40 protein-coding genes (1 of these 40 only partly in view) are annotated in these 57,671 nt (G+C 43.0%); 27 read left to right on the top strand and 13 right to left on the bottom strand.

Translation table 11 applies throughout. The features are described 5' to 3' along the window. Nucleotides 1-84: 84 nt before the first annotated feature. Entirely contained in the window at nt 85-1,236 is a 1,152-nt protein-coding gene (gene tgt, locus B4K26_RS09630) for a tRNA guanosine(34) transglycosylase Tgt (RefSeq protein ID WP_296245169.1), read from the bottom strand. A 187-nt stretch (nt 1,237-1,423) separates the two neighbouring features. Beyond that, nucleotides 1,424-2,557, bottom strand: a complete 1,134-nt coding sequence (gene asd / locus B4K26_RS09625; RefSeq protein ID WP_296245166.1) for an aspartate-semialdehyde dehydrogenase — start codon at nt 2,555-2,557, stop codon at nt 1,424-1,426. 591 nt (nt 2,558-3,148) lie between these two features. On the opposite strand from asd, the gene B4K26_RS09620 reads away from it, so the two are divergent. Then, a complete protein-coding gene (locus tag B4K26_RS09620; RefSeq protein WP_296245163.1) occupies nt 3,149-4,270 on the top strand; it encodes an endonuclease/exonuclease/phosphatase family protein in 1,122 nt (373 codons plus the stop codon). Nucleotides 4,271-4,688: 418 nt separating this feature from the next. Here B4K26_RS09620 and B4K26_RS09615 read toward each other — a convergent pair whose 3' ends face one another. Together B4K26_RS09615 and lptD are read right to left on the bottom strand one after the other, a co-directional pair. Beyond that, entirely contained in the window at nt 4,689-6,098 is a 1,410-nt protein-coding gene (locus tag B4K26_RS09615) for a peptidylprolyl isomerase (protein WP_296245160.1), read from the bottom strand. 193 nt (nt 6,099-6,291) lie between these two features. Further along, nucleotides 6,292-9,441, bottom strand: a complete 3,150-nt coding sequence (gene lptD, locus B4K26_RS09610; RefSeq protein ID WP_296245157.1) for an LPS assembly protein LptD — start codon at nt 9,439-9,441, stop codon at nt 6,292-6,294. A 365-nt stretch (nt 9,442-9,806) separates the two neighbouring features. On the opposite strand from lptD, the gene B4K26_RS09605 reads away from it, so the two are divergent. Further along, the gene (locus B4K26_RS09605) at nt 9,807-10,922 is read left to right on the top strand and encodes an aminoglycoside phosphotransferase family protein (RefSeq protein ID WP_296245152.1); all 1,116 of its coding nucleotides are present in this window, start codon (nt 9,807-9,809) and stop codon (nt 10,920-10,922) included. Between the two features lie 108 nt (nt 10,923-11,030). Continuing rightward, nucleotides 11,031-11,759, top strand: a complete 729-nt coding sequence (gene murU, locus B4K26_RS09600; RefSeq protein WP_296245150.1) for an N-acetylmuramate alpha-1-phosphate uridylyltransferase MurU — start codon at nt 11,031-11,033, stop codon at nt 11,757-11,759. Nucleotides 11,760-11,860: 101 nt separating this feature from the next. Here the strand turns inward: murU and B4K26_RS09595 are convergent, their stop codons facing one another. From B4K26_RS09595 to B4K26_RS09565, 7 genes are all read right to left on the bottom strand, one after another. Next, nucleotides 11,861-11,977 (bottom strand): DUF2474 domain-containing protein, encoded by a 117-nt coding sequence (locus B4K26_RS09595; RefSeq protein ID WP_296245147.1) that lies wholly within the window; start codon nt 11,975-11,977, stop codon nt 11,861-11,863. Between the two features lie 36 nt (nt 11,978-12,013). Then, a complete protein-coding gene (gene cydB, locus B4K26_RS09590) occupies nt 12,014-13,030 on the bottom strand; it encodes a cytochrome d ubiquinol oxidase subunit II (protein WP_296245145.1) in 1,017 nt (338 codons plus the stop codon). Continuing rightward, the gene (locus B4K26_RS09585; protein WP_409521354.1) at nt 13,030-14,535 is read right to left on the bottom strand and encodes a cytochrome ubiquinol oxidase subunit I; all 1,506 of its coding nucleotides are present in this window, start codon (nt 14,533-14,535) and stop codon (nt 13,030-13,032) included. Before B4K26_RS09585 ends, cydB begins: the two co-directional genes overlap by 1 nt. A 563-nt stretch (nt 14,536-15,098) precedes the next feature. Beyond that, nucleotides 15,099-17,675: an esterase/lipase family protein gene (locus B4K26_RS09580; RefSeq protein ID WP_296245143.1), complete on the bottom strand. Its 2,577-nt coding sequence runs from the start codon at nt 17,673-17,675 to the stop codon at nt 15,099-15,101. Nucleotides 17,676-18,168: 493 nt separating this feature from the next. Further along, complete coding sequence (locus B4K26_RS09575) at nt 18,169-19,407, bottom strand: hypothetical protein (protein WP_296245140.1); 1,239 nt, start codon at nt 19,405-19,407, stop codon at nt 18,169-18,171. Nucleotides 19,408-19,645: 238 nt separating this feature from the next. Beyond that, complete coding sequence (coq7, locus tag B4K26_RS09570; RefSeq protein WP_409521356.1) at nt 19,646-20,284, bottom strand: 2-polyprenyl-3-methyl-6-methoxy-1,4-benzoquinone monooxygenase; 639 nt, start codon at nt 20,282-20,284, stop codon at nt 19,646-19,648. Nucleotides 20,285-20,486: 202 nt separating this feature from the next. Beyond that, nucleotides 20,487-21,827, bottom strand: coding sequence for an MFS transporter (locus tag B4K26_RS09565; protein ID WP_296245134.1), 1,341 nt, complete (start codon nt 21,825-21,827; stop codon nt 20,487-20,489). A 326-nt stretch (nt 21,828-22,153) separates the two neighbouring features. On the opposite strand from B4K26_RS09565, the gene B4K26_RS09560 reads away from it, so the two are divergent. Further along, entirely contained in the window at nt 22,154-25,762 is a 3,609-nt protein-coding gene (locus B4K26_RS09560; RefSeq protein WP_296245131.1) for a BamA/TamA family outer membrane protein, read from the top strand. Nucleotides 25,763-25,913: 151 nt separating this feature from the next. Next, complete coding sequence (locus tag B4K26_RS09555) at nt 25,914-30,923, top strand: translocation/assembly module TamB domain-containing protein (protein WP_296245127.1); 5,010 nt, start codon at nt 25,914-25,916, stop codon at nt 30,921-30,923. Between the two features lie 131 nt (nt 30,924-31,054). Here B4K26_RS09555 and hemP read toward each other — a convergent pair whose 3' ends face one another. Further along, the gene (hemP, locus tag B4K26_RS09550; protein ID WP_227672156.1) at nt 31,055-31,213 is read right to left on the bottom strand and encodes a hemin uptake protein HemP; all 159 of its coding nucleotides are present in this window, start codon (nt 31,211-31,213) and stop codon (nt 31,055-31,057) included. Between the two features lie 232 nt (nt 31,214-31,445). On the opposite strand from hemP, the gene B4K26_RS09545 reads away from it, so the two are divergent. From B4K26_RS09545 to B4K26_RS09455, 19 genes are all read left to right on the top strand, one after another. Next, a complete protein-coding gene (locus tag B4K26_RS09545) occupies nt 31,446-32,600 on the top strand; it encodes an NUDIX domain-containing protein (RefSeq protein ID WP_296245123.1) in 1,155 nt (384 codons plus the stop codon). 537 nt (nt 32,601-33,137) lie between these two features. Then, nucleotides 33,138-34,403: a lipocalin family protein gene (locus B4K26_RS09540; protein WP_296245121.1), complete on the top strand. Its 1,266-nt coding sequence runs from the start codon at nt 33,138-33,140 to the stop codon at nt 34,401-34,403. A 342-nt stretch (nt 34,404-34,745) separates the two neighbouring features. Beyond that, nucleotides 34,746-36,191, top strand: a complete 1,446-nt coding sequence (locus B4K26_RS09535; protein WP_296245118.1) for a glyceraldehyde-3-phosphate dehydrogenase — start codon at nt 34,746-34,748, stop codon at nt 36,189-36,191. Between the two features lie 358 nt (nt 36,192-36,549). After that, nucleotides 36,550-37,752: an Obg family GTPase CgtA gene (gene cgtA / locus B4K26_RS09530; protein ID WP_296245116.1), complete on the top strand. Its 1,203-nt coding sequence runs from the start codon at nt 36,550-36,552 to the stop codon at nt 37,750-37,752. 125 nt (nt 37,753-37,877) lie between these two features. Continuing rightward, nucleotides 37,878-39,050: a glutamate 5-kinase gene (proB, locus tag B4K26_RS09525; RefSeq protein WP_296245114.1), complete on the top strand. Its 1,173-nt coding sequence runs from the start codon at nt 37,878-37,880 to the stop codon at nt 39,048-39,050. Nucleotides 39,051-39,289: 239 nt separating this feature from the next. Then, nucleotides 39,290-40,426 carry a uroporphyrinogen decarboxylase gene (gene hemE / locus B4K26_RS09520; RefSeq protein WP_296245112.1) on the top strand — a complete coding sequence of 379 codons (1,137 nt, stop codon included), beginning with the start codon at nt 39,290-39,292 and terminating at the stop codon, nt 40,424-40,426. Between the two features lie 170 nt (nt 40,427-40,596). Beyond that, nucleotides 40,597-41,664, top strand: a complete 1,068-nt coding sequence (argC, locus tag B4K26_RS09515) for an N-acetyl-gamma-glutamyl-phosphate reductase (protein WP_296245110.1) — start codon at nt 40,597-40,599, stop codon at nt 41,662-41,664. 103 nt (nt 41,665-41,767) lie between these two features. After that, nucleotides 41,768-42,652, top strand: coding sequence for a hypothetical protein (locus tag B4K26_RS09510; protein ID WP_296245107.1), 885 nt, complete (start codon nt 41,768-41,770; stop codon nt 42,650-42,652). 144 nt (nt 42,653-42,796) lie between these two features. Further along, complete coding sequence (locus B4K26_RS09505) at nt 42,797-43,204, top strand: ATP-dependent Clp protease adaptor ClpS (protein ID WP_296245104.1); 408 nt, start codon at nt 42,797-42,799, stop codon at nt 43,202-43,204. Nucleotides 43,205-43,837: 633 nt separating this feature from the next. Further along, nucleotides 43,838-46,417, top strand: a complete 2,580-nt coding sequence (gene clpA / locus B4K26_RS09500) for an ATP-dependent Clp protease ATP-binding subunit ClpA (RefSeq protein WP_296245102.1) — start codon at nt 43,838-43,840, stop codon at nt 46,415-46,417. 160 nt (nt 46,418-46,577) lie between these two features. Beyond that, nucleotides 46,578-47,315, top strand: a complete 738-nt coding sequence (locus B4K26_RS09495) for a uracil-DNA glycosylase (RefSeq protein WP_296245100.1) — start codon at nt 46,578-46,580, stop codon at nt 47,313-47,315. Then, on the top strand, nt 47,316-47,864 hold the full coding sequence (gene tadA, locus B4K26_RS09490) for a tRNA adenosine(34) deaminase TadA (protein WP_296245099.1): 549 nt from the start codon (nt 47,316-47,318) through the stop codon (nt 47,862-47,864). A 187-nt stretch (nt 47,865-48,051) separates the two neighbouring features. Further along, nucleotides 48,052-48,807: a (d)CMP kinase gene (gene cmk / locus B4K26_RS09485; protein ID WP_296245098.1), complete on the top strand. Its 756-nt coding sequence runs from the start codon at nt 48,052-48,054 to the stop codon at nt 48,805-48,807. Nucleotides 48,808-49,042: 235 nt separating this feature from the next. After that, on the top strand, nt 49,043-50,731 hold the full coding sequence (gene rpsA, locus B4K26_RS09480) for a 30S ribosomal protein S1 (protein ID WP_296245097.1): 1,689 nt from the start codon (nt 49,043-49,045) through the stop codon (nt 50,729-50,731). A 400-nt stretch (nt 50,732-51,131) separates the two neighbouring features. Then, the gene (locus B4K26_RS09475) at nt 51,132-51,437 is read left to right on the top strand and encodes an integration host factor subunit beta (RefSeq protein ID WP_296236252.1); all 306 of its coding nucleotides are present in this window, start codon (nt 51,132-51,134) and stop codon (nt 51,435-51,437) included. Between the two features lie 74 nt (nt 51,438-51,511). Beyond that, nucleotides 51,512-51,922 (top strand): lipopolysaccharide assembly protein LapA domain-containing protein, encoded by a 411-nt coding sequence (locus B4K26_RS09470; protein ID WP_296245095.1) that lies wholly within the window; start codon nt 51,512-51,514, stop codon nt 51,920-51,922. A 74-nt stretch (nt 51,923-51,996) separates the two neighbouring features. After that, on the top strand, nt 51,997-52,695 hold the full coding sequence (pyrF, locus tag B4K26_RS09465) for an orotidine-5'-phosphate decarboxylase (RefSeq protein ID WP_296245094.1): 699 nt from the start codon (nt 51,997-51,999) through the stop codon (nt 52,693-52,695). 161 nt (nt 52,696-52,856) lie between these two features. Continuing rightward, nucleotides 52,857-53,654, top strand: coding sequence for a metallophosphoesterase (locus tag B4K26_RS09460; RefSeq protein WP_296245092.1), 798 nt, complete (start codon nt 52,857-52,859; stop codon nt 53,652-53,654). A 106-nt stretch (nt 53,655-53,760) separates the two neighbouring features. Further along, entirely contained in the window at nt 53,761-54,603 is an 843-nt protein-coding gene (locus B4K26_RS09455; RefSeq protein WP_296245091.1) for a histidine phosphatase family protein, read from the top strand. A 152-nt stretch (nt 54,604-54,755) separates the two neighbouring features. Here B4K26_RS09455 and rpsT read toward each other — a convergent pair whose 3' ends face one another. Further along, nucleotides 54,756-55,022, bottom strand: coding sequence for a 30S ribosomal protein S20 (rpsT, locus tag B4K26_RS09450; RefSeq protein ID WP_010200097.1), 267 nt, complete (start codon nt 55,020-55,022; stop codon nt 54,756-54,758). A gap of 431 nt (nt 55,023-55,453) precedes the next feature. On the opposite strand from rpsT, the gene B4K26_RS09445 reads away from it, so the two are divergent. The 3 genes from B4K26_RS09445 to mfd form a co-directional block, all read left to right on the top strand. After that, nucleotides 55,454-56,155: an NAD-dependent epimerase/dehydratase family protein gene (locus B4K26_RS09445; protein WP_296245089.1), complete on the top strand. Its 702-nt coding sequence runs from the start codon at nt 55,454-55,456 to the stop codon at nt 56,153-56,155. 103 nt (nt 56,156-56,258) lie between these two features. Beyond that, a complete protein-coding gene (gene rraA / locus B4K26_RS09440) occupies nt 56,259-56,774 on the top strand; it encodes a ribonuclease E activity regulator RraA (protein WP_296245249.1) in 516 nt (171 codons plus the stop codon). A gap of 220 nt (nt 56,775-56,994) precedes the next feature. Continuing rightward, on the top strand, nt 56,995-57,671 hold the 5' end (the start) of the coding sequence (gene mfd / locus B4K26_RS09435; RefSeq protein WP_296245088.1) for a transcription-repair coupling factor. It continues 3,037 nt past the right edge of the window; the window shows 677 of its 3,714 coding nt (coding positions 1-677); it begins with the start codon at nt 56,995-56,997; the stop codon falls past the right edge of the window.

Below are 57,671 nucleotides of genomic sequence, written 5' to 3'. Positions count from 1 at the left end.
TTTTTGTATCTTAACTTTCTTAGTTTAAAGATTGTGATACAGGTCAAACAGTTCTAAAAATGCTTAACGTAACCTTAAAAAAGCCTAACGTAAATTGAGCTCAGGAACGCTTTGACCGCGTTTACTATAGAACTCATTTACAAACTCATCAAATCTATCTTGTTCAATCGCGTCTCTGATACCTTGCATCAAGCGCTGATAGTAGCGTAAATTATGAATCGTCGCCAGCTGTGCACCCAGCATCTCTTTACATTTATTCAGATGTGATAAGTAAGCACGGCTAAAGTTTTGGCAGGTATAGCAATCGCATTCAGGATCTAAGGGACCTTCATCGGTGCGATATTGGCTATTACGTATTCGTATGATGCCCGCGTTCTCGGCGTCACCAGTAACAAAGTAATGACCGTTTCGCGCGTTGCGAGTTGGCATCACACAATCGAACATATCAACGCCACGGCGTACCCCTTCAACAAGGTCTTCAGGCTTACCAACACCCATTAAATAGCGCGGCTTGTCGGCCGGCATATCATCAGCGATATAATCTAGGACGTCTATCATCTCTTCTTTTGGCTCGCCAACCGACAAACCGCCGATAGCATAGCCATCGAAGCCGATTTCAAGTAGCCCTTCTAGAGATTGCTGGCGCAAATCGGCATACATACTGCCTTGAATGATACCAAATAAGGCATTGGTACTGCCCAGCTTCTTATGTTCATCAACACAGCGCTGTCCCCAGCGTAGTGACAACTCTAGAGATTTTTTGGCCTCGTCATGAGTGGCAGGATAGGGCGTACATTCATCAAACTGCATCACGATATCTGAATTCAAGCTATACTGAATTTGCATCGATTTTTCTGGCGATAAAAATACTTTTGCGCCATCGATAGGTGATTTAAAAGTCACGCCTTCTTCGGTAATTTTACGCATTGCCCCAAGGCTGAATACTTGAAATCCGCCAGAATCAGTAAGTATAGGCTTATCCCAATGCATAAATTTATGCAATCCACCGAATTTATCAATGATATCGGTTCCCGGACGCAGCCATAGATGGAAAGTATTGCCTAAGATAATATCTGCGCCAATCGCTTCGATATCACGTGGCAGCATGCCTTTTACGGTACCATAAGTACCCACTGGCATAAAAGCAGGCGTTTGCACGTCGCCATGATTGAGATGAACCGTACCACGGCGTGCGCGGGTGATACCGCTGGCCGTTTTGTGTAAGACAAATTGCATAAGATAACCGCTATTTAAGCTATGAAAATGGCGCTAATTATAGCATTGTTAAGCGTTTTTTTGGACATCGATATTTAAGCGGCAGATAATTCTCATAGATAGGAAAGCCAGCTATAAAAACAATCTAATGACCCATAAAAAAAGACAGCAATTGCTGTCTTTTTTATTTAAGATTAAGCCAATTAATTTAGCTGTTTTGCTCACGGATAATTTTTAGCATACGGCGTAGCGGCTCTGCTGCGCCCCACAATAATTGGTCACCAACGGTAAAGGCGCCGAGGTATTCAGGACCCATATTAAGCTTACGTAGGCGTCCTAGCGCAACGGTCAAAGTGCCCGTCACTGCTACAGGCGTCAAACGGTTCATGGTCGCTTGTTTGTCGTCTTCGACTACATCTAACCATTGGTTACCGCTATTTTTAAGCGCGGCTTCGATTTCTTCTAGTGGGATGTCTTTTTTGAGCTTAATCGTTAGCCCTTGAGCGTGGCAGCGCATGGCACCAACGCGGACACACATACCGTCAATGGCAATTTTATCTGCTTCAGAATTACCAAGAATTTTATTGGTTTCAACGCCGCCTTTCCATTCTTCACGCGACTGTTTGTTTTCAAGCTGCGCGTCGATATAAGGAATCAAACTACCCGCTAATGGTACACCAAAGTACTGTTTAGGAAAATCATCTGAGCGCTGCGTTTGGGCAATTTTTTTATCAATCTCAAGGATGGCGCTGGCAGGGTTGGCAAGCTCGTCTTTAACGGCATCATGAAGCACGCCCATCCCTTCGATTAACTCGCGCATATTGTTGGCCCCAGAGCCGCTCGCTGCTTGATAAGTCATGGCGCTGACCCATTCGACCCAGCCTTTATTAAACAGCTCACCGATTGCCATGAGCATCAGTGACACGGTACAGTTACCGCCGATAAAGTCTTTTTTGCCATTCGCAAGTGCTTTATCAATGACGCTGCGGTTAACGGGATCAAGAATGATGATGCTGTCGTCTTCCATACGTAATGTGCTTGCCGCATCAATCCAGTAGCCATTCCAGCCGCTATCACGCAGGGGTTGATGTACCTTTGAGGTGTAGTCGCCACCTTGACAGGTAATAATCACATCGCAAGCAGCAAGTGCTTCAATATCATGAGCATCTTTTAGTTGGCTGGTCTTAATACCGTCAAAGCTTGGTGCGTCGCCGCCTGCATTACTGGTTGAAAAAAACACCGGTGTGATACCATCAAAGTCTTTTTCTTCACGCATACGCTCTATCAATACTGACCCGACCATACCGCGCCAGCCTACCAAGCCTACTGTTAAATTACTCATGAAACTGAATCCTTTTTACCATAAATTGTTGCATCGCCAACCGATAACAATGCCGTGAATAGCATTAAAAAGCAAGGTTTTTTAAAGAATTCACAGTGTTTTTTAAATACAATTTATTATATGCAATATAACGTTGAGCGATGATTATGCTAGCTATTATGACAAAACGAGTGTGACGAAGCGTGGCATTAGGCTTAATGCTTATCATTAGTCTTGCTACTTTTTAAGCTTAATGATTATTAACAGTGCCAACGCCGCTTAAATACAAGCTCATCCTATCAATATAGTTTTTTATAGCAGCATTTTTTGCACTCTAGGTAGACTAAGGGCATCAATGAAAGAAGGCTTTATAAGTAACGTGGATAATATTAAAAAAGCTCAGATTGTAACTTTTTATAGTGGCTAACGCATAATTAATGTTCAGTAGTAGGCGCTGGCCTGATGAGATGCTAAAGTGAGCAGCTACTATTTAACTCGTTATAAAGGGGCAGATGCCAGCAGCTCAATCAGTTTTTTAGCGTAAGCGGTCATTATATTAAAAACCTCACTCAATCACTGGCTTAGCCATTCAATAAACGGTCGACACACACTATGGATTTTTCCTTATTATATTATGGTGCACAGTGGTTAGCGGGATTAATTGCCTTTGTTACTATTTGGGGATTACTACCCCTGGATAACTGGTGGGTGCGCGGTGTTGAATTCCCCAGAATCCAAATTATATTTCTCGGTGTTGCTGCTTGGATTATCATGTTAGTGTTTTGGTCGGATTGGCAGTTTGCGCAGAGGCTGTTATTTATCGTCTTAAGCGTCGCGTTAGCCTTTCAGCTTAGAATGGTATTGCCCTATACTAAACTGTGGAAAAAAGAAGTGCTAAGTGCCAAAGACATGCCAGAGGGGCAAGCGCACCAGCTTAAAATCATGGTTTCAAATGTTTTAACACCTAATGATAATACTCAAAAATTGGTTGAGCTGGTAAAAGATAAGCGCCCCGATATTCTAATTACTTTAGAGTCGGATAAAAAGTGGGAAACCGCCCTCAATCAAATTGAAGCGGATTACCCTTATACCGTCAAAGTACCCTTGGATAATTTGTATGGTATGCACCTGTATTCTAAGCTTGAGCTCATAGACCCCGAAGTCAAATATTTGATGATTGATGATATTCCTTCTATTCATACTCAGATGCGCTTGCAGGGCGGGCAAGTTATCTGGCTATACTGCTTGCATCCTATGCCGCCAAGTCCGACAGAAGCGGATAAATCTACGACCCGTGATGCTGAGTTGTTGATGGTTGGAAAATATATCAAAGAAAATAAGCAAACGGCGATATTGGCAGGCGATTTAAATGATGTGGCTTGGTCGAAGACCACCCGCCGCTTTCAACGTATCTCAGGCTTACTAGATCCGCGAATTGGGCGGCATTTTATCAATACCTTCCATGCCGACTATCCGTTCTTACGTTGGGCGCTGGATCATATTTTCCATAGTGCCTGCTTTACCTTGGTCGATATCCAGCGCATGCCTTCTATTGGCTCCGACCATTTTCCGGTTTTGACAACGCTACAATACGAGCCCGAAAAAGCAAGCACCCAGAAAACTAATGCACCGACCGAACAAGCAGAAGATGTCAAAGAAGCAAAAAACACCATCGAAGCAGGTAAGGAAGAGGGCTGTAAAGTATCAAAAGAGCACGCCCAAGCAGATGATTAAGCCTTTTCATAAAACAGCTTAAATGGTCTTTTGAACGTTATTAAACGAAGCGATTAGGATGTAAGCAAATGCTTACGTTAAATAAGGTCTTTAGCCTCTAGTCGTCTCCCGTCAATTAACCTAGAATACAACCATCAACACAAGGATACGCAAGGATGCAGTGTTGAGGCAGTAACGATAAAAGCACAGGTCAGCCCGCTGTCTTATAGGTTACTGTTTATGACTTAGGATGAGTCAACACGGAAGAGATAATAACAACAATATGAAACGCCATAGCCCTGAACCCATCGCCCTAGGTTCGGGGCTTTTCTTTGTGTATTGGTATTAATAAATGCTTTAAATAGTAAAAAGGGCAGACGCATCGGCATCTACCCTTCTTTTATACAATACGTTCGCTTTCTTATCCGATGATCAACAGCTAACCAAGTATTTGGATATAAGCGCCTGCTTGTAGTTCTTGTAGCCAATCTTCTTTGGCTTGCGGAGCAAGACGCTGATACAGTGCTTGACGCGCCATATTACGACGGTACTCATCGCTGACATCTTGTTCACGTTTGCCTTCGACTTTCAAGATGTGCCAACCAAACTGAGTTTTGAAGGGGGCAGAATAATCACCAACCGCGGTGTTTTTCATCATGACTTCAAACGGCCCAATCATCTCATCCTGACTAACCCAATCTAAATCACCGCCACGACCAGCTGAGCCGGGATCGTCTGAATAAGTCGATGCTAAACTAGCGAAATCAGCGCCTTTGCGTAACTGTTCGTAGAGGTCATTAATTTTTTGCTCAGCCAAGGCATCGGTTTGTAACTCATCAACTTTTACTAGAATATGACGCGTATGCCACTGCGGTACAAGCATAGTATCGCTGGATTTTTTGTCAGCCAATTTGATAATATCAATCCCTTCAGGAGTCACTAACGGAGCGCTCACGGCGCCGACTTCGAGCTTAGTGATTTCGCTCGCAAGCTCAGTCGGTAGAGCCGCGGCTTTATGAAATCCCATGTCGCCACCTTGCAACTGAATAGGATAGCTACCTTGACTTGCTGCAATAGCTTCCGTTACATCGACATTGGGCGCCTGCAATCGTGCACGTAGGCGCTGCGCGACTTTTAGTGCTTCATCACGCTGGGCGTCCGACAATCGGCTATAGTCATCCACGTAGGGTACACGAACATGAATGGTTTGATATTCGCTTTGATTTAAGCGTTTGGCTTCAGGAGAGGCTAAAAATGCATCGATATCTTGTTCGCTAATACGCACACGGCTTGCGATTTGACGCTGCTGTAATGCTTGAATTGCAGCATCTTCAATTAATTGTGCGCGTAGAGTGGCATAGCTACCCGGTTTCGCACTATCTAAACGTTGCTGTAGCTCACCAATGCTATTTAGCCCTTCTGTTTGGGCGATTTGAGCCAGACGTTGATTAATCGCTGCTTCATCAGGGTTTAATCCAATTCGCTTGACCATTGAAAGCTGTAATTCACGCAAGATGAGCGCATTTAATACTTCAGACTGGAGCTGGGCTGAATTGGCAATCGGTTCACCCACTGCTTGAGCACGCGCTTGGGTTTGCGCCATAGCAGCGATTAAATCGCTTTTTAAGATAGCATTTTCGTTGACCAATGCAATGATGCCATCTGTGCTATTGGCAGGCGTCAAACGTGCGGTGCTATTTTGCTGAGTGCCAGCATCAACTTTTGCGGCTGAAGCTTTTGCAGGCTTAACGGTGGCTGCTTGCGCACTCAGGCTCAGAGCAATAGCGCCTGTCATACCCATAGAAAGCAATACAGCTCGGCTCGTTTGACGTAAAGAAAAAAATCTCATGATGCTCCTCATCAATGTCATTGCATCGGATGGTAATCGGTTAAGCCTATTGACGTTACTGTTAATAGTGAAGTAGCGGCTATGGCTGTTTATAATAGGGTTCAAACAATGTTATATGCTGTTATATCACAAGTGGTACTTTATACATAAACCATCTATCATACTTTAATCTGACTGTACATGTGATGCTTTATTAATCCTTCCATGCGCTTTGAACTGGCTCAAATCCTAACACTTTGTCAGCAAGTAAGCGCGTTAAGCGACTGCTACCGCTACCGCTACCAAGACCATTGAGTCTGATTTCTGCCATAATCGCCTGTGTGGGTTTGTCTTTGATGTTTAAGTCATTATAGTAACGACGACCATAAACTGCAAAACCAAAACAGCAATCCTCATAATCAACGCCGACTAACGAATCAAGCATCTTATTACGATTATAATCATACTGACCCTGCGCCAATACGCGCCAGTTATTATTAACCGGGAAAATCGCCGATGCTGTAAATGCCGATAAAGGTAATTGATCGGTGTTTTCATCACGCATACGCTTCACAAAACCGACGTTAAATAAGCTGTTATCGGACGGCTGATAACGCAGCTCAGTAGTGATATAGTTTAAATCATAGCTTTTGGTCAGGGCGCCACTCATATCGACCCAGACGTTATTGTAAGGTTGCGTACTGGTATCCCATACCAATCCGGATGAAGAGGACGTTAATACTGGTTTTTCACCATCGAGAGTCACGCGTCCATCGTCGATATAAAACTGCTCTGCAATGCTACCATCAAAACGTGTCACCCCCGTTGCATCGATGTAACGATAATTAATACCTGGTGTAAAGGCATGCAAGTCTTGCAGGCGGTCATGGCCTAAAAACCAACTGTCCGAAAACAGTTGCTCATAGTTGATAGAAGCGATACGAGTATTGAAGTTAGGAATATCGTTTTGGTCTTTATAGGGCGAGTAGGTGTACTTTAAGCGCGGACTGAGTAAACGATACCCGCCCAAGGTATCGTCAAAGGCACCAAAAGGTGAGCCTGCTTGATAAAAGTGCAAACCAGCGTCAACGCTGACTTGTGGCACAAACACCGATTGATTACCATCGTCTTTGCTCAGATCGTTATCCGCTAAACTGTCTTCATCATAAGATGTATACAGATGCTGTAAGCTAATCTTAGGTTTAATATAGCCCCAAGATTTTTCCATTGGATAAACGGCGCTCAGCTTATTATAAAATCGCGTGCCACTTTTCTCATTTTCAGAACCATCATCGATGGACTTTTTAAAATAAGCGGAGTCACTTACGCCCGTAATATCAAAGCTCTTTGCCCACGGCAGGCGATAATCAAGTTTGAGCTGCGGCAAGCGCGAGTAGGGCTTATCTTTGTCTTGTAATGGCTGCCCATTATTATTAAAAGCATCGAGCGTTTGGAAGGTTTCAACTTTTAATTCACCATTGACATAATCATTATAATAATTAACTCGAGCACGGCGCGGTAGGTTTAAAGTATTGTCGGACAAACCTAACGTATCAAAATCGTTGAGATAATCGGCATCAGACACATAGCTGTATTTTGCATCACCACTTAAACGTGGGATGCTGCTAGATGACCAATAATGATCATAAAAAAAGCTACTGCGATCTTCGCCGTCATATTCTCTGTCATTTGGCAGATAAGAACCGTTAAAAACCCCTTCGCCATAATCCTCAGTTAAATAGCGGAACTCACCTGAGAGCATGGGGTTACGATTGGTATAAACTCGGGTATTAAGGGTGGCGTCGTAGTTGGGCGCTAAATTAAAGTAATAAGGCACGTCAACTTCAAGACCGCTTTCACTACCAACACTCGCGCTGGGCAATAAAAAGCCACTACTACGACGATTGTCTATAGGAAAGTTAAAATAGGGTAAATAAAATATTGGAACATCAGCGATACGGAAGGTCGTATTGTAAGCTTCACCGCGGCCGGTTTCGGTATCTAAATCGATACTTTTGGCATCAAACTGCCATTTGCGGTTGGTCGGTGGGCAAGTACTAAACATCACCTCATCAAGCTCATACTGCGTTTCGTTAGGGCGATTTAAGCGCTTGGCATAGCCGTGTGCTTGCAGCTCTACGCTGGCAAAAGCCACGTCCTCAGCCGTTGATTGGCCAGTTTCAGTATTATAGTTTAAGCTGTCTGCAACACCGATAAGACCACCTGTCGACGCTTTATCGGTAAGGCTGGCTTTATTATTTCGGACATTGTTGTTTTGAACACGGCTAGATTGCGATGAGCCAGCGGCGTTTTTATTTTGCCCCGTCGCTTGATCAGTAAACATCACTTTACCTTGCGCGGCCGCTACATTGTTATTCAAGTCGAGAACGATTTTTTCCGCTTCGATGTGCTGCGTACCTTGGTCGACAATAACATTACCTGAGAGCTCAGCATAATCGACATTATCATAATAGCCATAATCCGACTCTGCAAATAATGGCGCTTGGTTATTAGGAATGCCGTTTAAGTTAGGAGCTGGCTGACCATTGCTTGTGCCCGTTTCATTAACAGCGCGCTGGTAGTTAGGATTTTTCTTAGGATAGACCCATTGGCCTTCGCAGCGCTGAGCACTATCGACACTATTTGGTAGGAGCTTTAAGTCGTTGCCTACAGGGGCAATGGTCTGGGTAGTAAGTGTATTTTGCATATCCTCTTGCTGAGAGCTTGCAGAGTTATCATTGTTGGTATTATTTAACGTTGACGGATCTGTATCGGGCGTCAATTCGTAAAATTCCGCCAAACGCATCAGACTGTCTTGAATACTGTCATCATCAGTATTAACGTGGCGTTTATTGGTTTTAGTGGTAGTTTCTGCTGTATTACGATTATTAACGGGCGCAGTGGTACCGTTTGCTTTAGTAGAATTATTGCTGGGATTAATACTGTCACTGCTGTCATTAATTGCCGTAATGTCTAGACTGCCATTATCGACTGCGTCATCATTATTAAAAATAGGAGTAGTTGCGATTTTACTATTTGTATTAGTAGCTATATTTTGGGTTTGACTGTCATTTTCTTTAAAGGCAGTGCTTTTACCGCTAACATTTTCAGAGTTGGCATTTTTATTGTCATTATCTTGCGTACGATTGCGTTGATAACGAATATCTTGATTCACACGGTTATGAGCATCAGGCGCGACCTCAGCGTTATAATTACTAGCGTTGTCGGTGACCAATGGCTCAGTCAGCGGTGCATCAACGTTGTTGTCGATAGTATTAAGAGCCGCACTGACCGTCAGGCTGGATAAGCCCAAGGCGCCAAATAAAATCAAACGGATGCTTTGGTAAAGCGGAGAGTATAACAAGGGCACACCTATGATTGTAGAGCCTATTGGATTGCGATCGTTGGATTTCTGGCCATATTTTAGCGCTATTTAACGGCGAATAAACCAGTCATTTAGACGATAATCTCGAAAATCAGAACGTTTTACATATAATGACGACTAATCATAGTCAAAAAAAACCAAATCAGCTACACTATTTACTAAAATTTATAACATAGCAGATTATATAGACTTTCTCACTGCTTCATAGTACGTAGAGTTTGAATGATTAATCTGCTTAAAGCCGCTGCGTTGGTCAATCGCACGCCCATTATTTTAGCAACTATTTACCACCCATATCACTAATTTAGTCGTTGATGACTGATATTTACTTTGCGATACTTTTTATGACGAATAAAACCCTGTTAGAACATAGTGTAGACGTTACTCGCCAACAGCAGTTAGAGCAATGGCTACAAGAGGTATTTACCAATCAAAAAATTACTCTTGATAGTCTGCCTGGTGATGCCAGCGCGCGTCAATATCACCGTATCCAGTTACTTGATAATGATGATGTAGGGACTGGTCACTATGAAACTGGGCGCTATATTGTCATGGATTCGGCTGATGAACAAGACGCTTTGCAGCAGTTTATTAATGTCGCAAAGCTGATGTCATCAGCAATCAATGTACCGACGCTCGTTGCTCAAGACGTTGCAAAAGGCTTTTTAGTGTTGCAAGATTTTGGCGCCGTAGAGTTTGCTCATCTGCTGGTTGATGCGCCAGCCGCTCAGGTGAATGATTATTATCAATTGGCGATGCGTACTTTGGTTGCCTTGCAAGCGCTGTCAGTAGCGACTGCAAAAACGGATTATCAATTGCCTGATTACGATACGGCACTATTGACCCGTGAGATGGATTTGTTTAGCGAATGGTTTATCCCCTATATTGGCGTTGAGCTTGAACAATCGCTTTGGGAGAACCTTAAATCGGCTTTGATAACCGAGATTTTGTCACAACCGCAGGTCATTGTGCATCGCGACTATCACAGCCGCAATTTGATGCAAGACCAAGCGGATCATTCGCGCTTGGGGGTGATTGACTTTCAAGATGCGGTGATAGGTTCGTATACCTATGATTTGGTATCGTTAATACGCGATGCCTATGTCGAATGGCCAGAGAGTCAAGTGTCAAGCTGGATTCAGGACTGTTGGCAATTGCAAAAACAGGCCGGGCTTGCAACCGCTGATAATACTGCTCAGTTTGAAAACGATGTCAATGTGATGGGCGTACAACGGCATTTAAAAGTGCTGGGTATTTTTATCCGCTTGTTTGAACGTGATGGAAAAAATCGCTATTTGGCTGATATTCCAAAAGTCATGCGTGATTTAATCTTTGAGCTAGAGTGGCTTGCAGAGTATGGCAGTCATGATATGCAACAAGCGGTCATTCCTTTTAATGAATGGCTGCGAGAGTCTATCTTGCCTGCTTATCAAAATAAATTTGCCCAGCAATACGTTTAAATAAGATTAAAAAAGTCAAAGCGTTTACAGTATTGACGGTTTGCACTTATCTAAAACGGTCAATGGTTAAAAAATAGGCAACAATACAGTTAACAACAAGGAGCGTGTATGTCGGTAATAACGCAAGCAATGATTTTGGCGGCTGGTAAGGGTACGCGCCTGCGTCCTTTAACGCTTGAGACGCCAAAGCCTTTGGTTGAAGTAGGCGGACAGCCGCTCATTGTCTGGCATATTAAAGCGCTTCAGGCTGCTGGCATTGTTGATATTACTATTAATGCGTCATGGCTTTCGGATAAGCTGATGCAGACGTTGGGTTATGGTGCAGAGTATGGCGTGACGCTGCATTGGTCGGTTGAGGACGATGAGCCGCTTGAAACGGCTGGTGGCATTTTTAATGCGCTACAAACAGGCAAGCTGCGCGATGAGCCTTTTATCTTAGTAAACTCTGACGTTTGGACAACCTATGATTTTGCTCAGCTGCAGGACTATAAGCTGGGGCCTGACCAACTTGCCCATTTGTTATTGATTGATAATCCTGATCATAATAATGGTGGCGACTTCGCTATCAATAATGGACTGGCGAGCGAGCAGCCAATTGCCGACGCTGACAAATATACCTTTGCCGGTATCAGCGTTGTCTCGCCTAGATTGGTTGATGGGCTGGTATCAGGGCAACCTGCAGCGCTTGCGCCATTATTAAAACAAGCCATGCTAAAGTTTCAAATTACCGCTGAGGTGATTAAAGACAATTGGATAGACGTCGGTACGCCTGAGCGCTTAGCACAGGTTAATGAATTTATCGAAAGTCACAGCGTTGATAATCATCGCGGTGCATAAGCGGTCACTATTATAGATAAACGTAGAAATAAAAAAAGCAGTGCTAAGTCATTAACGCTGCTTTTTTAGGCCTATAAGTGTGATAAAAATAGTGAGATGTTTTAAACACCCATTGCCAATTTTATTAATTGAGCGACGGTAAACACAACCAAAAAACCAGCGAGATATAAGCCAATAAACCATGCCCATTGTGACTGTTTTTTACTGAGCTTTTTCACATTGAACTCCTGAAAAATTAGGATCTAGAATACTGATTAATACATGTGCTCATGGTTGGTTTTACCTTTAAAAGTATAATAAGCAAAAGCTGTATAACTTAAGATAATTGGCAACATAATACCGGCGCCGATTAGCATAAAGGAGAGCGAAGTATCAGCCGCTGCCGCCTCATAAATGGTCATCTGATACGGTACGATATAGGGGAATATCGCCATACAAACCCCGATATAACCCATCAAAAACAATGCAACGGTTAATAAAAATGGACGATATTCACGCTCAGTGGTTAAATCTTTACGCATAAAGAAGAATAAGAGCAACACGATAACCGGCATAGGAGCAAGGTACAACAAACCTGGTAAGCTAAACCAACCTTCAAGCGCTTCGATATCTGAAAAATACATAAATATCGTGACCGCAATCATTGCGACGATTAAGGCCGTGAGCAGCCAACCTGAAACTTTACGCGCCCACACTTGTAGTGTGTGTTCGGTTTTGATAATCAGCCAAGTAGAACCAAGTAGCGCATAACCAATTAATAGTGCAAAGCCGCACATGATAGAGAAAGGTGAGAACCAATCGAAAGGACCGCCCGTATACAGACGATTACTTGCTTCTAAACCTTGTACTAGCGCCCCCAGCATAATGCCTTGGGTAAAAGTAGCGACGACAGAGCCAATAAAAAAGAAACCGTCCCAAACATAGCGATGCGCCGTTGCTTTAAAACGAAATTCAAATGCCACACCGCGCATAATTAAGCCAAACAGCATAAAGATAACCGGTAAATAAAGACCGCTCATAATGATGCCGTAGGCGACAGGAAAGGCGGCGAACAAACCTCCACCGCCAAGTACCAACCAAGTCTCGTTACCATCCCAAAAAGGGGCAATAGAGTTCATCATTCGGCTACGATTTTTATCAGAGCCGGCAAACGGGAATAAGATACCGCAGCCCAAATCAAAACCATCCAGTAAGACGTAGATAAAAACTGATAGAGCAATCAATCCGCCCCAAATTAAGGGTAAATCTAATACATCACCATAATTAAACATTAGCGTAACCCTCCCTCATCGACGTCGTCAGCAGGTTCTTCCAAGCCTTCATCATGCCCTTTGGTTTTATCAGAGGCATGCTTATCACCGCTCAAGGTACGTCCTTGCGCTTCAGTGACAGAATGATCATAAAAATGATCGTCCGACGGATCTTCGTACGGCTTAGGTCCTTGCGCAATAAGACGCAGAATATAAAAACTGCCCGCGCCAAAAACAAAGGCATATAGAACGATAAAGCCAATTAAAGTTGTCGCAACTTGTTGAGCTGCAACAGGTGACATGCTTTCAGCAGTACGAATGACTTCATATACTGTATAGGGCTGACGACCCGTTTCGGTCACAAACCAGCCTGCAAGCAAGGCTACAAATCCAAGCGGCGTCATCATCATCCACGCACGGTGGAAGAGTTTACTCTCAGGATTGAACTGCTGTTTTTTAAAGTATTTATAAAGGCTAAATAAACCAATGAGCAACATCAGCATGCCAATACCAACCATGATACGAAATGCCCAAAATACGATAATAACGGGCGGCTGATCTTCTGGCGCCCAATTTTTAAGCCCTTTGACTTCGCCATCAAACGAGTGGGTCAGGATTAGACCAGATAGATAAGGAATACTGACTTCGTATTTATTGGTTTGGTTTTCTTGATCTGGAATGCCAAATAGTACTAATGGTGCGCCGCGCGCATCTTCCCATAGACCTTCCATCGCCGCTACTTTAGCTGGTTGGTGCTCAAGGGTATTTAGACCATGCATGTCACCGATAAGTACCTGCGTTGGCGCAACAAATATTGCCATAATCATCGCCATACCTAGCATTACCCGGCCATGTTGCCGATGTTCTTGATGTTTTTTGGACTGTAGATAATAAGCACCAATACCGCCAACGACAAATGCAGTGGTTAAGAATGCTGCCGTCATCATATGAGCATAACGATAAGGGAACGAAGGATTAAAGATAATCTCGAGCCAATTAGTGGGATATAACAGGCCATCAGCACCCAGCATAAAACCTTGTGGTGTTTGCATAAAGCTGTTGGCCGCTAAAATCCAAAATCCTGATATCATCGTACCGATGGCGACGATGGCGGTGGAGGCAAAATGCATGCGTTTGCTCACCCGTCCCCAACCAAATAGCATGATGCCTAAAAAAGAAGCTTCTAGGAAAAACGCCGTCAATACCTCAAAAGCCAGTAAGGGTCCTAGAACATTACCCGCTCTATCAGAAAAGACGGCCCAGTTGGTTCCGAACTGGTAGGACATGACAACACCAGATACCACGCCTAACCCAAAAACGACGGCAAAGATCTTGACCCAGTGTTTGTATACTTCAACATAAATAGGCTCGCCAGTCTTAAGCCAGCGAAACTCAAGAACGGTCAGCCAACTGGCAAGACCGATAGAAAAAGCAGGAAAGATAATATGCCATGAGATAACAAAGGCGAATTGAATACGCGCAAGCAACAACGCATCCATTTGATCAATCATAAATGTAGCGAACATAAACGGTTACCCTTATCTGTTAGCTGAATAGCGCTGGCTTCCATGATACGCTCAAGTAACTGTCCGTAACCGTCCATCAATCAAGGCGCTTATTGTTACAGACAATCGCTAATTATAGTTAGCGGGAAATGTAATTAAGATAAAAAATTTAGCTAACATAGCTTTAATAACAGCGATGCTTTAGTAACCACTATATTGTAATAATCACTACTTTTTTAGCAATTACTCTGCTGTCAAACTCACATACTGTAGGAGCTACTATTTAGCTAAAGTAAATAATTTACTTCCTTATAAACTATTAAATATTCATCGAATGACGGTTTCATTAATATTAAATATTTAAGTATTATGCGCCTGACCATGCCCACACGCAAGTTGCACAAGTGTGTTATTGCACACCTATGCGTCATAAATCACTTACAATCTTAGCCAATAAAATTTTAAATAACAGGCATTGTTTAACTAATGTTATCAATAGATACCAAACAGTAATATAAAAAAACAATTTATAATAATGAGCTTTTGAACTATTGAACTATTTATAAAGATAAGATATATTAAGATTAATTCTTATCTTGCTGCTGTAATTGCTGATGCAAAATACGGCGTAAAGTCAAAATAGTCTGGGGGTTTTCTTGAATACTGTGACCACCGTTAATAACCGTCTCTGATGCCGCCCCGTCGAGGTGGGCACTGGTGTAGGGGACAATACCATCTGATAGGCGTTCTGTGAGCGCTTGCCCAATCTCTCCATCGACTGTCACTGCGGCAACCAGCGGTTTACCGGGCAATGTGTCGCTATCCGTCAAGAGCTCATTGGTATTATCGGCATTGATAACGTCATATGTATGATCATCCTCAGCTATCTCTTCAGACAAATCAAGCTTCGCTCCAGCAGGCTGCATTTCCGCTAAACCTCTGGTGATATCGGCATCGTTATTGGCGATGATCGAGTGATAAGTGATGCGGTCGTTGATACGGATGTCTTTGGTTAATTGGATAAAAGACGATTTGTCACTTAATTGGCTGGCACCATTTTGTAGATATAACGCGCCTAGCGGGTTTTGGGCTAAGTCACCTTTTATAGCCAGCGTTGCCAAGTTATCAGTAACCGTCTTCACTAAACCGACGGGTAGATAAACAATGCGGCGTAGCGCGCGAGTAAACCAACGATCAGCGTAATCGGTACCACGAAAAGGCGATGATAAAAATACTGCCGTATCTACTTGGGGCAGGGTTTTAAGCTCAAACCGCTCTTTTAGCTGCTCTTGGCCTGAAGATTGTTTGATCGCCTCACGTATTTGACGTTTTTCATTCATTGACAAGGCATTTTGGTCGTCGAGTCGGTCCAAATCATCGAGCAAGTTTTCATCAGACAGCATCATGCGAGCAATAATACCGCCCATACTGTGACTGATAATGACGCTATTTTTGCTGGCAATATTTTGCCCTGTTGGGTCAGTTTTATCATAGGTAGTATTGATTAGCTTTTGGATTTGATAACGATTTTCTAAAATGGGCAAATTGGTTGGATAAAAAATTTGCCAAACTTGATAGTTATTGCGCAATTTATCGTCATTAAAAATATCGTTGGTTAAATTGACCCACGTAGCTGGGCTCGACGCCAAGCCATGCAGCATAATAATGACGCGCTTATCAGGGTCATAAGGTTCAAGCATAAAGAGTTTGGGTAAACTGGCTTCTTTTTTGCGGGTAATCAGGTTTAAATAGCCGACGCCATCGAGTTGGTTTTCTGCCAGCCATAATCCGTATCCAGCCGAAAAGTTTGCCGCAAGTGGATAATCATCGCCTAAAATACGGGTGCTCTCGCTGCGATAAGGGTTGTATAAATGAATATCAAGCTGTTTGCTACTAAGAGTATCAAGTACACTATCGCCAGCTGGTTTAATCAGCCCCGTCATCAGTAAGTGTCCCGTTGGATAGATGCGCGTACTGGCATCATCACTGTCTAATCGGCTATTTGAATTGCCGTCGATATTACGACCATCATCTTCTTTATTGCTAGCTTTTTGATGGCTGGCTTCCTGATGAAGTCTGCCTGTCCTGTCTGACAATGACGAGATTAATAATTGGCGAATAGTGGTGGTATAGCGATCATCCAATGAAGCAACCAAGCTGATACCCAAACCTGGACGTTTACTGATAGAGTTTAGCCCAGAGAGGCGCAGCTCATAGGTTGAAACCAGATCTGTTAGGGCGGCAGTTTGTTGATTGGCATTTTTAAGGTAGTTATTTTCGTTGGGCAAAAAAACATTGAGATTGTAATTGTCTACTTGCATCTTCATGACTTTGATTTGATCGGTCGGCTTACCGCTTAAGGGCGTCTGATTACTAATCACTGCTTGTTCACTACTATTACGCGTTTCTGCCGCCATTGGCAAGATTGGCAAGTACTCTATCTTACTATCGCCCATCATTTTATTGCTGCCATCAGCCGACTGATAGAGCTGAGTAATAACATCATTATTGGCAGCGTTATAAATGTCTTGGGTTTGAATATCCATCTCGCTTGGAATGCGGCTTGGTATCTGTAGGCGGCTGATGTCTTTATTTGCGCCCTCAAAATCATGCTCTAAACTGTCATAGAATAAATAGGTATAGCTGGATTTGATGGCATCAAAAAGCCGTCCTTGATAACCAACCAAGCAGCTCTCGGTTCTTTTTTGCTGCGCCTTAGCATCAGCGTCGCTTAAAGGTGCGTTGGCATAATAAGGATCGATCGGCGGGCGAGCGAGAGCATTGCGGCAATCTTTAGATTCGCCAAGCTGGCGCGCTTTTGCATAGTGCAATTCGGCAAAAACTGCCAACGCTGAACGATAATGTTCATTTAGCATGCTGTCAGTAAGCTGCGTTAGGCAGAGATCAAACTGCTGCATACAAGCTTTCTCGTTAAGCCCTGCTGACAATAAAACTGAAGCAGTGTCGCTACTAAGCTTATTCTCGGTGACGATATTACCGCGCTGGGCAGCAATGGTCTTCGCTGATGGCTGTTTATTGACAGAAACGGTACTACAAGCAGTCAATAGTGTCATTGCTGCGATCGCCACCAATAAAGATCTAGGCTTATTATTTTTATGGTCCGACGGCGATGTACTATTGGCAGGGTCAGCAAATATCATAGGTAATTCCAGTAATAATAGTCAGCAATGCATCATAAATAAGTGATAAATGTCACGTTTATATACCAGCATGAGTGTAACGTAAGTTGAGTTATTCGACCATTGTAATTGCTATTTTGTATTCGTATATCATGAAATGTCATCGAACAAATGGTAATGAAGCAGAGTGCTACACAAGGAAAAGCGCTCAAATATTTCAGTATTAGAAATATAAGACAATGTTGAAAGTAAAAAGATTATAGGCGAATACTTAGAAATTGGTAGTTCAGTTCATGCCCGTTCAAGGCGATTAATAGTTGAATAGCTAAATAAAGAATATCAACAAATAAGGTAGGAATGGAGAGGTTTGAATCTATATTAGGCACAAAAAAGCGCGCTCAAATCACTAATGATGATAATTGAAACGCGCTTTTTTATTGCTCTTTAGCGATGAGTAAGTGCTAGCTATTATTTTTCTAAACAGCTAAACCAGTAATTCTTAAATAACGATGACTTAAGTACTTGGTTTGATATTAATATCTGGTGCAGGGATATCCCAGATATAGAACTTACCGTCTTCGATAAGCTTAATTTGTTGACGAATAACCGCATTGTCAGGGTTTTGTTGTTCTAAACGGCGTAAGCGCTCTAGCGCTTTATCGCGGCGATCACTTAATAGGTCGGACTGCGCCAAACTTTGCTCAGCTTCGGTATAACCAAGATTGACTGCTTGATCGAGGTATTTTTGCCCTTCTTTAAAGCCGCCGCCTTCTGAGAGCATCATGCCATAGATGAAATTGGCTTCGCCACTATTAGGTTTAAGTTTGATGGCACGGTCGATATATTTTCCGCCGCGTACTGTATATTCTGAACCTAGGTCTAAATTACGTCCCATGCCATTTAGTTTAGCGGCACGAACTAAGACATCATATGAAGCATTTGGCGCTTTGGCATATGGTTCAATCCATTCAGTCATGACTTTGATTTTTTCGCGCGCGTTGTGGCGTTGGGTGCGATTAGGGAAGTTTGGTGGGTAATGGCGCGCATTTGGCGAGACTTCTTTAATAAAATCATCCAGTAAGCTGACGTCGAGTTTATCCGTGCCAAGCCCTTGCTGCTGCGGTATCAGTACGGTAGGGACAAAGCTAATATCTGAAATATTCACTTGCGGCGCTGGGATATTTGGCAGCTGACCACCACGCAAGTCTATACCTGTTGCGGCGATAGGTCCACGCTCATAAACGCGCGTCGTACCAGTCAATTCGGACGTGTCAGGCGTTGGTACGGCTGGTGGCTGGGCAGCGTTTTGCGCCGTATTTAAAGGTACACGGTTTGGTTGTACATCAGCTTGTTGAGCCTTATTTTGTTGTGCGTTAGTTTGTTGCGTATTTTTGGCCTGAGAAAACGTTGGTTGAGCCACGTTATTCTGCTGACCGTCAGTTTGCGAACCAGTATTTTGCTGAGTGGTTTGTTGAACGTTATTTGGTGTCGCATTTACTTGTGCATCAGCTTGAGTTGTGCTGATGGCTGCATTTGGTTTTGCTAGGCGAATGATACGTTTACTAGAATCGATGGCGCTAGGTACTGCTGTGCTGCTCGTAGCGGGCGCTGCAGCGGCTTCTTCAGCTGCATTTACCGGTGCCGATAGCATCATGGCACAGGCAGCTGCTAATGCCGTGAGGGTCGCAAGCTTTGGCGCTTTGTTAGAGTGCGGCGCTTTGCTAGAAATAGAGGTTTGGCTGATGGCTTTCATAAAAATAATTACCTTGTTTAATCGTTATCGTTTACCAGTTATTGTAGTTACTGACTCGTTATCTATTCATCCATTGATTGATCGTCAAGTTTTAGCATTCCGTAAAATCGTACAAATTTTTAATACCCTAGCAAATTAATCTGAGTGCTCACAGTAGTAGGATTGTTAAAAGTAAATAATAACATTCATTGTATCTTTAGCTACTATAACAGAGACCAATCTCAGTATATGGTGCGTATTATAAATGATAAGCCGTCGCTTTCATGCGATTGGCCATCCAGCGCATGGCATGACGCACGGGCGGTGACAATGCCGCGCCGCCATTGGACAGTGCCAGCTCGCGGTGATGTAATTCTTCAATATCCATTTGTGCCAATATCTCTTTGGAACGCAAATCTTGCGGTGGTAATTGCCCAATATGATCTTGCAAATGCTCACTAACTTGCGCTTCCGTTTCTGCGACAAAGCCCAAGCTAAACTCATTAGAAATAGCTCCGGCTACCGCACCAAGACCAAATGACATCCCGTACCATAATGGCGTAAAAATACTAGGATGGCTGCCAAGCTCATCCAAACGTATCTCGCACCATACCAAATGATCAACCTCTTCTTCAGCCGACTGTTGCATGGCTTGCTTGACATTATCGTCCTTTGCCGCAAACGCTTGTCCATGATAAAGCCCTTGCGCGCAGACTTCGCCTGTATGATTGATACGCATTAACCCTGCGACATGACGCGCCTCGGTGATACTCAGCTCAGGAATCTCGTCACTACTCACAGGTAGAGGGCGGGTGCTGGGATTTGAATGCGGTACGACCGCTCGTAATGCCTTGTCCACACCAAGTAATAATTGGTCAATTTTTGATAAAGGACGCAGGGCCATGATTCACTCCTGATGTTATATTTATTATCATTAAAGCTTATGATTAACCGGTTTAAGCTATTTAATTTCTTTTAAAACTGCATGTTTACAAGCTGTTCGGTTTCTTATGAGCCTTACTATATCAAACCACTATATCAAACAATGCAGAATGTCGGCAGCAAAATCATTGGCTCGATGATTCATTTTGCCAAAAAAGCTAATCGTGTCGATTACGTTCGTCATCATGGGTTTGGATGACAGCATGTTTGATATGTTTATTAAGCTTGATATATAAAAATATACCAAAAATAATATTCAATATACCGGTCACTAGAAATAGTTGCGGCAGGTTCAGACCTAACGTATTTAACACCACAATCGAAAAAATTGCCGAGCAAACCATAAAAATGGCGTTGAAAATATTATTAGCGCCAACGATGCGCGCGCGATGACTTTTGGGTGCGTACGCCTGCATAGAGGCATATAAAGGCACGATATATAAGCCGCCACTAAAGCCTAAAAAAAACAAGTCGGCAAACACGCGCCAGCTACCACCCGTTCCCCATAAGTCACTAATACCAAATAATGCTGCCGAATTAACATTGATAGTGAGTCCTGACAAAGAAAAATATAAATCAATGGCAAAAATGCTCAAACCGGCGATACCAAAGGGTAATAAACGTAGACTGACTTGGTTTTTGGTTAAGGATTTACAAAGTAGCGAACCAATCGAGACACCGACCGAAAATAGCGTCAATAAGAAAATCACCACGGACTCATCGCCATGCAAAATGACTTTGCTGAATTCTGGCGTTTGGGTCAAAAACGTTGCACCATAAAACCAAAACCAGCTATTTCCCAAAATGACAAAGAATAAAAAAGGTAACGAGTATAAATAACGCACCGTCGCCATACTGGTGGTAAAGATGTTCCAGTTAATCTTTAGCTCAGGCTGCATCGGTGGCGTGGTCGGAATAAAACGCGCGGCAAAATAACCAATCGCCGCGACAAATAGCACAGTAACACTAATCCAAAATAGCGGCTGCGTGATCTGGGTTAATACGCCAGCGATAATCATACCGAGCAGGATGGCAAGCGAGGTGCCCATTTGAAACAGACCGTTGGCGCCGACCAGCTCATCTTCTTTCATCGCTTGCGGCAAATACGCATACTTAATCGGACCAAAAAACGTCGATTGGGTGCCCATCAAAAACAGCGCCACAAATAAGAGCACATACCATTCAAAAACAAAGCCTACGGCAGCAATGATCATGATGGCTATTTCAAGTAATTTAATCAATCGTGTTAGTTTTGATTTTTCGAACTTATCGGCGATTTGCCCTGCCAATGCCGAAAACAAGAAATATGGCAAGATAAATAACATTGCCGCTAAGTTATTTAAAATACTCACTTCCACGCCCAATTGACTGGCAGCGGTATAAGTTAGCACCAGTATCAACGCTTGCTTAAAAATATTGTCATTAAATGCGCCCAAAAACTGGGTAAAAAACATGGCGCTAAACCGGCGGCGCTGAAATAATTGAAACTGATTGGCCATGAAAATTCCTACAAATGGGTCAGGGCGGTTGGAGTAGAGAAAAAAAGTATGATGCCATTATTGTTATATAAGCAATTCTTAACAGTATCAAAAACTTATCGAAATATAGCGTAGGTTTTATCATTGTTAAGCCGTATAATAGCAAGGCTTTGGTAAAAATACATGCGCACGATGCTATGATTTGATAATTAACTAAGTTATGATTTGTAAATTTTAGCCAACCAAACTTATAACCTTAGCTAACTGCACTACGTTTATTCACCGGTAAAAATGGGCGATAATAATCGACCGCCACCTTGTGCCGCGTGAGGTGATAGGAAATAAATATGACACATCAGCCATCAACTCTAGCGCCCAAATTATCGGTGAGACCGCGCGATGCGTCAAACGCGCCACCTTGCTCAGTTAACCTTGCTCGTCCTGATCATATTAATCGTATGGATAATCGTCGTATTTATTTTACGCGTACGGCGCTGTTTAGTGCGCTGACCACCAGCCTGGTTGGTTTTGGGGCGAGTGTTGGAATTACGCCTACCGCCTTTGCTGCCCCTGATTTAAATAGCAATACCAGCAGTAGCCCGAGTAGCAGCCAACCCATTCAAAATTTCGAAAATAAAGCGACCGCTTGGCAGTCACAAGCACAGCCACCAACGCCCCCTTCTAACTCATCGTCTAAAACCCAGCCTAAACGAGCACTCTCTGATGATGATTATGAAGATAGCCAAATTGATATTGCTTTAGATGCTCTGCGCCTAAAAAAAGCTGTCGAACAAGGCATCATCGATCAATCAGTATTGGACGATTATAGCGAACAAAACTTAGGGATCAAAAATCCTAATGCCAATAAGTCAGAGTCAAATCCTCAGAAAAACGCTACCAGACCAGAATATAACACTGATGATTCCCAGCTTTTAAATGATGATTTTAACGACATTAATTATCTGGATAACGCTCAAGCATTTAACGATAATGCAGATTTAGAGCAGCAAGCGAAAGCCGTACAGCAACAAGGCTATCAGATGATGACGCCTGATGAGATTGACCGTGAGCTGGCGGCGATGGATAGGCAAAACGCTCAGGATATTGATAGTATCAATCAGAGTAATGACGTTAGTAATATCAATGGCAGTCGTCAGAACGATAGCGACTTTCCTAAAAGCGACTTTTCAAAATTGAATACATCGGACACCTTCGATGCACCTGTCGCGACGTTAAATGATATCACTCCGCCAATTGGTCTAGATGTGGATTTGGATGCCACCAATCTGCCAACGCCGAGCAATCTTGAGACGCTAGGTAGAAATGGGAGTGAGACGGCCGCTAAGCAGGCGGAGACGGATGATGTAATGTCGCGTCCTATTAATGTCAGCGACTCGGTTAGTAATAGCACTGTCAATAGCACTGGTGCCAGCGTAGAAATGGATAGCAGTAATATAGAAAATGCTCAGACAGGTAGTATTAATCCTGATAATTATTTGCCGGATTATGAAAACGATACTGAAGCCGTCGAGGAAAGTATCGAGCAAGCAGCAAAACCTAAACCTTTAGCACGAAATAAAAGCAATATCATCAAACGCCTTTATAATCGCTTATTTAATGGCGGTGCCATCGCGCTACCGCGTGTCGAGACGACCGTTTATTTGCAACAAGCAGCACCGGACAATTTAAGCAGCACTACCGAAAACAACACTAAAACTAAAAATAGTGCCAGAAACGCTAAACCAAAACTCATCAAAGCCGATGATGACGCTCAACCCTTTAAGAATATCAAAGCGGCAATCGATGACACCACGGTTCAATCTGTGGTTGATTTTACCGCGGCGCTACCGCGTCTGCGCCAGAGCGCATTAGATGCTGCAAAAGCTGTTGGTTACTATGAGGTGACTTTACGTTTGCGTCAGACCAGTAGCGATACCATTGATGTCATCATTGAGAGGTTAGGTGAGCCGGTACGCGTCGACAGCCGCATTGTTGATATTCGCGGCGAAGGCAGCGAACAAGAAGAATTTGCCACGCTTGAAAAAGATTTACCGCCACAAGAAGGCGATATTTTTAATCATCGCGTTTATAAAGACAGCAAAGCAGCGCTTGAGTCGCTCAGCAATACTTATGGTTACTTTGATCAATATTGGCTGAATAAATCGGTCGATATTATCTTGCCGGATAATACTGCCGATGTGTCTTTGGTTTACAATACCGGTGACCGTTACAAGTTTGATGAAGTGGTATTTTTTACTTATGATAAAGAGTCGGGAACGCTGACGCGCGATCCTGAAAAATTGCCTGTTGAACTGACCTTATTAAAGCAGCTGGTTGGCTTTGAAGAAGGCGAGCCTTTTTATCGTCCTGCAGTAACCAAGTTTAGTAATGATTTATCGGCGACCCGTTATTTTAACACGGTCAACGTCGAGTCAATTTTGCCGCCAGACGAACGCACTGAAAGCACTACCTTGGCTTTTGACAACTCACCCAGTACTAATGACGGTGATAATACGAATGCTGCTGCGGGTACTGTTGATATCAGTAATGCTTCTGGTATAAATAATACTGACCAAAGTGGCGCGGTTATTAACGAAAATGACAGTGAACGCTACGCCAATAGCGGCGAGACGGTCAATCCAGCCGATATCGCTGCCATTGAGTTTGAAGTAGATGAAGAAACTCTGGGTAAGCTGCAAGCGATTAAGCAAAAAGCAGAACGCCTAAGCCGCTTGCCAACCGATCGGGTACTGGATGAAAAAGACCAAGAGTCTAGTAGTATTTTGGGTAAAATCAGCGATTCTATAAGTAATATTGCGCAAAAGATATTTCCTGATGAAAAAAATATTCTTGCCGATGAAAACTTTGTGCCGCCGACGCTTACCGGACGTAAAACCCCTCAAGATGTATTAGAGAATAAAAAAGTGCCGCTGTACGTTTTTGTCTCTGCCAACAAACCACGTGATGCTCAAGTCGGTCTCGGTTATGGTACCGACACTGGGGTACGCGCAACCGCTAAGATAGATTATAATCTGATCAATCGTAAAGGTTATCAAGCAGGAGTGGAGACCGAAGTCTCACGAATCACAAAAAATGTTGCCGTTTATGGCAGTCGACCATGGAAGCATCCATTAAATGATAAGTTGGATGCGCGTTTGACCTATGAAGAAGAGGTCATCGACCAAGGCGAAGGCAATTTTGATTTGTCTACTAAAACCCTAAAAGCGGCGTTGGCGCGTAATATTCGCCGTGAAAGCGGCTGGGATCGTAGCTACTCGGTGCGCTACCGTCTGGATGAGTTAGAGACAGGAGTTGATGAAGCGGAATTGGAAAACCTTCCGATTCGCTTTACTTCCTCTAAACCCAAGCAACAAGCATTATTGTTTGGTTATGGCATGAGTAAGACCGACGTTGATAGTGCCACCAATCCCACTCGCGGTATCCGTCAGTATTACTCGCTTGAAGCAGGTTCAGAAAGCGTGCTCAGCGATACAGACATGGCGATAGCGCGCGCAGGCGTGAGCGGTATTTATAGCTTTGGTGCTGAAGATAAACACCAAGTGCTGGGCAGTTTAAATACCGGTTATATCTGGGCAGATGACTTTTATGAAGTGCCCTATAAGCTGCGCTTCTTTGCGGGCGGCGATCAAAGTATCCGTGGTTATGATTACGAAAGCCTGTCACCGATTGACAAGGGTTATCTGACTGGCGGGCAAATCCTCGCCGTTGGTAGTGCCGAGTATAACTATGAATTTAAGCCAGGTTTCCGTGGGGCAGTTTTCACCGATATTGGTAATGCCTATGACAAAGATTTTGAGACAGACACCAAAGTCGGCGTTGGTGTGGGTATCCGCTGGGCGTCGCCAGTCGGCGTAGTACGTGTCGATGTTGCCGCTGGCGTGACGGAAGAGAGTATCCCTGTTAGACTGCATCTGTTTATCGGGTCGCCTTTATAAACTGCTGCTCATTATACAAATTGAAATTGCTCCTATAAGCACCACTAAAAGTCGTGCCCAATAAAAGCCAATACCGAGTATAAGCAGCAAAAAGTCTTAATTTTTCATTCTAGCGCTTGCTGGTAATCGTTCTTTAACATAGCTGAGTGTCATGTTGACCAAAAATACCCCGCCAAATAAGCCCTCGGATGAAGATCCAGCAGAGCGCGATGCCCGCGCCGTCAGACGTTGGTATCCACTGTCTTTTTTGCTCAAACTAACGGTACTTATTCTTATTGTACTGGCGATCATGTTCGCTATATTTTTATATGCGGTTGGTACGGAATCTGGCACAAAATTCATTTTAGAAAAAATCAGTGCCGAGACGGGTATCAAGTTTAAATATGGTCGTGGTAATTTGCGCGATGGTATTTGGGTGACTGATATTGATATCCAAGCGAACGAAGACCTTGAGATATTGGTAGACAAGGCTTATGTCAAAATAGGTTGGCGCGCGGTGTTTGCTAAAGAAGTGCATCTTCGCGATGCCGATATCCAAACCATTGAGATTATCAATAATAAGCCGCCAACGGGCGAGCCGTTTGATTATCGAACCCTTAGTTTGCCGGTTAATCTACGTTTTGATCAGGCAAAAATAAAAACCATTACTTATAAACAAGTGACCAAAGATCCTATCGTCGTGCATGACATTGAAGGGCATGATTTGACGTGGGTCGGTAGTACGGTGACGGTCGGCCGCAGTAAATTACAATATGCTGATATTGTTAAAGTCAGTGCTTTAAAAGGTCAGGCGGATCTACAAGGCGACTACCCTTTAGATTTGAGCGCTATTGTCGAGGTGAGTGCGCTAGAAAAAGCCTATATTGATCCACTAAACATCACCGCAACGGGCACGTTAAAACGCACCATTGGTAAAGTACGTAGCCGCTATAATGACAGCGATGTCAGCGGTGATTTTGTGGTTCAGGGCTTGGATAAGGACTCGCCGTTTCAAGCGAAGCTAGAATGGGATGATATTTTGATTCCTTATGCAGACAGCCAAAATATTCACCTAAAAAGTGGGATGGCGACGGCATCGGGCGTCATCTCAGAGATACGTCTGCGTATCAATACTGAACTGACCGCCAAAGACATTCCATCGGGCCACTATCAAGGTCGTGGTATCATTGCCAATAGTCAGCTACGCGTTGATCGCTTGGATGCGCAAGTGCCAGCTGGCAACTTGATATTGCAAGGTATTTTAGATTGGCAAAACAGCTTTGATGCCAAAGTCCGCGCCACCGGAACGAATTTTGATATTCGTCGTGCGATTCCTAACGAGTATGCAGATTTTAAAGCTTATGCGCCGCAAAAGCTTAATGGTCGACTATCGGTTCATTATCAGTATAAAAACAAAGCGGGCAATCTAGAGATGGATGCAGATTTGCGTCAGCGTGACGGCGAACATCTCAATGCCAATATCGTTCGTGGCAAAACGCTCGCCCGTGGTCGAGCCGCCAAATCTAATCAAGTCGCGCCTTGGTATATCGATGCCAAATGGCAGAACCTTGTGCGCCGCAATGTCCCCAATATCGGCAATATTGACAGTCCAAGCGGACAAGCGGATGTCATCATTCGCGGCTCAAACTTATCGGTCGATGGTAATGCAGTCATTAATGAGCTAAATGCTGCCCCCAAAGGCAACTATGATGTTCGTGTCCGTAAAGCAGGCGATGTTATCAATATCAATCGTCTTAACTATAAAGGCATCGTGGGCGATTTATCAGGCACAGGGCAGATTCAACTGGCCAGCAAAAAACGTCCGCTAACGTGGCAAATTGATGCGCGTACCAATGGCTTATTACCTAAACAATATCGTAGTGATTTGCCGCTTGAGCGTTTAACAGGACATATCAGTGCGCGCGGACGACTGCTCAATATCAGTAAAAATCGCGTCAAAGGTCAGCGTCACATTATTAGCTTTACTAATACCGATTTGAAAGCAAACCTTGATGCCAGCCAAGATAGCCGTGCTATTGGTATCACAGGCGGCGGTGATGCCAGTGTCGATATTATCAGCGGCGAGCTATCTGTCTTTGATGCTCGTTTCGATGGTCACATTGATACCGCTGATGTTCCAAAAGGACGCTTATCGATTGATGCCGCTGGCACGCCAAAGCTGATTCGTATTCGCAAGCTTAACTATAATGGTGAAGCGGGCGCAGTACAAGCTAATGGCGTCATTGACCTCCGTCAGAACATCGGCTGGACTGTCGATGGTCGCTTCGACAAGTTTAACCTCGGTTATTTTTTACCAAATAACGCGGCCATTATCACCGGAGACTTAAAAACCAGAGGGGTATGGCAAACCGCCCCGAAAAACAAAAACAATGCTAAAGGGCAACTAAAAAACTTTGCGGTAAATTTTGACGGCATATTAGACGCTGAGCAATTACCAGCGGGTAAACTCACCATTGATGCCAGCGGTGATGCGCAGATTATTCGAATTAAGCGTTTCCGTCATGTGGGCGCAGCAGGCAGTATAGATGCTAACGGTACGGTTGATGTGCGTCGAGGTATCGCTTGGGATATTAATGCGGTGATGAACCGCTTTAACTTGGGCTATTTCTTTAAAGAGATTCCCAGTACCATTACTGGCACCATCGATACCGATGGACGCTGGAGCGATAATCAACAAATTATTAATATCAAACAAGTTAACCTAAGTGGTATGTTAAAAGGGCAACCGCTTAGTGCTAAAGGCAGTTTGACAGCGAAGATGCATTTACCAAAAGACTTAACCAGTTATTTTAAGCGCTTACAAGCACAAGATGCACAGGCGCAGTATCAGCAAGTCAACGCCTTAATCGACAGCTTAAATGCCAATAATTTGGTACTGCGTTGGGGCGATAATTATCTCACTGCCAATGGTAATGCCAAACAGCTACAAGCTAAGATTAATATCACCAGTCTCGATCAGCTCTCAGACAAGCTGGCGGGTAAAGTGACGGGCGGGCTCACCTTATCGCAACCAGTAGGACAGGCGCTACCAACGATTTATATTGATTTGGTTGGTGAACGCCTTGCGTTGCCAGGCTTTATTTTGCGTCAAGGTCGTATTCGCGGCAAGCTGGTCAATTTGGCCAACAGTCCAAGTCAGCTCATTATTAGCGCTGAAGGTTTGGATGCGGCGGGGCAAAGTTTTAAAAAGGTTTATGCAACCTTTAATGGCACGGAGCAGGCGCATGTGGTCGATCTTGAGGTGGCGAATGATGAGCTTGCTATCTCAGCTAGGCTTAAAGGCGGTTTTAATCGCGATAAGCTCAGTTGGTCAGGCGTCATTGGTAAAGGCCGACTCAAATCAAAATATGCGACGTTAAATCAACTTCAGCCTGCGCAATTGATTGTCAATTTACCTAAAAAACAAGGTAATAATTCAACAGACTTAAAAGTTCAATTAGCTGCTCACTGTTGGCAAGCGACTGACCAAACGGGCAAGCTGTGTTTACGTGAAAACTTAATTGCCTCACCAGCCAGCGGTCAGGTCAATTTAGCCGTACAAAATTTGGATACGTCGCTGTTTTCGGTCTTTTTACCAAAAGATATTGATTGGCAAGCCAAGATTAATGGTAAAGCGATTGTCGGTTGGCAACATGGTCGTCCGCCGACGATTAATACTACCTTATACTCTGACAACGGTAAAATCGGCTTGATTCAAGATGGCGATAGTCAGCCGGTTACCTTGCCTTATAAACGCGTGTCCGTTATTGCTTTGTCCGTTCCTGAAGGTATTAAGCTGCGTACGGATATCAATACTGGCCGCGGCGCGCGTGGCTATGCCGAAGTCATCGTCAACCCTTATAAAACGCCGAAACCTATCTCGGGTGCGCTGGTGCTTAATGAGCTTAATTTAGCAATATTTAAGCCATTCTTCCCCGGAATGCGCGTGCTTGAAGGCAATATCACTATGGCAGGGGGCCTAGGGGGAACGCTCGATAAGCCGCAGTTTTATGGGGATGTTAAGCTGGCTGACGGCCGTATTGCGATGCTTGACTTGCCCATCAATTTAACCAAAGTCAATGCGGATGCCAAAATTCGCGGCACGCAAGCGACCATTGCAGGCAAGTTTAATAGTGGTACGGGCGCAGGCACGCTGACCGGAACGGTTAATTGGCAACAAAAATTGCAGGCTAAGCTAAGCATTATTGGCAAGCGTTTGATATTAACCCAGCCGCCATTATTGGTCGCTGAAATCAACCCTGATATCGACATCATCGTGCGACCAGGCGACCGTTATGTCAATATTACGGGCGCTGTCAGTGTGCCGTCAGCGACCATTCGTCCACCAGAAGCCAGTGAAGACATCATTACCCAAACCGAAGACGCTGTCGTGCTCGATCGCCGTTTAATTGGTAATATTGACGAGGTTTTGGCCCTCTCAAAACCCTGGTCAATCAATGCCGATATTGGTGTTGACTTAGGCGACGATATCAACTTCCGTGGTTTTGGCGCGGTGATTCCTTTAGCAGGCGCGATTAATGTGACTCAAAATGGCACTGGCATTATGCGTGCCAAAGGCGTCGTCCAAGTGGCTCGTCGTACCAATGTCAACATCTTTGGCCAGAGCCTAGAGCTTAATTACGGTCAAGTACGTTTTAATGGCGATGTGATGAAACCCAATCTTAGTATCGAGGCAGTGAAAACCATTAGTGGTAAAACAGTCGGCGTGCGCGTTAAAGGCAATACAGAAAATCCAAATATTATTGTCTTTAACAATGCTGGTCTCACCCAGCAGCAAGCAATGAATGCCTTGGTAACGGGCCGAATTAATAATAAGAGTGCAACCCAAATCAGTGAGCAAGGCTTTAAATCGCAGGTCACCAATAATCTGGCAGCAGCAGGATTGAGCTTTGGTCTCAGCGGTACACGGTCCCTAACCAATCAGATAGGTCAAGCGTTCGGCTTTCAAAGTTTGACGGTTGATGCTTCAGGAAGTAGTGATGATACCAACGTCAACGTCACCGGTTACGTGACCCCTGACTTATATATTCGCTATGGGGTTGGGGTGTTTAATGCTCAAAACAGCCTATCTGTCCGTTATCAGCTGACGCGCCGCATTTATGTGGAAGCAACCTCAGCGGCGGAAAATGCGGTGGACGTGGTTTATAGTTGGCAATTCTAGTCTTAAAATTTTTCGTTAACAGTAGATTATTTAGGACACGCCTTAATTAGTTTGATCTAATAAAAAGTTAGTTTGAGCCAATAAAAAACGCCTTTTGATAAAGGCGTTTTTTTATGAGGCTGGCAGCTTATTTATTTGGTTAAAATTAAGCGGTTATTACGCGTTAAGCGTAAGCGATATTCTTCGCCTTCATGCTCAATTCGTACCTCTTTAGTTAGCGCAAACAGATGTTGTGACTGTAACGTAGGTAAGCGATTTTCGCGGCAGTTTAAATAACGAGAGATGACCATGCTCATAGTAAATTCCTTTTGATAAAATAGTTGAGTGCAAAACAGTGATATAAATAAGTTATTAACGATAATAATTATCATTTACATTGAAGGCTTTTGCAAGCCAATTTGTAAAATAAATTGCAACTATTATGTAAACTTATATAACGCCTTATTTATAAAGGCGGCAAAAGTTATAGCCCAATTTATAACCCAAAACAGCAACCTTTTACTTTTAATAAAGGACACTCGGATGATCAGTCATTCAAACACTTTGATTAACAACTCATCAGATATAAACGAGGCAGGCACAAACAAGGCAAGCACGAATAGACCAGTGACCGTCGTTAATGTAGCGGTAGCGGTCATTTATTATCAGGATCAGTATTTGCTGGGGTTTAGAGATGCCTTTCAACATCAAGGCAATCGTTACGAGTTTGTAGGCGGCAAGATAGATGTCAATGAAACGGCTAAGCAAGCACTGATACGTGAAGTCGCTGAAGAGACAGGTATTGTTATTGCTAGTAATAGCGCCGTGAAGCTTGGTCGGTTACATCACGACTATGGTGATAAGCAAGTTTGCTTGCAGGTTTATAAGGTGGCGTTGACAGCAAAGCAGTATGAGCAGCATAAAGATTGTGAGCAAGGTTTAGAAGGGCAGACGCTAACATGGGTGGATAAGCCGAGGCTACTAGCGGGAGATTTCGAGTTACCAGCTGCTAATAAGACCATTCTTGAGTGGCTGCGCTTACCGCAACAGATAACCATTACCTATCCGTTAGCTCATTTTAGTGAGGCAGCTCATCCAGCAGCAGCGTGGTTACAATATCAAGAAGCGCATTTAGCGCATGGCGCGTGGGTTTATGTCCGACTAAAAGCCATAGATTCAAATAAAGCAGTCAAGCAGTTGCTGAACTCGCGTCCTGATATTCAGGCGATTGTGCCTGCTGAATTTGAAAGCAACCCAGCACGTAAAGAAGTCGTAAACTGCCAAATTGTAGCAGAGCATTTAACCCAGACGCAGCTTATGCGCTGGTCGAGTGATATTAATAATAATGTTGATTATAAAAATAGCGTCTCTCAATGCGGCACCTCTTCAAACTATTCTATAGGTTATCCGCTAATCGTCAGTTGCCACGATGCTGAAAGTATTTACGCGGCTAACAAGTTAGCACGCGCGCGTTTACAACAGCAATTATCACCCGTCATCGGTATTTTCTTGTCGCCAGTTTTAGCCACTCAGAGCCATCCTGAAACGGCTCCGCTTGGTTGGCAGACTTGGGCAGAGTTAGCGGCGTTAGCAGATATGCCAGTGATTGGTTTAGGTGGTTTATCACCAGAGATGAGTAAGCAAGCGGAGCATTATGGCGGCGTGGCAGTTGCTGGGATTCGTCAGTTTTTTCAGTAGTATTTAAGGTGATTTTTTCATTATTATAGAGGCGTTTTAAAAACCAACATTAAACCAGAAAATTAGGTAAAAGGACAAAGCCAAAACCAGATGCAAAGCTAGCTACAGGTATGGTTTAAATGATGACAAATCACTGATTTTAAATCTGTTTTTACACTCCGTAACTATGTATTTATTGTATGCCACAAATACAGAATTACTTACAAACCGTTGCGTTTTCCTACATTGCTACACTGTTTTTAGCACAGCTTTGCCATTAATATAAATCTTCAAATTATCAAAGGGCGCTGAATCAACTTGTTAAGAGCGGTTTATCAGAAATTCATCTATCTAAACACTTCTTATCTATCGTTATTTTATTCATCGCAGCGCCGCTTAGAAGGTATAGTAAATATAGGTTATAACAGTATTTAATTTTCAGTCATTCCTCTTTTATATCTAAAGTGATTATTGAGAATTATTTCATACTTAGTTAATCAATATAAAATTTGATATATGAAGAATTTTTAACTATCACTATTAATGAATGGTACTCCTATGAAAACCAATAAGTTACCTAAGTCAGCATGGCCTGATTCTCAGGCAGCTGGTTCTCAATCAAAGCAGACTAGCCAGCCAAGTCAGCATTATCTTGATAAAGACTATTTAAATAAAGGTTATCTCAATACAAAGAATGGTTCGCAAACAAGTAATGCCAGTAACGATGCCAGCTATCATAGTGACAGCTCTGATATCGTGTCAGTAAATAATTTGGCGCCAGTTAAATCGGCAATAAACAACGAATTTGGCTATAAAAACATTAAGAAAAGCATTCCTACGGCGCCAGAGTCTGCAGTGATTCAGAAAAGCAATAATAACAATAAAGAAGACGCACAAAGCGCTCAAAAATTACAAAGCAACGATTCACAAAGTAGCAGTTCACAAAGTAGCAGTGGATACAAAAAAGCCCATCATTATCAAAAAGTGCAAAAGACGACGGATATAAGCGTTGATGTAGCAGCAGATGGCGCAGTTAAAAGGCCATTAAAAAAGAATAAGTCTGATAGCCCTATCACCTCTGAAGCAAGTGAGGCTGAAGATACAGGTCTAACAAAGATACCAGAGCGTGTATTCATGAATGGTCTCATCAAGCATACAGGTATTGCCTTGGCAATTATTATACCGCTGGCGGCGTTTTCAGCGTATGCGGCAACGCCACCTATTGATGCAGCGGCTAAAGTTGACGTGACCGCTAATGCGACCACGGATAAAACCACCACCGAGACTTTATCTATTAAACCGAGCGCTATTATTCATAAGTCTGCCAAAACCCCAACCACAGTCGATAGCGTTGATCTAAAAAAATACGCGGGCACTTGGTATGAAATAGGGCGTTTACCGATGTATTTTCAGCGTAATTGTGCCAGTGATGTGACGGCAACTTATATTGAAAAAACCGACGGCTCAGGCATAAAAGTGATCAATCAATGCAAAGCGCAAGACGGTTCAGCAATTACGGCTGAAGGTTTAGCCAAACCAGCAGATGGCACTGGCAGTAAGTTAAAGGTTACTTTTTTACCGTCGTGGATTCGTTGGGTGCCCGTCGGCCGTGCTGATTATTGGGTGCTTGCCCGTGATGCCGACTACAAAACAGCATTGGTAGGCACGCCGGATAAAGACTATTTATGGCTGCTGGCTCGCTCACCAAATGTAAGCCAAAAAACTTATGCGAAATATCGTCAGATTGCGCAAAATCAGGGCTATGATTTAAAAGAGTTTAAGCTCACCCCGCAAAGTAATCAAACGGTGAAGCTGGTTCCATAAAGACGTCGTAGCCATATAAATGTTTTATATTCGTCATATTTTGGGAGAGGTTTTAGTCAATTAAAAATGGGTTAGCTGCATAGGTTGACTTTATTTTTATTAAGCAAATGATAAAATCGTAAAAAACGCTATAAGTTTGACAAATTCGGTTATCACTAGCAAAATAGGGCGTTTTAGGCTAAAATCTCCCTCATCTAAACACTACGACGATAAAAACTGTGAGGATAATCATTGTAGTAAGCGTCGAGCATTATCGTTTTAAGATCATTACCTAAATTAATGATGACCTATCTATTCATATTTCTTTCTACTTTACTGATTACCTAATTACTGACCAGAAGGATGTTTCTCGTGAGCAACGCTGATACCTTACGCCAATTACATCAAGACCACTTGAGCAATTATAACCAACAAGAGCAACAAGCCATTGAGCTCATGGGGCTATTAAATAAGCTTTATAATGAGCAAGATGTGCAAGTGACTTTGTTTGGCGATGCGCTAAATACGACGTCTGTCGGTCAAATATTGGCTTTGCATCAAAAAGTAGCACTACGTGATAAAGAGGCTAAATCTATCGACATCGCGGATACATTGGCGATGGTTAAGACGCTTGCAGAAAATAAAAACATCCAAACAGCGCGAATCGATGTAGGTCAGCTGATTGCTAATGACAATGATTTGCAAACGGCTTTGCAATCTATTAACAATAGTAATGATGCGGCTAATGGCGCGTCTGACGTCGTTCTATATGGCTTTGGTCGTATTGGCCGTATTTTGACGCGTTTATTGTTGTCACAAGCGTCAAGTGCCAAAGGCTTACAACTAAAAGCCATTGTTGTCCGTCCAGCAGCAGCAGGTGATTTGGCTAAGCGTGCCTCATTGCTTGAGCGTGACTCAATCCATGGTGGCTTCGCTGGCGGGGTGGTTGTTGATAATGAAAATAACGGTTTGATTATCAATGGCCGCTTTGTGCAGGTTATCTATGCCAAAGACCCAAGTGAAATTGATTATACTGCTTATGGTATCAATGATGCGTTAGTGATTGATAACACAGGTATTTGGAAGGATGAAGCCGGTCTTGGCAAGCACTTGCAATCGACTGGTGTGAAAAAAGTATTGCTAACGGCTCCTGCTGGTGGCGATATTAAAAATGTCGTTTATGGCGTAAATAACGATACGGTTGGTGATGACAGCATCGTCAGTGCAGCAAGTTGCACCACTAACGCAATCACGCCAACGCTAAAAGTATTGAATGATGAGTACGGTATTGAAAACGGTCACGTTGAAACCATTCACTCGTTCACTAACGATCAAAACTTAATTGATAACTATCATAAATCCGATCGCCGCGGTCGCAGTGCGGTATTGAACATGGTTATCACCAGTACCGGCGCGGCAAAAGCAGTTGGTAAAGCACTACCAGAGCTTGGCGGTAAATTAACGGGTAATGCTATTCGTGTACCAACGCCAAACGTCAGCTTAGCGATTTTAAACTTAAACCTTAAAACAGCACCTACTAGTGCTGATGCGTTAAATGAATTTATGCGTAAAGTATCTAATAGCAGTCAGTGGCAGACACAAATTGCTTATACGGATTCTACTGAAGCGGTATCGACTGACTTTGTCGGTGATACGCATGTCGGTATTGTTGATGCCCAAGCGACGATTTTGACAGAAAATCATGCTATCGTTTACATTTGGTATGACAATGAAGTCGGCTATAGCACTCAGGTATTACGCTTGGCAACGCAAATGGCTGGCATCAGCTATACGCAAATCCCAGCGTAAAATATTGCACAGCTGCTATTTTAGCTATTTCCATTTAGATAAAATGCTAAGGTAAAATAGCTATTCAGCAGTAAGTTTTATCATAGATAAATCGGTGTAAATCGTTAACGGCATTACTCAAACACCTGATAGTCCGAATGGTTATCGGGTGTTGTTGTCATGGAAAGTGCTATGTCATGATAAATACTAAGAGTAGCGTTGAATTCTAGTTAATATTATTTTTAAAGAATTATTTATACTTAGTAAGTTTTTTATAACTACCCAAACATATCATTTCCCAAACAAATAGCTACTACTTAAAATACAGTCGCCGACTGTGACCAGTTTATAAACTGGATGGTAAATAAAGGAACGTAAGATGCGATTTATTGATGAAGCCGTCGTAACGGTAAAAGCAGGTGACGGTGGTAACGGAATCGCCAGTTTTCGCCGAGAAAAGTATGTCCCACGCGGTGGCCCTGATGGTGGCGACGGTGGTAAAGGCGGAGACGTCTATGTCATTGCCGATGACAATACCAATACTCTAGTGGATTATCGTTATACCCGTCGTTATGACGCTATGCGCGGTGAAAACGGCCACAGTAAGAACTGTTCAGGTAAAGGGTCTGACGACATCTATTTGCCAGTTCCAATCGGAACAACTGTAGTCGATACCGAAACCGACGAAGTTTTAGGCGACTTGATTGAAATTGGTCAGACGTTATTGATTGCCAAAGGTGGCGATGGTGGTTTGGGAAATACCCATTTTAAAAGCTCGACCAATCAAGCACCGCGCAAAGCCACTTCAGGTTTTGAAGGCGAGTTGAAAGTGCTTAAGTTTGAGCTAAAAGTAGTTGCTGACGTCGGTTTAGTTGGTTTGCCTAATGCGGGTAAATCTACCTTTATTCGTCAGGTTTCTGCGGCCAGACCCAAGGTTGCCGATTATCCATTTACCACTTTAGTGCCAAATTTAGGCGTGGTAGATATCGGTCGTCATCGCTCATTTGTGATGGCAGATATTCCAGGTTTAATCGAAGGTGCTTCAGAAGGTGCCGGACTTGGTATTCGTTTTTTAAAACATGTCGCTCGCACGCGTCGTCTGCTACACTTGGTTGATGTAAAACCGATTGATGGCAGTGACCCAATAGAAAACGCTCGCGTTATCTTAAATGAGCTTGAGCGTTTTTCGCCTGAATTGGCTAACTTGCCACAGATTTTGGTATTAAATAAAATCGATCAGGTTGCCGAAGAAGACTTAAACGAACTTTGTACGCATATTGTGGCTGAGCTTGGCTGGTCAGGAATGGTATTTCGTACCTCGACACTGACTGGCGAAGGCGTTGATGCGATTAAGTATCATTTGATGAATGAGATTGAGCGTGAGCGTGAGCGCGAACTTGAAGATCCGATTTTTGCCGAAGCCCAAAAAGAACGTTTTGAGCGTTTAGAAGCAGAAGTGCGTTTGAATACCGAAGCGCAGCGTGAAGCCTATCGTGCGGCTCGCAAAGCGGCGCGTGAAGGCATCAATTTAGACGACGATGACGATTTTGACGATGGCGTTGAAGTGGAATACGTTCCTTAAGTATCGCTAAGGTTAAATAGGTCTAAGGTTAAATCAACAAGCGTTTATTTTTCGTTTTTACATAGGTAGGCGTACAGTTTTAATATAATCCACGTAATTCATTTACCCTAGCAACAGGAGTTTATATGGCAGTTGACATAGAGAACACGACAGAAGAAGCAAGGTTTGTTAAGCAAGCTCGCAACTTTGATATTCGGCGCGTTATTGTCAAGATTGGCTCATCACTATTAACCAATAATGGACGAGGGCTTGATCGAACTGCCATTTATGAATGGGCAAAGCAGATTGCAAAACTGCATAAGCAAGGCGTGGAAGTATTATTAGTGTCATCAGGTGCGGTTGCTGAAGGCGTGGTACGTATGAATCTTGACGAGCGTCCAAGAAAATTAGCGGCGCTACAAGCCTGTGCGTCCATCGGTCAGATGGGCTTGATTGAAACTTGGTGGTCAGCATTGATTCAGCATGGTATTCAAAGCTCGCAGCTGCTACTAACCCATGATGATTTGTCTAGCCGTAGTCGCTATTTGAACACGACGGGGGCGCTGACGCAATTGTTAGAGTGGCGCGTGCTGCCAGTGATTAATGAAAATGATACCATTACCATTGACGAGATCAAATTCGGCGATAATGACACTTTAGGCGCAATGGCCGCGGCGATGGTTAATGCTGATTTATACATTATCCTGACCGATCAAGAAGGTGTCTTTACTGACAATCCTCGCAACAATCCGAATGCCAAAATGATTCGCCAAGAGCGAGCGATGGCGGATTATTTATTTGATATTGCTGGCGATGGCGGCAAACTTGGTCGCGGCGGTATGCTAACCAAAATCCGTGCCGGTCGCCTTGCTGCTATGGGTGGTTGTCCGACGGTTATCGTCAGCGGTGCTATCGACGATGTGATTACTCGTGTGGTATCTGGTGAAGCCGTCGGTACGCTATTGACTACAAATGATGAAGATAAAATCATTGCGCGTAAACAATGGTTAGCGGCGCATTTACGAATGTCTGGTACTTTAATTGTCGATGCGGGCGCTGCAAAAGCGGTCGTTGAGCATCACAAAAGCTTATTACCAGTCGGTGTTGTAGAAGTCCGCGGCGATTTCGATGAAGGCGACGTGGTTGAGATTGTGCATCAAGATACGGGCGAGCGTATCGCAGTTGGTCAAGTGAACTTCTCATCGCGTGACGCTTGCCGTGTGGCTCGTGAACGTACTGAGCAGTTTGATAGAATCCTTGGCAACAAGGAAGAGCGCGTGGTCATGGTACATCGAGACAATTTGGCATTGACAGCATAGCCATTTTTAGCCTGTCTAGATGGCCATCAATTGAATGGCGGTCACGCTCTAGTCGGTGTTTTCAAAGCTTAATAGTAAGTGGTATTTAAAACGGAAAAGCAAATATCAAAAAACGATAGCGTTTTTCAGACTTAAAGGCCGCTATCTATGTGTGATAAGCATTTATTATTCTTTTCTTTTACTTATTTTATCTAGCTCTGTTGTTTTATTTAATACGGGGCCGTTTTGGAGAGTTGTACATGAGTGCTTCAGACAGTAATAATGCGCTTGAGCAGAACTTTGCGCCTTTAAAAAATGATAGATTGCTACGAGCACTCCGCTTTGAGCCCATAGACACTACGCCTGTTTGGATGATGCGCCAAGCTGGCCGTTATTTACCAGAATATAAAGCCACACGCGCTGAAGCCGGTGATTTTATGAGCCTGTGTAAAGATACCGCCCGTGCGACCGAGGTCACCTTACAGCCTTTACGTCGTTTCGACTTAGACGCCGCCATCTTATTTAGTGATATTTTGACCATTCCTGATGCCATGGGATTGGGGTTGTACTTTGAAACAGGTGAAGGTCCGAAGTTTAAACATCCCATTCGTACACAAGCTGATTTAGACAGATTGCCCGTGCTTGACATGAATGACTCGCTTGATTATGTCATGCGTGCGGTGACGAGCATCCGTAAAGCGCTGAATGGACAAGTGCCGTTATTTGGTTTTTCTGGTAGCCCTTGGACATTGGCAACCTATATGATTGAGGGCGGTAGCTCAAAAGACTATCGCTATACCAAAGGGTTTTTATATAGCAATCCTGATTTTTTACATCAATTATTAGACAAACTAGCAAGAGCGGTGATCGATTATTTGGATGCGCAAGTGGTCGCCGGTGCACAAATCTTACAAATATTTGATAGCTGGGGCGGAGCACTGGGTCATCGTCAATTTGTCGATTTCTCGCATGCTTATAATAAGCGTATTGTCGCTGAACTAAAAGTACGTCATCCTGATATACCCGTCGTGCTATTTACCAAAGGCGGCGGTATTTGGCTTGATGTGCAAGCCGATAGTGAGGCCGATGCTTTGGGGCTCGACTGGACGATGCCTATTAATCGTGCCCGTCAAGTGCTGACAGAAAGTCAGCGTCAATTGACCAAACAACATAAAAAACTACAAAGTAGTAAAGCTATTCAGGGTAACTTAGACCCCGCGACTTTGTACGGCTCGCCTGCGACCATCCGTGCTGAAGTCAATGCTATGCTAGACAGTGCTTATGCCAGTGGCGAAAAAACCGGTTATGTGGCAAACTTAGGTCATGGTATTACCCAGTGGGTTGACCCTGAAAATGCCAAAGTATTTATCGATGCGGTACATGACTATAAAATTTAAGTTATAAAATTTAACACCGCTAACCATTAAAAAAGCGAGCGTTTAACAGTGCTAGTAGTAGCGCTAATATTTAGCAGCTAATAAGGTTTAATGTTAACTTTAGACCTTAGAGCTGTCTAGATTCGCTACCTAACCTAGATAGTTACGCATCAAAAGAAAAAGGATATCTTATGATTTCAGCAGCGATTGTCGGCGGTACAGGCTATACAGGAATTGAGCTGATTCGCTTATTATCTGCCCATCCTGAAGTGTCTATTGACTTGCTTACGTCACGTAGTGAAGCTGGCACCCGAGCTGATGAGATATTTCCAAGTTTACGCGGTATCTCAGATATCGTTTTTAGTGACTTAGGTGATGATACGCTTGCTACCTTACAAAAATGTGATGTGGTATTTTTTGCTACCCCGCATGGCGTAGCAATGAAGCAAGCAGAGGCGTTAACTGAAGCAGGTGTAAAGGTCATTGATTTGGCGGCAGATTTTCGCTTGCAATCATTAACTGAGTTTGAGCGCTGGTATCAGCAGGCTCATGCGTGTCCTGAATTGTTAAAAACAGCTGTTTATGGTTTACCTGAAATCAATCGAGAAAAACTCGTTAATGCATCAGTCGTCGGCAACCCTGGTTGTTATCCAACCACCGCTATCTTAGGCTTAAAGCCCATTATTGATGCCCAAAACCAGCAAGCGGAAAGATTGGTTGGATCACGTATCGTCATTGATGCAAAATCTGGCGTTTCGGGCGCAGGTCGTCAAGCAAAGCTTGCCCTCAATTATGCGGAAACCACCGACAATTTTAAAGCCTATAGCGTTGAAGGACATCGGCATTTACCAGAGATTGAGCAGGGCGTTGCGCAGTTACTAGAAAGTCAGTTTGACCATCGTATTCGTTTTTTACCGCATCTTGTACCAATGATACGCGGCATGCTGAGCTCTATTCATTTAGAGCTTACAGAGGCGGGAACGGCTATTGATTGGCAGCAAATGTTTGAAAAAAGCTATGCGGCAGAGCCATTTGTCGATGTAATGCCAAAGGGGCTTTATCCAGATACGCGCAGTGTGCGTGCCAGTAATCGCCTGCGTATTGGTATCCATCAGGATAATGAGCGTGCTGAGCTGACGGTAATAGTTGTTCAAGACAATTTGGTAAAAGGCGCTGCTGGACAAGCAGTTCAAAATATGAATGTGATGTTTGGTTTCGATGAATCAATGGGCTTAAACTTCGCTCCTATCGTTCCTTAACAGATGTCTAGCTATTAACAAATCCTTCATATTTACGATGCTAGGTATTGATTATAAATTCCGCTATAATAACCTGCCTTTATTGTTAAGAGATATCGTCTAAATGCGTTTGAAGAGTGCACCACGCCTTTGCCAACAGCCTGCACGTGTTTCGTGTCAAGACTCTGTTTCCTATGATGTGGGGCACGATTCGCATCTCTGTTATTTCCAATATCGTTACAATGACGCAGTTATAAGTAGTCGTGGTATCAATCGTACACAGCAAGGAGCTTCTACTTTAGTATTGGCATTATTTGTGGTGGCGGTATTGGTGACAGCATTGGTTGGACTAACATTTGGTCATAAACTTGGTTATCAGCGTGGCTACTATTCGATGCAAACGGAAGCCAAGCAAGCAGTTATTACTAGCCAAGAAGCGACGCAAGAGTTAAAAGATTTACGTCTTAGCAGTAAAATCGCGACCAATGAAGCGGCTACCGCTAAGCAGGAATTAGAAATAAGTTTGGCAAACTTGAAAGAGCTGCGCGAAAACCAACAGGAATTGACGGTCGAAAATAGACAATTGTCGCAGCTTAATGAAATATACGCCGAGCTTCTTAGTGAGAAAGGTGGTATGCCTTTACAAATACTTGGCGCTAAGATTAAACCATTACCTGAAAATGCTTTTGAATATGGTTTTGATGTGGCCATGCTGGCAAGCGACGGTAAAGCTAAGCGCTTAAAACCTACCTTGACTTTACTTAATGATAATGATTTTGTAGAAGTGCCGTTAGAACCATTGAGCTATACCATCGATGGCATAACCCGTATTCGCGGTCGCTTTATGATGCCAGTAGGATTTAAACCTTTGCAGGTTAAACTGAACTTAAAAGCAGGTGGTCAAGAAGTAGAGCAGTTATATGACTGGAAGCTTGGCGATAAAGTCGATAGTATGCCATTATCTTTACTAGATTTACCAGAGCTTGATGAAAGCCCTATTGAGCCTTAATCGTTTAATATTTGATTGAGCTTTTATTTTTTAATGTATGAATACTTTCATGTCTTATGCCCCGTGATATATCGACATGTCTGCTGATTTTTTTCATTCTCCCTTATTCTGTTATAAACATATCTGTTAATTTGTATCCTAATTATGACAAAACAAACCATATTTCAATCGACGCCTACCGTTGCAGATTGGCATTTTCCGAATATGCCAACGCATTTGGCGCAAGAGGACAATACCGAGGGTGAAACCTCCCCGCAAGCTGATGTATTGGTGGCAGAGCCGGAAGTGGCAAAGCCGCCGATGTATGCTGTGGTCATGTACAACGATAACTACACTCCGATGGAGTTCGTCGTCTATGTGTTGCAGTCTGAATTCCGTCACAGTATGGATTCAGCAGTTGAGATTATGCTGACGATTCATAATAGTAGTAAAGGTATTGCGGGTATTTATCCAAAAGATATTGCCGAAACCAAAGCCAAAAAGGTCAATAGTCTTGCTCACCGTGAAGGTTATCCTTTATTGACTCAGATCGAGCCGCATCAAGGCGAATAATTTTTAGTACATTTTTGTTTTAAATCCTCTTCGATTCTTACTGCTTGTTACTTTTCTTGTTTCCATGTCTAAAAAAATTCCTGACGTAGAGCGAGCCTGATGAGTTGTTCATGGGCTTGCTCTAGAATACCTATACATTCTAAGTATGGTGTCTATTCTTCTATTTATTCTCCTCTAAATCTGTCTACCCTTCAATTTCAGACTTGATTTTATGCTGATATAACCTTATATATTAAAGTATACTCTTGTACACTCAGTTATATTTAACCCCTCATTTTCTGCAAGCCGTTTTAGCCTTTTATATTTTCATTATATCCAACCGTTAATCTTGAAGACATACGTTCGACGTCCTTTGTTATCAGATATTGATTATATATAGCGAGCAAGCTTGTTGGACACTTCGATACATTTTAGTAAGCGTTAAAAGATTGACTATGTTCAAGTATCATGTTGAGATAAAGGTAAGACGCAAATAATACTCAAGCCTTGGAAGACATCGTTCAATAATATGCAGTCATGTCTCCTAATAATCTCAACATCGCCCTTGAACAATCCATCTATTGCCCTGATTTAGTTACTAACTCATTCATAAAGCTATCAATAATAAGATAGGTACAACCGTAGGAAGTCCTTATGTTAAGTCGTCATCTTGAAGTTTCTTTGCGTTTAGCAATGACACTTGCGCGCCAAAAATCGCATGAGTATCTCACTGTTGAACATCTGCTATTAGCATTATTGGAAAATACCAATGCTGCTAATACGTTGACTGCTTGCAATGCCAATGTGTCAACGTTGCGTAGTGAGCTAGAAGCTTATATCAATAAGCATACGCCAACTGTAGACGCAGATTCTGAACAATCACCACAGCCAACCCAGAGTTTTGATCGAATTTTGCAACGTGCTATTTTTCACGTGCAGTCTATCGGTGGTGGTCGTTTGGTTGAAGGTTCTGATATTTTAGTATCGATGTTTTCAGAGCATGATACCTATGCCGTTTATTTGCTTAAAAAGCAGGGTATCAGCCGTCTTGAATTGACTCAGTATTTATCGCATGGTCAAGATAAAGATGAGCCATCTGAGCCACGTGCGTCGATGACTGGCGAGCGCCGCAGTGCTTCTGACAAAACCAGTAAAGATCCATTGGTTGAATTTGCAACCAACTTAAACCAACGCGCCGCTGAAGGCAAAACTGACCCATTAATTGGCCGTGGCCCTGAGATTGAACGCGCGGCCCAAGTATTATGTCGCCGCCGTAAAAACAACCCGCTATTGGTGGGTGAGCCGGGCGTTGGTAAAACCTCGATTGCCGAAGGTTTGGCGTGGCTGATTATCAATGATAAAGCACCAAAACCTTTGAATGGTTGTGTGATTTATAGCCTAGATATTGGCTCATTAATCGCTGGCACTAAGTACCGCGGTGATTTTGAAAAACGTATGAAATCGCTACTGGATGCGCTAAAGAAAAAACCCAATGCGATTCTGTTCATTGATGAAATTCATATGATCATTGGCGCAGGTTCGTCAATGAGTAGCAATATGGATGTGTCAAACTTAATCAAACCCGCACTTGCTAATGGTGAGCTGCGCTGTATTGGTTCAACGACCTTTACCGAGTACCGTCAGGTATTTGAAAAAGACCATGCCTTATCACGTCGTTTCCAAAAAATTGACGTAAAAGAACCAAGTGTCGATGACAGTATCGATATCTTACGTGGGCTTAAGCCGCGTTATGAAGAATTTCATAATGTCGAATATACCGATGAAGCCTTGATAACCGCTGTTCAATTATCGGCCAAACACATTCACGAACGTTTTTTACCCGATAAAGCCATTGATGTTATCGATGAAGCCGGGGCTTATAAGCGCTTAGGTATCGTGGCTGATGCGGACGATATTGATGTAGAAGAAAGCTTTATTGCTAATTTAGAACAAGACTTTGATGCGCAAATCGAGGCCGATGAAGAAGGTCTTGCTGGTGATACTGACGATGACGGTTTTGATGAGAAAAGCACTGCCAATGAAATGCAAGATGAAGCAGAGACGGCAAAAGCGAATGATCGGGCAAAAGCAAATGGCGATAAAAAATCTAAAGCCAAACGCGCTCCAATAAAAATCGATGTGGCAGATATTGAAGCCATCATTGCTAAGCTTGCGCGTATTCCGCCCAAATCAGTATCGAGTGATGATAAGAGTATTCTCGAGCATTTAGATCGTGACCTTAAGCACTTAGTGTTTGGTCAAGATGAAGCGATTGAAACCTTGGCTGATGCGATTAAACTGTCGCGAGCTGGGTTAAAAGCACCGGATAAACCAATTGGCTCATTTATGTTTGCTGGTCCTACTGGGGTTGGTAAAACGGAGGTCTCGCGTCAGTTGGCAAATCTATTGGGTGTAGAGTTGGTACGCTTTGATATGTCAGAATATATGGAAGCACATACTGCGTCACGTTTGATTGGTGCGCCTCCGGGTTATGTCGGTTATGATCAAGGTGGCTTGCTGACCGAAAAAATCAATCAGCATCCACATTGTGTCTTGTTGCTTGATGAAATTGAAAAAGCGCACCCTGATGTCTTTAACTTGTTATTACAAGTCATGGATCATGGTACTTTGACTGATAACAATGGCCGCGTTGCTATCTTTAAACAAGTCATTGTCATCATGACCACTAACGTTGGCGCTGAAAGTATTAGCCGTTCTTCTATGGGCTTTACCCAGCAAGACCATAGCCGCGACAATACAGAAGCGCTCAAACGTGTCTTTACCCCTGAGTTCCGCAACCGTTTAGATGCGATTATTCAGTTTAACGCTTTAGATACCTCGGTCGTGGTATCGGTGGTCGATAAGTTCTTGGTTGAGCTACAAGTTCAGCTCGATGATAAGCAAGTGACGCTTGAGATCGATGACGAAGTTCGTGATTACTTGGCCGATAAAGGTTATGATCGTCTAATGGGTGCGCGTCCTATGCAGCGTCTGATTCAAGACGAGATTAAAAAGCCATTGGCAAGTATGATTTTGTTTGGCGACTTGGTGAATGGTGGGGTAGTACACTTAACCTTAGCGCCTGAAGACGTTAATGAGCAAGACAGTGATTCTGTTAAGCTTGAGAAAAATAGCGGCAAATCTTCGGATAGAGGTTCATCAGACAGTCGTATTATCTTAACGGTCGTTGAGACTCATGAGCCGCGTCCAGACTCTGAATCATTGGCTAGCTAAGTTTTTGCTACTAATATGATAACAACGGTTACTGCGGTAGCCGTTTTTTTATTGCTATAATTTATTATAGAAAAACAGTTTGCGTTAAGACAGTTTTAAATCCCATTTAAAATACTGGCGAAAGTATTTTAATTCTATAACAAATAAAAAAGGACATACCATGGAATTGTTCGATGAGACATCCGCAAAAACAGAGGCGCAAAAAAAAGCGATTTTAGATAATGTGCGCTTACCAGAAGACTGGAAACAAGCCTTAGCAGAAGAATTGACTTCTAATAACATGGATGATTTACGGGCGTTCTTAAAAGAGGCGTATCAGTCAGACGACAGTATCTATCCACCTGCACCTTTGATGTTTAATGCTTTTAATTTGACGCCGTTATCGCAGGTCAAAGTCGTGATACTAGGTCAAGATCCTTATCATCGTCCAGGTCAAGCCATGGGGCTATCATTTTCTGTACCAAAAACCATTCCAAAGCCGCCGTCACTAAATAACGTGCTAAGAGAGATGGCAGATGATATCGGTATCGCACCTTCAAAACATGGCGATTTGACGTATTGGGCACAGCAAGGCGTTTTATTGTTGAATAGCTCGCTCACGGTGCAAGAAGGCGCGCCAAACAGCCATCAAAATAAAGGCTGGGAGCAGTTTACCGATGCGGTGATTGATGTGGTCAATGAACAAACAGAGCATACGGTATTTATATTGTGGGGCAGTAAAGCTCAGAAAAAGGGCAAATATATTAATACTGATAAACATTTAATTTTGACCGCTGTCCATCCATCGCCACTTGCTGCCAATCGTGGTGGGTTTTTTGGTTCTAAGCCATTTTCTAAAACCAATGATTATCTAATACAGCATGGTCAAAAGCCGATTGATTGGCAGTTACCACAATAAATGAAAAATTTACAAAATGTAAGTTTGCAGCCATTTCAGGCAGTTAACTACCAACTTGCTACAGATGAATTTTGGTCAGTCGAAGATGTTAACTGGATGCAAGAAGCGCTTAACCTTGCTAAGCAAGGTGCTGCGCGTGCAGAAGTGCCAGTAGGGGCAATATTGGTACACAATCAGCAGGCTATTGGGCAAGGATTTAATGAGCCGATTGGACGTCATGATGTCACTGCGCATGCTGAGATTGTCGCGTTACGTGATGCTTGTATGCGTTTAAACAACTACCGTTTACCATTACAAACAACGCTATATGTGACTTTAGAGCCGTGTACCATGTGTATTGGCGCGCTGATTCATGCTCGCGTCGATAGACTTATATATGCAGCGAGTGAGCCTCGTGCTGGCATGGTAGGTAGTCAAATGAACTTGGCTACCCAGCCTTTTTACAATCATAGTATTCGAGTACATAAAGGTTTGTGCCATGAACATAGCAGTCAGATGCTAAAGAACTTTTTTCGTGAGCGCCGGCAAGCGCTAAAAGATAAGAAGTAGGACAAAAAAGTCAGCACTTACTGTTAACAAGATATTATTGTCATTGCTAGTGATGAGTAGGTTTGTTTGCTATACTGTTGCCCTATTTGCTTGCGAACAAGTTTATTAGCGTGCAAGCGTTTGATAAATCAATAAAAATTACTTTATTTACCACTATGTAGGCCATGCCTACGATTAAGTGAGTGTTATGACTGCTTCTATACCTGATGCTAATGAGAATAGTAACATGCCATCATTGCGCTATCCGGTTATCTGTATTGACGGTCCAAGTGGTGCAGGTAAAGGCACGGTTACATGGCGCTTAGCACAAGCGTTAGGGTATCAGTTGTTAGATTCTGGGGCGTTATATCGCATTGTTGGTCTAAAGGCATTTGAAGCAGGTCTGCTTAATACAAATGACAAGCAAAGTATTGATGAGACAGCGCTGTTAACATTGACCCAAAACCTGAAGATTGTTTTTGAGCCTAATAGTGAATCAGGACGCGTAGATATTATCGTCAATGGCGGAAAGATTGGCGAGCAAGTTCGTAACGAGACGGTTGGCGGTTACGCTTCACAAATTGCGGTCTATCCAAAAGTTCGTCAAGCTTTGCTTAAATTGCAGCAAGACATGGCAACGCAATCAGGATTGGTAGCCGATGGTCGCGACATGGGTACAGTCGTGTTTCCAAATGCCGATGTTAAAGTCTATCTGACGGCCAGTGCACAAGCTCGTGCTGAGCGCCGCGTGGCACAGCTTTTAAAGGCTGGACAGATAGCAGATTTTGGCGCAATTCTTGCGACGATTAAAGCCCGCGATGATCGTGATGAGAACCGAGCAACAGCACCGTCAAAACCGGCAAAAGATGCACTTGTTTTAGATAGCTCAAACCTAGACGCTGATGCGGTCTATGAGCTGGTAAAAAAACATTGTCAGGACAAGGGTGTTAGTTTTAATCGTTAATAAAAACAACATTTTAAGTACTAAAAGGTTTCCTATAGCTTCCATTTTAGTATAAAATTACAGAAAGTATTAAAAGACAGTTGTTGCTAATGAGCTTGCTAAAAATTTCGCTTATTAACAACAAACGTTTTTTTATATGGCTATATAAGATATAAAACCAGTATTTCGTTTTATACAGTCATAAATTTGATCCGTACTGTGCTGGACAGGATACGGCTATACAAAGGTAGACATAATGGAATCATTTGCTGAACTATTTGAAGCGAGCATCGAAGAAACAGGTCTGGATATTGAGCGTGGCTCGGTTATTACAGGAACTGTTGTTGCCATCGATAGCGACTGGATCACTGTTGATACAGGTCTAAAATCTGAAGGTATTGTCGCTCGTGAAGAGTTTTTAAGCGAAGAAGGCGAACTTGAAGTTGAAGTTGGCGACACAGTTGACGTAGTGGTTGAAGCGGTTGATAACGGTATGGGTCAAACCTTACTGTCACGCGAAAAAGCCAAACGCGTCGAGACTTGGAATTTCCTTGAAAAAATCTCTGACAATGATGAGATTGTAAAAGGTATTATTTCTAGCAAAGTAAAAGGCGGCTTTACCGTTGATATCGGTTCAGTTCGCGCCTTCCTACCAGGTTCATTGGTAGACGTTCGTCCGATTCGTGATACCACGCATCTAGAAGGCAAAGAACTAGAATTTAAAGTTATCAAACTAGATCAAAAACGTAACAACGTTGTGGTAAGTCGCCGCGCTGTTATGGAAGCTGAAAACTCAGCTGAGCGTGAAGAGCTATTGAACAAGCTTGAAGAAGGTATCGAGATCGAAGGTATCGTTAAGAACCTAACTGATTACGGTGCATTCGTTGATCTTGGTGGTATTGATGGTTTGCTTCACATCACTGACATGGCATGGCGCCGTATCAAGCACCCATCTGAGGTGGTTGAAGTTGGTCAAGACCTAAAAGTTAAAGTATTGAAGTTTGACCGTGAGCGCAATCGCGTCAGCCTAGGTCTAAAACAACTTGGTACGGATCCTTGGGATAACGTTGGCGGCACATACCCAGTAGGTAGTGTGGTGAAAGCACGCGTCACTAACCTAACAGATTATGGTTGTTTTGCGGAAATCTCTGAAGGTATCGAAGGTTTAGTACACGTATCAGAAATGGATCACACCAACAAAAATATCCATCCATCAAAAGTTGTTCAAGTGGGTGACGAAGTTGAAGTGATGATCCTTGATATTGACGAAGAACGTCGCCGTATCAGCTTAGGTATCAAACAAACCCTAGCCAATCCATGGGATGAGTTTGATAAGAAACATGAGCGCGGTGATAAAATCACTGGTACGATCAAATCTATCACTGACTTCGGTATCTTTATCGGTCTAGACGGTGGTATCGATGGCCTTGTGCATCTGTCTGATATCTCTTGGAACGAAACTGGCGAAGAAGCTATCCGTAACTACAATAAAGGCGACACCGTTGAAGCAATGGTATTGTCTGTAGATTCAGAAGCCAACCGTATCAGCTTAGGCATCAAACAGTTAAGCTCTGATCCATTCAACGAATACCTAGTCAACAATGACCGCGGCGCTATCGTTAATGGTAAAGTAAAAGAAGTAGACGCGAAGGGTGCAACTATTGAACTTGCTGACGAAGTAGAAGCTTACTTACGTGCCTCTGAGATTCAACGTGACCGCGTTGAAGATGCAACTAAGCATCTGTCTGTTGGTGACGATGTCGAAGCGAAAATCATCAGTGTTGATCGCAAAACTCGTAACATCAGCTTGTCAATCAAAGCAAAAGACGAAGCTGAAGAACGTCAAGCGATTAAAGAATTGGGAAGCACTGGGACTACTACTGCTGCCGGCTCTGACGCTCAGCCAAAAACCATTGGTGACTTGATCAAAGAACAAATGCAGTAAGCTGTATATTGTTGATATGGTTATACTGTAAAAAGAAAGCGACTCCGGTCGCTTTTTTTTATGATTATATTTGCGGAGGAGTCAGTATGTTTTAAGATTTCCCATAAAAAAGGAAACTCTTATTTCCATTTACCCTCATATCCGCTATCATTTGCAACATTGAGTAAAGAGATGTGAAGATAAACCTAAATAATTATAGAATGAGGAATAGGCTGATTGCTACTTGACCGGCGTTAAGTCAAGGCGGTTTTATTATCGATGAATAAGGATTTGATAGATGACTAGATTTTGTTATCTTAAGCCTATTCACTTAAGTAATATTTCTTTTTCTATCGTTTTCTTATGAAAGGGGTTTAACTCACGACCAACTTATCTATTAATTTACAAGGTCCCTGTGATAATGCAGCAAGCAATTAACAAGTCCGAATTTATTAGTAATCTGAGCGCGAATTGTGACAATATAACGGACACCGTTGTCGATGATGCAGTACGCGAAATATTAAATTTGATGACCGATACATTAGCCAATGACGGGCGAGTAGAAGTACGTGGCTTTGGTAGTTTTTGTCTCCATCATCGCCGCGCTCGTATGGGACGCAACCCTAAGACGGGTGAGAGCGTTCCTGTTCCTGCCAAAGCGATTCCGCACTTTAAGCCTGGCAAAGCACTACGGGAAGCGGTCAATGATAAAGTAGCAAACGGTTAATAAAGCAGAGCCGTCAGCATGTCTGCGTTTTTTGTTAAACGGTTCATACGATTCAACACAAAAGGAGACGTCTGATGCGCGTTTTACTGCTGGTATTACTGTTTTTAAGCTTTGCTTACGCGCTTGGTTTGGTACTGGCCAATAATACTGAAGTTGGGGTGAACCTACTGTTTTCACAAGCACCGACAATGAATTTAGGCTTATTACTGATTCTCTGCTTACTACTAGGCATTGTGATTGGAATGCTACTCGCGCTGCTTATTTTCCGTGTCCTACAAAATAAGTGGGAAATCTCACGTCTGCAAAAATTGAACGCCAATTTGCAAGAGCAAGTGACGCAAGCCAATATCGTCATTGATCGTCAAGCTAACTTGCCAACGGTACAAGAAGCGGTTTATGGTGCAACAGCGAGTAATGTTCATAGTGGTAGTGTCAGTGAGCTAGACGATGGTGCGACTTTAACCAAGCAAAAGCGAGATTATTGAGTGCTAACTAAGCCTGTTTGTACTAATACGTTTATATATGATGATTTGTTAAACTGATAAAAAGTGGCACAATTATGAATAACACCATCAATTCTCCAGTCATCGTTGCACTGGATAATATGACCAAAGATGCCTCTTTAGCGCTGGCTGATCAATTAGATCCAGCGTTATGTCGATTAAAAGTGGGAAAAGAGCTGTTTACCCGCTGCGGTCCTGAAATAGTCAAAGCGCTGCATCAGCGCAATTTTGAAGTATTTTTAGACTTGAAATTTCACGACATTCCTAATACCACAGCACAAGCTGTATTAGCCGCAGCTGAGCTTGGGGTATGGATGGTCAACGTTCATGCAAGCGCGGGCCTAGAGGCTATGTCACTGGCCAAGCAGCGCTTGATAGATGGTAATTTTGAGACGTTGCTGATTGCTGTCACTGTGCTGACCTCTATGGACAATATCGCATTGGCACAAACCGGAATCACCGATGGTTTGGATGTACAAGTAAGCCGTCTAGCACAATTGACCAAGCAAGCTGGGCTTGATGGTGTGGTTTGCTCCGCGCAGGAGGCTAAGACGCTTAAGGCATTGTGTGGTCAAGATTTCAAGCTGGTCACCCCAGGAATTCGTCTGCTAGACGACAATGCAGATGATCAAAAACGTATCTGTACGCCAAAACAAGCATTGACAGATGGTTCTGACTATTTGGTAATTGGTCGCTCAATTACGCAAGCAGCAGATCCGGCGGCTAAATTACAATTGATTTTTAACAGTATTTAGTATTTAAAATTAACAGAACCGTAAAAAGACAGCCTAATCCGCTGTCTTTTTTACTTTTTGCCCATTATCAAAAAGCTGCTACACTGGTTAAGTTGATGCTAGTAATAAGCTTAGAAAAAAGCAATTTTTATAAACAGTATGATTGGATGATAGTAGATCCTATGAAATTACAGATTTTGAGTGACTTACATATTGATAGTTATGCTCGGCAGTCGTATCCGATGGGGCGCATTCCTAAGACCGACGCAGACGTGGTATTAGTAGCAGGAGATACCGCCAATAGTGATAATGGTATGGCATGGCTACAAGAGCAAGCCGCGCATTTGCAAGTGCCTTTGATTACCATCGCGGGCAATCACGAGTACTTCAATGAAGATGTGCTGCATTTTGATAAAAAGCTAGCAACTTGGGATAATTATAATATTGAGTTACAGCAAGGCGTGCGCGTCTTACAGTGTCAGCATATTGATATTGGTGAGGTACGGATTTTAGGCTGTACGTTGTGGACAGACTATCAGTATCAGGCTAATGCAGATACGATGGTAGTTGCTAGACGTTTTATGCGTGATTATAAGCAAATTTACGCGGGTGGCAAGCTGTTTTCACCTGAAGTATCGATGCAAATTCATGCTGAGCACCGCCAATGGCTTCAGCAAGCGCTAATAACTGCTAAATCATTAGGTAAAAAAACCGTCGTCATGAGTCATCATAGTATTAGCCCATTATCGGTATCTGAGAAATTTGCTAACTTACCGAGCAATGCTGCCTTTGTCAGTGATTTATCAAGTTGGATGCATGAGGATTGGGCGCCGGCCCTTTGGGTGCATGGACATACGCATGAAGCCTTTGACTATCAAATTAACAAAACAAGAGTGATAGTGAATCCGCGTGCTTATCCCAATGAAGTAAGCAGTACTAACTTAGCGTTCATCTGGAACAAAGTGGTGGATATTGGCTAAATCCTGTTAACCAAGCGCTTATATCGATATATAGCTAAATAAGCTATAGTACAACTGACCTTATATTCTGTTCATTCTCATCAAGAAATCTGCTACCCTTACTACCATGAGTAAATTGCCTAATAATACCCCATCGGGACCACCGACACCGACTGAAAAGCCTACGAACCTCAGGCCGAATGCACCTGCCCCTTCTCACTTACCTGACAGTATGATGTCTTCGATCGGTTTGTTGCCGGTAGATAAAAGACTAATTTTATTTACCAGACATTCTTTGCGTGAGCGCTCTGACGGCGATGGTTTTGCCAGTTATCAATTGCCGCTAACGCCTAAGGGCCGTGTATTAGCAAAGTCTTGGGGACGCTGGTTGGCAGAACATCTGCCGTATTCGCTCGATGTTGATAGTATTTCAAGTCCGATTGGTCGCTGTATTGATACCGCGCAGCTGATGCAAGAGGGGGCAGGGCTACGACGTGATATTGCCCATCAATCGCTACTGGTTGAACCTGGTAGTCTGGTGACCGAACCTGAGATTGCCAACCCGATTTTTAAAGAAATTGGTGTGCTAAACTTTATCAATCGCTTCTTACAAGGCAATCTTGAAGGTACGAAAAACGCTTATCAAGGTGGACTTGATCTTTTATCGCTTTTTTATCAAAACCAGCCTCAACATGGGCATTTAATGCTGGCGGTCAGTCATGATACTTTGCTATCAGCGTTTTTGGCAGTGATGCTAGACGTGGTTGAGATTGATTGGAATGATTGGCCAAAGATGATGGAAGGGGTGTTTTTGTGGTTTGATGATAAGCCTTTTGAGCAGGCCAATGCCTATTTCGTTTGGCGCGGGCAAGTATATATTCGTCCAATCAGCGATTTATTACAGGGCTACCGTGCCGCTGGTTTTCATCCAAGCAAATTGCTATTGCCACCAGAAGTAAAATGGACCTAAGTATTTTACTCAGCGTTGAATATTTTTAACTGCTAGCTTTTAACTGTTAACTTTCAAACGGGTATAAAAAAACCTTGCCCCAGTCTTAGAACCAGTAGCAAGGTTTTGGTCATCACACTATCAAGTATGATGCGGTCTAAACATTAACTGTCTTAAGCTTGTAGGCCTTTGATAGTTTTGTTTAGGCGGCTCTTACGACGAGCAGCTTTATTCTTATGAATAATACCTTTGTCAGCCATACGATCAAGAACTGGTACCGCTTTTTTATAAGCTTCGGTAGCCGCGTCGTAATCTTTAGCAGCGATAGCCGCATCAACACGTTTTAGGTAAGTACGAACCATAGAGCGTTGTGACGCAGAGTTCTGACGACGTTTGGTGTTTTGACGGGCGCGTTTACGAGCTTGTGCAGTATTAGCCACGCGTATCTCCTTGATAAAGACAGATAAAAATATGAATGTTGATTGCAATAATGGGTTTAACAATCATCGGTGACGAGCAGCCTCTCGCCAAACATGATGTCGATGTCTATTATTAGGGCACTTATTTGTTATTTAAAGTGCCAAATAATAATAGAGCATCGGTCGCGCCAGAACTGTTTGGAATAATTAAACAGCGTTGACGTGTAAAGCCGGTTATCTTAGCAAATTATTGCGCTTAGAACAATATATTTGATAGTTAATGCTAAAAGAAGTTATCCTAACCCTTAATGCTGATAAAATCTCTTACAATAAATTGTGTAGAATAGCGCTAGTGAATTGTTAATTTAGGTATGATACGGAAGCAATAGATTTCTAGAAGACATATCTTCTCAGTATTATAAATAATCCAACATAATATAAATGGATAGGCTATGCAGCGAAAAGCAATTGTAATTGGCGCAACAGGGTTGGTAGGGCAGTATCTTGTTAAGCAGCTTAGTGAGCTTTATGATACGTTAATTGTGATTGCACGGCGACCGCCTCGCTATATCAATGCCAGCATGCGCTTTTATCAGGTCAATGACTTTGATAATTTGGCTGAAATATTTGCCAGCGTCGGCGCTGATAATAACACGGATGCTTTTAGCTGCCTTGGCACCACAAAAAAGCAGGCTGGTAGTGATGAAGCTTTTCGAAAAGTCGACCATGATTATAATGTCAATTTTGCCAAATTATGCCGTTCTAAAGGCATTGAGAACTTCTTTTTGTTGTCTTCAATGAATGCAGATATCGACAGCCGCTTTTTGTATAATCGAGTCAAAGCGGAAACTGAGCAGTCTATTATGGCGTTGGGTTTTACCCAGTTGGTAATTCTGCGACCATCGTTATTGCTTGGTAAACATAAAGGTCGTCCACTGGAAAGTTTTGGTCAAAAAGCGTTTAAGCTGATCTCGCCGATCGTCCCCGAGTCATTATCCTTGCATCCTATTTCTGCCAAGCGCGTTGCCAGTGCTATGGCGATGAGTGCGCATGAGGTTTATCAGCGTAATAAATATCGTAGTGAGCCTACCGCTACAGACACGGATATTATTGAAAACAAACAGCTACTAGCAATGACCAAAGTCAGAAAGTAGCCTAAGCATAAATTAATAAAAACTCAGATTTCACGATAGATAATTCAACTATTTAACTTAAACAAGGAGCGTCACGATGTCAGATACAGCAGAAACAACCGCGATGAATAAAGACAACTTTGTAACTTGTGATTTATTGGATGCCAATCCTGAGTCGCAAGTATGTTTGCCCAATATCGAAGGCAAATCATTTTATAGCTTTGGCGGTAAAGACAGATTTTGCGGTGAAATCGTGACGGTAAAATGCTTTGAAGATAATAGCCGCGTAAAATCCTTATTGAATAGCGATGGCAAAGATAAAGACGGTAATGGCAAAGTCTTGGTCGTCGACGGTGGCGGTTCAATGCGCTGCGCGTTGCTCGGCGATATGATAGCACAGTCAGCGATTGATAATGGCTGGGCAGGAGTGGTGGTATATGGCTGCGTCCGTGATGTAGATGATATGGCGCAAATGGATATCGGCGTCATGGCGCTTGGTTGCATCCCGCGCAAATCAAATCGCCGCGATGAAGGTCAAACCGATATTGAAATTAGCTTTGGTGATTTAACCTTGAACTCAGGAATGTTTGTTTATGCCGACAATAATGGCATTATCGCAAGTGATAAACCTTTAATTTAAAAATATTTTAATGAATACAAATTGAGAACCTCAGCTTAACCGTTGAGGTTCTTACATTTAATTATTCTGTCTTTATAGATGAATATGGATTTTATCAATTTTGTAGTTATTGGTTTTTTAATAAAAATGCTAAGTGACAAACCGTTACGGCATAAATTTTGGTAATTGCGCAAATATTCGTATAATAGCTTTCTGACCCTTAACTTCGATCCTATCCTTTATGCCTATCCCTGCTTTGACTGACGCCTTTGATCTTATTAATCAGCAGTTATTTCCTATCCAAAATGCCGAGCGGCGCTGGCTGGCGCCTGTGCATGGGGCAGTCAGTAGTTTATGGCTGGCAAGTCTCGTGCAAACGCCGCTCTGGGATGTGGCCGACCGTCTAAAAGTCGTGGTGACGCGTGACCAAAATCAGCTCAACCAGATAGAGACGGAGTTGGCGTTTTGTGGGGTTGATGCTTATGTATTTCCCGACTGGGAAACACTGACTTATGATGAGCTATCTCCGCATCAAGATATTGTCAGCGAACGCATCAATCTTTTGACCGATATGCCCACTACAGGCGTGTTGTTGATATCGGTACAAACACTGATGCATCGCGTGGCACCGCCCAGTTGGTTGATAGGCCAGCACTTTGATTTGAGTGTCGGTGATCGATTTGACATCAATACTCAGCGTGGCTTATTGGCAAAGGCAGGTTACCGCGCAGTTGAAAATGTCTTTGAACCGGGTGAGTTTGCGGTTCGTGGGAGTATCGTTGATATCTTTGCAATGGGTCAGCCATTTCCGCTTCGTCTCGATTTATTTGATGATGAAATTGAAACCATTCGCTTCTTTAATCCGCAGACCCAGCGAACGTTGACCGTCGATGACCTAAAAGTCATGATGAGCGGCAA

It is taken from the genome of Psychrobacter sp. UBA6766 (assembly GCF_002453355.1).
Classification (GTDB): Bacteria; Pseudomonadota; Gammaproteobacteria; order Pseudomonadales; family Moraxellaceae; genus Psychrobacter.
This window is presented reverse-complemented; position numbering and strand designations above follow the sequence as displayed.

Coding starts and splice junctions, on each gene's coding strand:
- proB (WP_296245114.1), top strand. CDS start 37,878: ATGGCAGTTGACATAGAGAACACGACAGAAGAAGCAAGGTTTGTTAAG.
- B4K26_RS09455 (WP_296245091.1), top strand. CDS start 53,761: ATGAGTAAATTGCCTAATAATACCCCATCGGGACCACCGACACCGACT.
- tgt (WP_296245169.1), bottom strand. CDS start 1,236: ATGCAATTTGTCTTACACAAAACGGCCAGCGGTATCACCCGCGCACGC.
- cmk (WP_296245098.1), top strand. CDS start 48,052: ATGACTGCTTCTATACCTGATGCTAATGAGAATAGTAACATGCCATCA.
- B4K26_RS09535 (WP_296245118.1), top strand. CDS start 34,746: ATGTTTCTCGTGAGCAACGCTGATACCTTACGCCAATTACATCAAGAC.
- B4K26_RS09585 (WP_409521354.1), bottom strand. CDS start 14,535: ATGTTCGCTACATTTATGATTGATCAAATGGATGCGTTGTTGCTTGCG.
- B4K26_RS09495 (WP_296245100.1), top strand. CDS start 46,578: ATGGAATTGTTCGATGAGACATCCGCAAAAACAGAGGCGCAAAAAAAA.
- B4K26_RS09545 (WP_296245123.1), top strand. CDS start 31,446: ATGATCAGTCATTCAAACACTTTGATTAACAACTCATCAGATATAAAC.
- B4K26_RS09540 (WP_296245121.1), top strand. CDS start 33,138: ATGAAAACCAATAAGTTACCTAAGTCAGCATGGCCTGATTCTCAGGCA.
- tadA (WP_296245099.1), top strand. CDS start 47,316: ATGAAAAATTTACAAAATGTAAGTTTGCAGCCATTTCAGGCAGTTAAC.
- B4K26_RS09620 (WP_296245163.1), top strand. CDS start 3,149: ATGGATTTTTCCTTATTATATTATGGTGCACAGTGGTTAGCGGGATTA.
- rraA (WP_296245249.1), top strand. CDS start 56,259: ATGAATAAAGACAACTTTGTAACTTGTGATTTATTGGATGCCAATCCT.
- argC (WP_296245110.1), top strand. CDS start 40,597: ATGATTTCAGCAGCGATTGTCGGCGGTACAGGCTATACAGGAATTGAG.
- pyrF (WP_296245094.1), top strand. CDS start 51,997: ATGAATAACACCATCAATTCTCCAGTCATCGTTGCACTGGATAATATG.
- B4K26_RS09605 (WP_296245152.1), top strand. CDS start 9,807: ATGACGAATAAAACCCTGTTAGAACATAGTGTAGACGTTACTCGCCAA.
- cgtA (WP_296245116.1), top strand. CDS start 36,550: ATGCGATTTATTGATGAAGCCGTCGTAACGGTAAAAGCAGGTGACGGT.
- B4K26_RS09615 (WP_296245160.1), bottom strand. CDS start 6,098: ATGAGATTTTTTTCTTTACGTCAAACGAGCCGAGCTGTATTGCTTTCT.
- B4K26_RS09475 (WP_296236252.1), top strand. CDS start 51,132: ATGCAGCAAGCAATTAACAAGTCCGAATTTATTAGTAATCTGAGCGCG.
- B4K26_RS09580 (WP_296245143.1), bottom strand. CDS start 17,675: ATGATATTTGCTGACCCTGCCAATAGTACATCGCCGTCGGACCATAAA.
- rpsA (WP_296245097.1), top strand. CDS start 49,043: ATGGAATCATTTGCTGAACTATTTGAAGCGAGCATCGAAGAAACAGGT.
- B4K26_RS09575 (WP_296245140.1), bottom strand. CDS start 19,407: ATGAAAGCCATCAGCCAAACCTCTATTTCTAGCAAAGCGCCGCACTCT.
- B4K26_RS09505 (WP_296245104.1), top strand. CDS start 42,797: ATGACAAAACAAACCATATTTCAATCGACGCCTACCGTTGCAGATTGG.
- clpA (WP_296245102.1), top strand. CDS start 43,838: ATGTTAAGTCGTCATCTTGAAGTTTCTTTGCGTTTAGCAATGACACTT.
- B4K26_RS09460 (WP_296245092.1), top strand. CDS start 52,857: ATGAAATTACAGATTTTGAGTGACTTACATATTGATAGTTATGCTCGG.
- B4K26_RS09445 (WP_296245089.1), top strand. CDS start 55,454: ATGCAGCGAAAAGCAATTGTAATTGGCGCAACAGGGTTGGTAGGGCAG.
- B4K26_RS09470 (WP_296245095.1), top strand. CDS start 51,512: ATGCGCGTTTTACTGCTGGTATTACTGTTTTTAAGCTTTGCTTACGCG.
- murU (WP_296245150.1), top strand. CDS start 11,031: ATGTCGGTAATAACGCAAGCAATGATTTTGGCGGCTGGTAAGGGTACG.
- B4K26_RS09555 (WP_296245127.1), top strand. CDS start 25,914: ATGTTGACCAAAAATACCCCGCCAAATAAGCCCTCGGATGAAGATCCA.
- B4K26_RS09565 (WP_296245134.1), bottom strand. CDS start 21,827: ATGGCCAATCAGTTTCAATTATTTCAGCGCCGCCGGTTTAGCGCCATG.
- B4K26_RS09510 (WP_296245107.1), top strand. CDS start 41,768: ATGCGTTTGAAGAGTGCACCACGCCTTTGCCAACAGCCTGCACGTGTT.
- asd (WP_296245166.1), bottom strand. CDS start 2,557: ATGAGTAATTTAACAGTAGGCTTGGTAGGCTGGCGCGGTATGGTCGGG.
- hemE (WP_296245112.1), top strand. CDS start 39,290: ATGAGTGCTTCAGACAGTAATAATGCGCTTGAGCAGAACTTTGCGCCT.
- hemP (WP_227672156.1), bottom strand. CDS start 31,213: ATGGTCATCTCTCGTTATTTAAACTGCCGCGAAAATCGCTTACCTACG.
- B4K26_RS09560 (WP_296245131.1), top strand. CDS start 22,154: ATGACACATCAGCCATCAACTCTAGCGCCCAAATTATCGGTGAGACCG.
- cydB (WP_296245145.1), bottom strand. CDS start 13,030: ATGTTTAATTATGGTGATGTATTAGATTTACCCTTAATTTGGGGCGGA.